This is a genomic window from Bacillus sp. FSL M8-0063 (assembly GCF_038005545.1).
In the GTDB taxonomy this organism is placed as follows: Bacteria; Bacillota; Bacilli; order Bacillales; family Bacillaceae_G; genus Bacillus_A; species Bacillus_A wiedmannii.
The window spans coordinates 483,356-541,026 of sequence record NZ_JBBOTJ010000002.1 but is presented as its reverse complement, the minus strand read 5'-3'; the positions used below and the strand labels follow the sequence as shown (position 1 = coordinate 541,026).

The window sequence follows — 57,671 nt, the reverse complement described above, 5'->3', positions numbered from 1 at the left end:
TCGATAGCAGCGTACATATCGCTATTAGTTTCTTCTGCACGAAGTAATAAATCAGTAAATGGAATTGTTACCTCGACACGTTGCTTGTCAGAGTATACTTTTAAATTAACTTTAATCTCTGGGAATGTATCAAAATAACGCTCTAACTTACTTAGTTTTTTCTCTACATATTCCTTTAATGCTGGAGTTACTTCAATATTTTCACCACGAATGTTGAATTTCATAGATGAATTCCTCCTTTCAAGCCTATGTACTATAATTTCGACATTGGCTTAAAAACTCCTTCTAACTTTTTTAAAAAAATTAGTGGAATTGCGATTTTTTATCGTTTTTTGTTGAAATGAAAAGATGCATCGTTTCTATCTTTATTTTATCCTATTAACATCGTGAATAACGAATATAACTGTGGACAATTCGTTACAGAAAAGAAACAACTTTTTGACAACTTGATTCGTAACAAAAACCCCTTGCAAAAACAAGAGGTTCTACCATATATATAACGTTGCCACAAACGCAGCTTTCTCTTCCCAAAAACAATATTCCTACAGTTTTACAACATTAGCTGCTTGTGGTCCACGTGCTCCATCTACAATGTCAAACTCAACTTGTTGCCCTTCTTCTAATGACTTATATCCATCTTGTTGAATCGCAGAAAAATGAACAAACACATCATCACCATCTTCACGCTCAATAAACCCAAATCCCTTTTCTGCATTGAACCATTTCACTCTTCCTTGCATGTTCATTCCATTCCCTTCACTCTTAAAATCAGGGCATTCGCCCCATACTTTGACTATAACGAATGACAACTTACGAAGTCAAAGAAGACTTATCGTCTTTTTATTATCCCTTTCGACAGTTACAGATCAACTTCTACAGAGCGTCAAACTAGAAACTTCCCTTGCTCCTCTATCGTATAAAAGACTTCCAATTTGTCTAACTGTAATTCCTGTCGTATATACATCATCAACGAGTAAGATATGTTGGCCCTGAAACATCTCTTCTCCCTGAAAATAAAAAGGATTACTTCCCGAAAGCCTTTCTTTACGTGTCTTCTTACTTTGCTTTTCTGTTTCCCTTCTTCTTAATGAGGGATAAGAAATTTTGACAGGCAAACAAGCTGCTAATAACTCTGCTTGATTAAAACCACGTTCATATTCCCGTTCCCTACTAAGCGGAACAGCAATAACACTTGAAACATCCGTAAAATACTTTTGAAATAGTTCCCGAAAGGATCGATGAAAAATACGAACCAACTCCGCATCCCCCCGGAACTTAAACTGTGCTAATATTTCTTTCATCTCATCATCGTACACGTGCAAAGAACGATTTTTAAAAGGACGATACTTCTCCACATTTATCCACCTTACGCAATCCATACAAATATCATTTTCTTTATATTCGGAAGGCAAGTCCTCTAAAGGTCGCCCACACTCTATGCAAATCTCTCCTATAATATAGGAAAGTTTCCGCTCACACCTATCACATATATATTTTTTAAGAGGTTTTACAAAGAAGGTGTACCAACTAACTGTTTCCAACATATACTCATCGCAAAGTAGACAATACATTAATCGATTAACCCTTGTTCTTTCGCCTTTTTGTTCATACTTTGAATATGCCTTTTCGCGCGTACCATCGCCTCTGTCTTACCATAATGAAAATAAACAACCTCACCATAAGGTTCTTCAAAACTACGACCTGCTCGGCCTGCAATTTGTACGAGCGCACTTTCTGAAAAGATTGCTTCTTCTGCCCCTAACACCGCAACTTGTAAATTCTTCACAGTTACTCCTCTCTCTAAAATTGTCGTTGTAACTAATAACGGAATTTCTCCCTTTCTGAAAGCTGCTACTTTTTCTTTTCTCATCGGATCTTCTGCATGTACACCATCGATTCTAGGATACAACGTTTTCAATATCAGGCTCAATTCTTCTATATATCGCACATGGGGAACAAATAAAAAAATGGGATACTTTTTGCTTACGTACATTTTTAACCATTGTAGTAACACTCGAGGAATTCTTTTATGGTGGAGACTTTTCTTCCAATTTCCGCACCAGCAAAATAGAGGAACTGGTAACGGGTGCCGGTGATATCGCCCAGAGACAATGACACCTTTTTGTTTACCCCTTCTGAAATTGCGCTTCCACTTTTCATCGGGAGTTGCCGTTAAATAAATACGCGCCGCTTTCTCTTTCATCGCTTGTTCTACTGCATACTGTAGCATTTGATCTGCATGATACGGGAAGGCATCTATCTCATCTACAATCATGACATGAAACGTTCTATAGTAACGTAACAGTTGATGCGTAGTTGCAACGACTAAAGCTGCATCTTTGTCCCTATCTTCACTTCCTCCGTATAAGGACGCTACATTTACATTTGGAAACACTTTTTGTAATCTCGGCGCTAATTCTAGTACAACGTCTGTTCTTGGCGTTGCGATACAAACCCTTTCTCCTTTTCGCAATGCCTCTTCCATACCGTAAAATAACATTTCTGTCTTTCCAGCCCCGCACACAGCCCAAATAAAAAAGAGTCTTTCTTCTTAATAGCTTCTATAACACCTTGCGCCGCCAACTCCTGACCAGTAGACAAGGCCCCGTTCCACTGTAACGAATTTACACCTTTTTCTCCTTTTCTTTCAGCAATCCCACGAACAAGTACAGCACATTCACTTACCCTCCCCATCGTTATACACTTCCGGCAATACGTACATACTTTACTGCACCTTTTACATAAAAATGATGCAAATAGTCGCTGCTCTATATTTCCGCAGCGCTGACATATATATTTAGAAGCCTTCTTTATTACACCTTGTACACATACGACCTCCCCCTTCTTTTTCAAATCATGTAATGTATCCCGTAAATCTGAAGAGAGTTCCTCTAATAGTAACTGTTTCCCTGCCAACATCAGCAAGCACCTCCAGCACTACTATAAACCCTTCTCATAATCTCGTAAAAACTCAAAAAAGCCGATAACCTACTTATAAAATAGTAAGCTATCGACTTTATATACATTTTTTTATTGAATTGTAATCCTATAATCTTCCGTAACCTAAGAAGTGTTTTTGGTTATAACTACTGCTTAAGCTAGCGTAAGCAATCCCTTTATCACCAGCATGAATCATTTGGCCATTCCCAACGTAAATACCGATGTGAGATGGACCTGGTTTATAAGTACCTTGGAAGAATACTAAATCTCCAGGTTGTGGGCTACTTACTTTAGAAACTGAATTCCAGTAACCTGCAACGTCTTGACGTCCTACACCATAGATGTAAGAAATAAATCCACTACAGTCAAAACCACCGTTTGATGGAGATGCACTTCCCCAAACATATGGCATACCTAAATATTGTTGTGCTTTACCAATTACGCCAGGAGCTGGAGCTGGGCCTGGTGTTGGTGCTGGTTTTTTCTCTTCTTTTTTAGGTTCTTCTTTTTTAGGTTCTTCCTTTTTAGGCTCTTCTTTTTGAGCTTGTCCACCATTATTTGCTGGTGCAGCTTGCTCTGCAGGTGCTGGCTGAGCTTGCGCAGCTTTAGCAGCTTGTTCTGCTTGTTTTTGAGCAGCAGCTTCTTGTGCAGCTTTTTCTTGTGCTTCTTGTTCAGCAATACGTTGTAATTGTAGTGCTTGTTTTTCAAGATCTTTCAATTGACTTTCCGTACTTGTCATTGAAGTTACAACTGTATCCATTTTACCGCTTAAATCATTTACTGCTGTTGATTTTTTCGCTTTTTCAGCGTCAAGTTCTTTCTTAGCAGTTTCAATTTGAGCTTGTGCTTCTTTTAATTCTTTTTGCTTTGTTTTTACCGTTTCAACATCTTTTTTCACGTTCGCTTGATCTTCTTGTTGTGTTTTCATGATATCTTCATCAGACTCAAGAATTTTAGAAACAGAAGTTAAACGATCAACTAAATCTGCAACGTTTTTAGAGTTTACAAGAACTTCTGTTACAACGTTCGTATTTGGTTGTTCTTGAAGTGCAACTAAACGTTTTCTTAATAACTCTTCACGTTTTGCAATTTTCGTTTGTAGTTCTGCAATATCTTTATTTTTATTTTCGATTAATTGCTCAGTATCCGCAACTTTTTTCGTTGTTTCATCAAGTTTAGAAGCATTCGCTTGAACAGATTTATCCAAACCTTGAATTGTTTTGTTTAAGTCATTCATTTGTTTTTGTAATTCATCACGTTCTTGTTGTTGTTTATGTAAAGTGTCATTTTGTGTATTAATTTGTGATTTCACGTCAGAAATTTTATCTTCTGCAAATACATTTGGTGTTAGTCCTGAAAACATTAACCCTGCAACTAATGCGCAAGATGCCATTTTTAGCTTTTTCATTTTATTTTTTACACCGCTTTCTTTTGTCTTTTTCCGTATATAACCTATAAAATTTATACCATAATTCGGGATTTTTTTTGCTAATGTTACGCTATTGTAAAACAAATGTAATATTATATGTAACTCTATCGCAAAATATGCATATTTTTGTATATATGTGTAGAATTCTAAAAGCTTTTTATAAGCAAAGAAAAAACGCAAGGTTTCCCTTACGTTTTGTTACATACACTAATACGAATGAAATCAAAACGTTATTTCATCCATTTCTCAGCCCAATTTTGGACTTCATCCATAACACTTTCTAATGCTTTCCCTTTTTCAGTTAAGCCGTACTCGATTCGAACTGGTACTTCTGGATAAACATTACGCACTACAATGCCTTCGCTTTCCAATTCCTTTAAACGCTCTGATAACATACGATCGCTCATATTCGGTATAATATCTGCGATTTCTCTAAAACGTTTTGACTCTTCAAGCAAAGATTTAATAATTAAGCCAGTCCATTTTTTACTAAGCAAAGTAAAAGCTGACTCAAACTTTGGACATAAACAAGAATTATGCTCCATATGTTTCACCTCTCTTCCATTATAATATAGTTTCTTGTAAAAAGTAAGTTATAAAACTTTCCTCATTATTTTATTTTACGTACATTTTACCATTTCCAAATATTAACTTGTCAACTACACGTAAAATATCCGTAAAAAAACCCTCTTCAAAAAGAGAGCTTTTTATATCTTATTACTTCGTATACCATCCAAGACCTAGTGCACCTTCACCTAAATGCGTACCAATTACAGCACCGAAATAGCCTGTGCGGATTGTAACATGAGGATATTTTGCTTCTAATTCTGCCTTCCATTCATTCGCTTCCTCTTCACGTTGTGCATGAATGATAACTGCTTCCATAGGTACACCTTGACTTGCTTGCTCATCAAAAATTTCAACAATTCGTTTTAACGCTTTTTTACGTGTACGAATCTTTTCAAATGGAATAATGATTTTATCTCTAAAATATAAAACAGGCTTCACTTGTAACAAACTACCAATGAAAGCTTGTGCACTATTTAATCGTCCTCCACGTTGTAAATGATGTAAATCATCCACTACAAAATAAGCGTCCATCGTTTTCTTCATTTCATCAAAACGGGCAACGATCTCTTTCGGATCCTTTCCTTCGCTTGCTAGCTTTGCACCTTCACGTACATAGAATCCTTGTACTTCACAACTAATTTCAGAGTCGTACGTATATACATCAATACCCTCTACCATTTGCCCGGCTGTCGTTGCTGTTTGATATGTACCACTAATCCCACTTGAAAGATGAATGCTAATAACCGCATCATAATCCTTAGATAGTTCTTCAAATAACTCAACAAACTTTCCGATTGCTGGCTGAGAAGTTTTCGGAAGTTCTTCTTGCTCACGTACTTTTACATAGAAATCATCTACTGAAATTTCAGCTTCTTCTTGATAAGATTCCGTTCCAAACACAACGTTTAATGGAATCATATATATATTGAGTTCATCACGAATATGCTTCGGTATATATGCTGTACTATCAGTAACAATAGCTGTTTTCATTTGCGTACCTGCCTTATAAAAAAGTTTTTATTCCCTAAGTTTACACGAAAACTAAAAATGGTGCATCCATACATGAAAATGCCGATTTGAAATCATACTTACCATCTCGACAAATTACAACAAGAAGGTGAAATACTCACCAAAAATTTCAACTTATTTATAAAAAATGTTTGAATATAAAAACGCTCGCTTTTAAAATGTAAAGTACTAGTCATTTTGGTAGATAGGGGCGTATACGAGTGTTATTACAATATTTAACAATCAAAGACTACGGTGAGCACGAAATTGTCATTCAAAAATCAAGATTTATTTGTTACGTTAGCAGAGCTACAACCGAAGCAGAAGCTCAAGAATTTATACAAAAAATAAAAAAACAAAATTGGAATGCCACACATAATTGTTCTGCGTATTTGATTGGCGAACAAGATCAAATCCAAAAAGCAAATGATGATGGAGAACCTAGCGGCACAGCTGGCGTACCTATGTTAGAGGTACTAAAAAAACGCGGTTTAAAAGATACCGTCGTTGTCGTTACACGCTATTTTGGTGGCATCAAACTTGGCGCAGGTGGATTAATTCGCGCATATGGAAAATGTACAAGCGAAGGCATTAATCATGTCGGTGTTGTTCAGCGAAAACTAATGCGTGTTATGCAGACCGAAATTGATTACACATTACTTGGCAAAATTGAAAATGAATTACGTAATTCGAAATATGCCATTAAAGATATACATTATCTCGAAAATGTCACATTTGATACGTATGTAGAAGAAGACGGAAAACAAGCATTCACAGATTGGATGATTGAGTTAACAAATGGGAAATGTACAATTACAGAAGGAGATATGTTGTACTTAGAACAAGATGTTATCTAAGAATAACTACATCCTCACCTTTAAAGATTAATGTAGTGAATTACTTTCCTACAAATGAACTAAGGAGATTATATATGGAAGAACGTTATTATCATCTCCAAAATAGCAGAATAAAAAAGAAACGAAGAAGAAAGTTTTTCTACTTCCTTATTTTCGTATTTTTATTTGGTGGTGTAGGACTTTATATATTAAATTCCTACTCTTCTCTCATGGGGATGTATAGTGGTTTTACTCGTGAAAAATCGGACTTGAGAACCGAAGATGTAGAAATTACAAAGGAGCCTTTTACACTCCTCATTATGGGTATAGAAGATTACGCAACGGACGGTCAAAACGGTCGTACAGATTCATTAATGTTTGCGACCGTCAACCCTAAAACTAAAAAGATTTCGCTTATGAGTATCCCTCGTGATAGTCGCGTTCCAATTGTTGGTAAGAACAAAGAGGACAAAATTAACGCTGCGCACGCTTACGGTGGAGAAGAAATGGCAATCAAAACTGTCGAAGGTTTTCTAAAAGTGCCTGTAGACCATTATCTTAAAATTGATTTCCAAGGCTTTAAAGGTATTGTTGATGCTGTTGGCGGTGTTACTGTTGATGTCCCATTCGATTTTTGGGAGCGTTCGGACGTGGATTACTACAAAAAAATCGAATTTAAGCAAGGACAACAAGACTTAAATGGGGAAGAAGCACTCGCATATGTACGTATGCGAAAGCAGGATCCAAACGGCGATTATGGTCGGGCCGCTAGACAAAGACAATTACTAGCCGCTGTTGCTCAAAAACTAAATTCAGCCTCTACCGTATTTAAAATTAAAGATTTAACGGCCGTCGTTGGAAAATATATAAAAACTGACATTCCTATTTCTGACGGACTTGCACTTTACAATAAACTATCTGGGTTTGATCCTTCTACAATACAAACGTTCAAACTTGAAGGAGAAGACAAAAAAATAGGTGGGATTTATTACTTCCTTCCAGACCCAATCGGTGTAGAGACAGTACGTAACGAAATTAAAAAAGAATTAGGAGAAACAGCAAACACTCAAGAAAATCCAACTACAAAAACCCAATCAAATCCTTCTTCAAATGCTAACTCTAACGAAAAAGCGAAGAAAGAAACGAATCAGAATCAGAACCAAACACCAACTGAACCTCCTCCATCCACAAATGCTCATGCAGAGTGGATTATGAGAAATCAGCAATAACAAAAAGAGCCAAATCGCATATGATTTGGCTCTTTTTTATTTACTTATTAAAGTGTTGCAAAATTGCTTCTACAATACGCTCTGATGCACGGCCATCACCGTAAGGATTAGATGCTTTTGACATCTTATCATGAGCTGCTTTATCTGATAACAACTCATCAGCAAGACCAAAGATTGTCTCTTCGTCTGTTCCTGCTAATTTCAATGTACCTGCGTCAATACCTTCTGGGCGTTCTGTTGTATCACGAAGAACAAGAACCGGTACACCTAATGACGGCGCTTCTTCTTGTACACCACCAGAATCAGTTAACATTAAGTATGAACGAGCTGCAACATTGTGGAAATCAATTACATCTAGCGGCTCAATTAAATGAATGCGGCTATGATCGCCTAAAATATCATTCGCTGTTTCACGAACAACAGGGTTCATATGAACAGGATACACAACTTGTACGTCTTCATGCTTATCAACAAGACGTTTAATTGCACGGAACATGTTACGCATTGGCTCTCCTAAGTTTTCACGACGATGAGCTGTCATAAGTACAAGACGATCGTTTCCAAGTTTCTCTAGTACAGGATGACTATATGTTTCTTTTACAGTCGTTTTTAGTGCGTCAATCGCTGTATTTCCTGTTATGAAAATGCGTGACTCATCTTTATTTTCTTTCTGTAAGTTCGTTGCTGATTTTGTTGTAGGTGAGAAATGAAGATCTGCCATGACGCCTGTTAATTGGCGATTCATCTCTTCTGGGTATGGAGAATATTTATCCCATGTACGAAGTCCTGCTTCAACATGCCCTACTGGAATTTGATTGTAGAAAGCAGCTAAACTTGCAATAAATGTTGTCGTTGTATCACCATGTACAAGTACAATATCCGGCTTTGCTTCTTTCATTACTTTATCCAAACCTTCTAAACCACGCGTTGTAATATCAATTAAAGTTTGGCGGTCTTTCATAATATTCAAATCGAAATCTGGCGTAATTCCAAAGATACTTAATACTTGGTCTAACATTTGACGATGTTGTGCTGTTACAGTCACAATCGATTCAATTTTGTCTGGATGCTTTTGCAACTCTAACACAAGAGGTGCCATTTTAATTGCTTCTGGACGTGTCCCGAAAATTGTCATTACTTTTAAACGTTCAGTCATTTCATTGCCTCTTTTCTTTCACTAGTTACAAATTCTATTATGACATATAAGAATATACATGAATACATGCCTTTTTAACGAATAACGGAAAAGTCCCTTTTACAAATACTTTCTCTTCCAACCGAATAATAATCTATTTCTTGCTTCTTGACATCCTCAATAGTATAACAATTTCTTCCATCTAATAAAATAGGCTCTCTCATAAGTTGTGCGTACTTTTCTAACGGATAAGCTCGGATAGCCTCCCATTCTGTCATGATAAAAGCCGCACTCGCTCCTCTAATCGATTCATCTATACATTCGCTATATTGTATAGTCTCTCCAAAGATATTTTTCATATTTGGAATCGCTTTTGGGTCATATAGAACTACATCCGCACCTATATGAATTAATTCTTGTATCATAATAAGGGACGGTGCGTCTCTTATATCATCAGTATTCGGTTTAAATGCCGCTCCCAGCACCGCAATCCGCTTCTTGTTCATATTTAATACTTTCTTCGCTTTCTCAATCAATAACAACTGTTGTTTATTATTCACTTCAATGACTGCTTTTAACAAGCGAAAATCATGCGCCACATTCCCTGCAATTTGCACAAGGGCTTTCGTATCTTTCGGAAAACACGAACCCCCATAACCAATGCCAGCATTTAAAAAAGACGCCCCAATTCTCTTATCCATTCCCATCCCTTGTGCAACGTCTAATACATTGGCTCCTACCTTCTCACATATATTTGAGATTTCATTGATAAAACTAATTTTTGTCGCTAAAAAAGCATTCGATGCATATTTAATCATCTCTGCACTTTTTATATCTGTAACATACGTTTTCAAGCGTAATTCACTATACAAATTCTCCACTTTTCGTGCCGCTTCCTCATTATCTGCTCCAATTACAATACGATCTCCCTGAAAAAAATCGTAAATCCCTGAACCTTCCCGTAAAAATTCCGGATTCGATACAATATGTAATTCATATCTATTTTGTAATTTCTCCTCAATCCATCCCCTCATAACATCATTTGTACCTACAGGAACCGTACTTTTCGTAACGACAATAATGTCGTTCGTCGCATATGTTCCAATATCGTCACAAGCTCTTCGAATATATGTTAAATCCGCTGTCCCATCTAATAAAGATGGCGTTCCAACTGCAATAAATATAAATTCTGCATCGTAAAATGCTTTTACTCTACATGTTGTAAAAGTTAAACAATCATTCTCACATGCATCATTTATTAATTCATATAAACCCGCTTCATAAATTGGCAGATCTCCTTGCTTTATCCGTTCCATTTTCTCATCATTTATATCAAAACATGTGACTGAATGGCCTAACATTGCCAATCCTACTCCTGTAATTAATCCAACGTATCCGGTACCTATTATCGTAATTTTCATTTCCTTTTCGCACAGGAATATACAATAGAAAATATACGAATACATAGAATTCTCCCTGTGCTTCCCCCTCTCACATTAAAAATGAGAAAACTCTTTTACTTCTTTATTATATGAATTACTTTTTCCATTCTTTTTTAAGTTTTTGTAAAATTACATGTAAGAATATAAAATGAAACTTTATTCAGTGAGGGGCATCCATCATCGACTAATTATTAGTTAAACCAATCGGCCTTTTACAGGAATTAAGATCGCCACCTAACTTCTTTTCTCCAACTGAATTTTGAGGTGCGAACCTTACTGCCCGTTCATGCAGATAAATTCCCACATTTTAACACGGAACTTACTCATTTCTACGTGTAACACTTATAATACTGAAATAAAAGTATTCACTATCGAAGAAAAAGAGAAAATGTCATATTCCAAAGCCCAATACGATTAACCTTCTCAAATGATTCAACATTCTGTATACAATTGTCATATATTCTATCTGCTTCCATTTACCGTAAACAGAAAAAAAGATTGAATTCTAATCTTTTTGTGATACCATATGTTATGAGCCTGTAAATAAACATCATAATTTTCAGATAAATGTATTAAAAAATTTACGTTAGACTATAAAAGGGTGGGGTATTAATGGACTCACAAGTGATTTATGCCATTTTGGCATCTTTCATCACTGTACTCGTCGTTACTCCTTTAGTTATTAAGTTAGCTTTTAAAATAGGAGCAACAGATAAGCCAAACGCTCGTAAAGTACACCAAAAGATTATGCCTCGTCTTGGCGGATTAGCGATATTTATTGGTGTAGCTGTAGGATTTGTTGTCGGCGGCTTATATGAACAAAGAATGTTATCGATAACGCTAGGTGCGATTATCATTGTAATCATCGGTATTTTAGATGATATGTACGAGTTATCTGCGAAGGTAAAATTCGGTGGACAACTATTAGTTGCCATAATGATTGTAAAAAGTGGATTATTAGTGCAAGTATTATATATTCCAATCCTCGGGGATACTGAACTCGGATGGCTTGCTTATCCAATTACAGTATTTTGGATTGTAGGTATTACAAATGCAATCAACTTAATTGATGGCTTAGATGGGTTATCTGCTGGTATTTCATCTATCGTACTTGCAACGCTAGCATATATGGCCTTCACTAGCCCATGGGGCACTGGAGCCGCTATTATCTTACCGCTAGCATTAATTACATTAGCAAGTACAATTGGATTTTTATTCTACAACTTCCATCCAGCAAAAATTTTCATGGGAGATACAGGCGCACTATTTTTAGGATACTGTATTTCTGTTATATCGTTACTTGGATTATACAAAAGTGTAACGTTATTCAGCTTTATCGTTCCAGTTATCATTTTAGGCGTACCTGTATTTGATACGACATTTGCAATTATCCGCCGTATCGTAAATAAAAAACCTATTTCAGCACCAGATAAATCGCATTTACATCACCGTTTACTTGCAATGGGCTTCTCTCATCGTAAAACGGTACTAATTATATACGCATTCGGTATTTTCTTTAGTGTAAATGCAATCATTTTCTCTAGTGCGACATTATGGTTATCCATTATTCTTCTTTTCGTTTTAATCTTCTTTACAGAAATCATTGCTGAAGTAATTGGGCTTGTACATGAACGTTACAAACCACTTATTTCCTTCTATAAAAAAGTGAAAAAACGCGAAGACTAATTGTAGTATAGCCTTTACAATTATGAAATATTCAAATAGCACCCTCTTTCTTATAAGAGGGTGCTATTTTTTATTTTTTACTCCTCATTTCATATTTCCAAAATATAGTTTGTTTGAGAGTCCCACTATTGGAGAAAGATATACATAATAAGAAAAGGATTATATTTTCTTTTTTACATCTTGATTGTCAAACTGAGGGTGAATGTTATGATCAAGCGAGTATCTCAATACATTATTTTATTTTTAACGATTACTATGTACGCGTCATCTCATGCAGGAGCAACTACAATGCCCCCTGCTGAACATCATCCAAATACTGAAACTACCTCTCCTATCCAAAAAATCGCGTACTTAACATTTGATGACGGACCAAACAAATATACTACGCAAATTTTAAACATCTTAAAAGAAAAGAACGGAAAAGCAACTTTCTTTGTTATTGGTGGAAAAGTGCCACATTATAAAAAAACAATGCAACGATTAATTAAAGAGGGGCATTATATCGGACTTCACAGTATGTCACACGATGTAAAACGCCTTTACACTGGTGATCCATCCGCTTTAATTACAGAAATGGAACAAACACAAAATATTGTTCAGCAAGTTACAAAATTAAATACACATCTCGTTCGTGTCCCGTACGGTAGTATGCCTTACTTAAAAAAGAATTACCGTGATGCACTTGTATCCGCCCAGTATAAAATGTGGGATTGGACAATCGATACATATGACTGGAAAAGCTATGACAATCCTTCTGCCATACTAGAAAGAGTACGTAATCAGAGCGATGAACAAGTCGAAGTGATTTTAATGCATGACTCGAGTGTAACCGTACAAATACTGCCCAAAGTAATTGATTACTTACAGTCACAAGGATACAAACTTCTTCCCTATAATCCATCTTCTCACCTCGAAGTGAACTTTTGGAAAGACACAAGATTGTAACAGCTTTAGTGCCTATGTGCTAAAGCTGTTTTATTTTTCTCTTCCCACCCTTCCCATTTTTGTGTAAAATTTTAAATAGCGATGAATTTTCGAGGTGAATAGAAATGAAACGAATAGATCTCATTTTTAACGCAATACAAGAAGGTAATTATATAGAAGGTGTAACCGCATCAGAACTCGCTAGCCTTCTACAACTAGATCGCGCCAATGTAAGTAGCGACTTAAACAAACTTGTAAAAGATAAACGTTTATTAAAAACAAATACGCGTCCTGTTCGTTTTTATATAGAAACGAACGCTTCGTTGGAAACGCATTCAAAGGAAATGACTTCATTAGATACATTTGCAATTGAAAATACAAGCCTTAAAATCGCAATCGAAAAAGCGAAAGCTTCTATTCTCTATCCTCCAAACGGTATGCATACTTTACTGCTAGGAGAAACAGGGGTCGGAAAATCTATGTTCGCTTCTTTAATGCACGAATATGCAATTGAAGTTGAACAGCTTCCTAAAAATGCACCATTTATCGTCTTTAACTGTGCCGATTACGCAAATAATCCACAGCTACTACTGGGGCAATTATTTGGGATTAAAAAAGGAGCTTATACAGGGGCAAGTGATCAAAAAGGGTTAATTGAAAAAGCACATGAAGGGATCCTTTTCTTAGATGAAGTACATCGCCTTCCTCCCGAGGGACAAGAAATGCTTTTCACCTTTATTGACCGCGGGGTATACCGCCGCCTTGGAGAAACAGAAAACGAGCGTACAGCACAAGTATTAATCATTACTGCAACAACAGAAGAACCAAATTCATTTTTATTAAAAACATTTACAAGACGTATACCAATGACTGTTACGCTACCACCACTTCGTGAGCGTACACATAAAGAACGATTTGCTTTACTGCAACTATTTTTCACAAATGAAGCAATCCGTCTGCGAAAAGAAATTCACGTTAGTCCGAATGCAATGCGCGCTTTCGTCTTTTACAATTGCCCCAATAACATCGGGCAATTAAAAACGGATGTACAAATTGCCTGTGCGAAAGCCTACTCTGAATTTGTGACAAAGAAACGTGATTCTGTCTATGTTTCAAGTACAGATTTACCTTGGTATATGAAAGAAGGACTATTCATTGAAAGAAAGAGCCGTCATCTATACCAAATACCAAATGAAACATTTATATTTACAAGTGATGAAGGTTGGAGTAATCATAAAATAGAGAATGAAAAACGGTCTTCTATTTACGATTATATTGATTATAAATACGAAGAACTTCAAGCTCGCGGTATTGAAGAAGACGAATTAGAATTACTAATAGAAAATGATATTCAAAGCTTTTTCGTACAATATTTTAACCAAATTTCCAAAAAAACAAGTCATGAAAATGTTTTTAAAATTGTGGATCGTAATATCGTTTCCGTATGTGAAAGAATTGCGGAACTTGCTGAAAAGCATTTATCTAAGACGTTTGATGAAAAAGTATTTCTCGCTTTAAGCTTACATGTACAGACAACTCTACAACGTTTACAAGCTGGGAAACAAATTCATCACCCACAATTAAATCAAATTCGTACGAAATATAAAGACGCTTTTTCCGTAGCCATGCAATGCATTCAACTACTGGAGGACGAATTACACATAACAATGCCTATTGATGAAGCAGGCTTTTTAACAATGTTCTTCGTTGTTGATCCAATTCCTGCCTCACAAACAGAAGTAAAGGTATTAATATTAGCGCACGGCAACGGCATCGCAACAGAAATGGCAAACGTCGCAAACGAACTGCTCGGCATTGAGGAAGTAACCGGTATCGATATGCCGTTACATGAATCGCCGAAAGATTTCTTAGAGCGTGTGAAAGTGTATATGAAAACACTCCAAAATGTAAATGGACTTCTCTTACTCGTCGATATGGGCTCGCTCGCTTATATTGGTGATATATTAGAAACTGAGTTCAAAATTCCGGTACGTGTTCTTTCCATGACAAGCACTCCACATGCACTAGAAGCAGCTCGAAAAGCTCAACTTGGCTACTCGTTAGATGCATTATATGAAACAGTGAAGAACTTAACACCGTTTTACTTAAACGTACAAGAAGAAAAGAAAAAGCCACTATCACCAATGAAGTCTGTTATTTTAACAGCTTGTTTAACTGGGGAAGGCAGTGCTTTAGCTATTCAAAAAATGTTAGAGAACTATTTGCGATTTGACAAAGACTTAATTGAAATTATTCCGATTAGTATCGTCCATGAAAAAGATTTAACGAAAATGATTGAGAATATAAAAAAAGAACGGAATATCATTTGTATCGTCACAAATTTCGATGTGCAGGTGCCATGCTTAACATACCATTTCCAAGACATTGTAAACTACACAGCGATTCAGCCAATTCAAGAATTAATTACGTATGAAGAAACATATGCAAAAATGGCTGATATTCTGGAACAACAAATGCAGCGGAACGACGGAGCATTACTTATTAAAACAATTCGTTACGCATTAAATACAATTCAAGAATTAATTTCCTTACAGCTAACTCCTGACAGCTTAATGGGTGTGATTCTGCATATGAGCTGTATGGTTGACCGTCTTCAAAAAGGAGAAAGCCTCCTCCCTCATCCAGATAAAGAGAAACGAAGACAAGATGAGTACTGGATGTATATGAAAGTGAAAAAAGCATTACAACCAATTGAAAATACATTTGAAATACAAATACCTGATGATGAAGTGTTTTATATCATGGACTTCTTCATTAAAAATCAGCCTGTAAAAAATTAATCTAAGCAGTTTTTTAAATATATCGATTTAACGATAATAAACGCTAAAATTTGCACCTTATAGAAAAAAAGGCTGTTCCAAAATATGGACAGCCTTTTTTCTACTTCTTTACTTTTCTGATTCTCCCCCTGATTTCGCCCTTCTTATTGGACTTTGTATAAACATTTACATATACATTTGTCTGAATGATTTCTTGAAGTAGGCTATCAAACGCTCTTCCCTGTAAAGGGCCTTCAAAATCTTCCACATTGACTACACCGGTCACGACTCCTTCATTTACACTAATACCTTGCTTTATTGGACCAAACAAATTTAAAATCACTGGACCTATTTGATCCGCTTTTCCTAAATGAATTTGGCATGATGTAACTTTTTCGATGTTTTTCAATATGATCCGATATTGTAATTTCTTTAAATCATCACTAAATATAAACTCTGTTACACCATAAGCTTCTGTATTTACAGGAGGTATTTCCCTCTTTCCTGTTAACCTCGCAAAGAAATGTGTTGTCATACGGGCATTCTCCTCATATAAATTTCCCAGCACTACTTCTACTACTTTATGGTTTATACATAATCATTTATGACTTTTTCAAATTTTAATTACGAAGAAAAGATTCACACAATCTTTACATTAGAATCGTTCCTTTTGCTTCACTATCTTTTGTATAATGCACATAGAAAAACATTCTCGGAGGTCGTTTTGAAAAATAACAAATACACTTTTCACACATTATTAGAGATTTTTCTCGTTTCATTTAAATTAGGAATTACTTCATTTGGTGGCCCCGTCGCCCATCTCGGCTATTTCCACCACGAATATGTACAAAAAAGAAAATGGATGGATGAACGAAGCTATGGTGATTTAGTAGCACTATGCCAATTCCTCCCTGGTCCTGCTAGCAGCCAAGTCGGTATGGGGGTTGGATTATTAAGAGGCGGGGTATTAGGAGCTATTATTTCATGGATTGGATTCACTTTACCGTCTGTGCTTGTTTTAGTTTTCTTCGCCTCATTCCTTAATCAGTTCGATCTTGGAAGTGCTGGCTGGATTCACGGACTAAAACTTGTAGCAGTCGCCATTGTTGCTCATGCCATATGGGGAATGGCACAAAAATTAACGCCAGACCGAAATCGTGCGACGATTGCGATTGTAACTGCCGCAATCGCCTTATTATGGCCAAGCAGCTGGACACAAGTCACCCTTATTATAATATCGGGCTTTATAGGCTGGTTTTTATATCGCAACCAACCAATTAGCCAATCTCAAAATATAAAAGTACCTATTTCAAAAAAGATAGCAGTTTCTTGTCTCATCTTATTCTTCGGACTATTAATACTGCTACCAATAGTAAGACCGTTCTCTTATTACATCGCTTTATTTGATAGTTTCTATCGCTCTGGTGCACTTGTATTTGGAGGCGGACACGTCGTGCTACCCCTTCTTGAAGGTGAGTTCGTACAAAACGGAATGATGACGAAAGAACAGTTCCTAGCTGGATACGGATTAACACAAGCGGTACCAGGTCCACTATTTACATTCGCCTCTTATATAGGAGCAGTTTTAAACGGGACGCTTGGAGCCATACTCGCAACAATTGCGATCTTTCTTCCTGCTTTCTTGCTCGTTATTGGTGTTTTACCATTTTGGGACAGTGTGAGAAAAATCTCTTACATACAAGGTGCACTACTTGGAGTCAATGCAGCCGTTGTCGGTATTTTATTAGCAGCTTTTTATGATCCTATTTGGACAAGCACAATTATAAACGCTGTAGATTTTGTTTTTGCGTCTCTTCTATTTTGCCTGCTCGCTTTTTGGAAAACACCACCTTGGGTTATCGTTATACTCGGAGCCTTTGGCGGGTATGTTCTATCCATCTTGTAAGCAAAAAACGACGGCATTATATAGCCGTCGTTTTTCTATTAAAACTTCACAAGTTCTATTCCTTCAGGCAACTCGCTCTCTGTTAAAATACGCAATTCTTTCACACGATCCATTACGTAAGAAGAACGCTTCACAAGCTCTGGATCAATATAAGCTGGATGAACCATAATTTCTACCGTTTGTTCACCTTGTACTCTTTCTTTTAACTTCACAAAGTAATCTTCCGTCACACCATCCGCGTAAAAATCACTGTAAAACACGTCAGAAAACGGGCGTACTGCTCGCTCTTCCTCACAACGACGAATTGGAACATTATATGTAGCCGCTAACCTCTCAAGAACATCGTGCAAGATTGGTAATCCATGCACATGATGATGACTATCTAAATGAGTTGGCGATAATCCGTAAGATAGGAATTTCTCAATTTGAGCAGTCCACTCTCTCTCTACTTCTTCTGGATTTACATTCCCTTTCCATACGACGCTTTGTTTATGAAACAATCCATCACTACTTACAAGTGATGGTACGTCTCTAAGAAGTGGTTTCCCTGCTGTTAATACGAGATGTACGCCTACTCCGAGTAGGTTATACTCTTTTGCTAAGCGTACCGCATGCTCTGTTCCTGGCATATTCATCATCATTGTCGTTGAATTTACAAGTCCATTTATATGTCCATCAATAATGCCGTAATTTGTACCTTCTGTAAGACCGAAATCATCTGCATTTACAATTAACTTAATCATCATAATACCTCCTAATAGAATAAAAAAAGCGGGCTAAATAGCGCCGCTTTATTTCTCTACCTTTTTGAAGAACTGTGGAAGATATTCTTTATGTGCTTCCAACATTTCATCTAAAATTTGTTTTGCAACTTTATCTGATGGTACAAGTGGATTAATTGTCATAGCAAGCAGCGCTTTATGATAATCCCCTGTAACAGCAGCTTCAATTGTTGTGCGCTCAAATGATTTAATTTGTTGTACTAAACCGCGAACTGGTACGGGAAGATCTCCAACTGCAATTGGTTTTGGACCTTCTTTCGTAATAATACAGTTCACTTCAACAGCCGAATCATGTGGTAAGCTTGCAATTGTTCCGTTGTTTCGTGTATTAACAGGCTGAATATCACCTTTATTATTGTAAATTGACGTAATTAAGCTACATGCTGCGTCACTATAATAAGCGCCGCCACGTTTTTCTAATTGTGGTGGTTTAATATCTAAGTTCGGGTCTTTATATAACTCGAATAAATCATCTTCTAATTGTTTTACTACTTCTGCACGTGTACCTTTTTCAACAGAAGCTTCTTTCTCTTCTTCTAACATTTCACGTGTTTTGTAGTAATAACGGTGGTATGGGCATGGAATTGCACGAAGGCCGCGAATAAAGTCTGGCTCCCAGTTAAGCGCTGCAATATTTTCCATCGTAATTTGCTTTTCTGGATCTGTTACAAGCTCTAACACACGATCCATTACACTTACGCCATCTAAATATACATCTAGTCCGTATACCATATGATTTAAACCTGCGAAATCAACGTGGACACGACTTGCATCTACTTCAAGTAATCTTGCAAGACCCATACGGATTCCGATTGGAACGTTACATAGACCAACTACTCTTTGAATATTTGTATAACGAAGCACAGCTTCCGTTACCATACCAGCTGGGTTCGCGAAGTTAATTAACCATGCATTCGGACAAAGCTCCTCCATATCCTTACAAATATCTAAAATAACAGGAATCGTTCTCAGTGCTTTGAATAAACCACCAGGACCATTCGTTTCCTGACCGATTACATCATATTTTAATGGGATTGCTTCATCTTTTGCACGAGCTTCTAATAAACCTACGCGAAGCTGCGTTGTTACGAAGTCAGCATCTTTTAATGCTTCACGGCGATCAAGTGTTAAATGTACCTCGATTGGTAAACCAGATTTTTTCACCATACGTTTCGCTAAGTTACCAACGATTTCTAACTTTTCTTTTCCTGCCTCAATATCTACTAACCAAATTTCACGAACAGGAAGCTCATCATAACGCTTAATAAATCCTTCAATTAACTCTGGTGTATAACTAGATCCACCGCCGATTGTAGCAATTTTAATTCCAGTCATGCTTTATTCCCCTTTCGCTTCTAACTTTTTATAAAGGTCAATAAATTCAGCTGCTAATTCTTTTACTGTAATCGCATTCATTAAATGATCCTGTGCATGAATTAAAAGAACACTAATCTCTGTTTTTTCTCCTCTTGCTTCTGATTGTATGAGCTCTGTTTGGAAATGATGCGCTTCATTAATCGCTTCTTTCGCCTTTACCATCGCTTCATCAGCCTCTGCCATTTTCCCCTGTTTGGCAAATTGAAGTGCCTCCATCGCAAAGCTTCGTGCATTACCACTATTTAAAATTAATTGGAATGGAATTTGTTCTGCTGTAGTCATCATAATTACCGCCCTCTCTATTATGGTTCAACCGATTGAAATACCCCTTCAGTTTGAACATTTCTATTAAATTATTATTTTATGAATGATAGTTTGGTGTTCTTGTAGATGGGTCTCATCTTTCTGAACATGATATAAAGGTGATTGTTCTCACAGATAATGTTACCCGTGAGAACAATTACTATGTTACATAGGTACAGAGTTGTTATTTCCTTGTGCTGCTGCTTTTTCAGTACGAACAACAGAACGGTCAGATAATACAACGAATGGATAGTAGATTACCATCGCAATTACAAAGTTGAATAACTGTAGAATTGCACCTGAAAGATGTCCACCTGTTACAAGATAACCACTAATAATTGGTGGTGTTGCCCATGGAATCATCACAACTGTTTTTGGTACCCAACCAATAGATATTGCTGTATAAGAAGTAATTACTAATACAATTGGTGTTAGGATAAACGGTAAGAATAAAATTGGATTTAAAATAATTGGTGTACCAAAGATTACTGGTTCGTTAATATTGAATGCACCTGGTCCAATTGATAAGCGAGATACACCGCGTAATTGTGCACTTTTTGCTACAATTAATACGACCACTAAGAACGCTAATGTTGCACCAGAACCACCAAGATATACGAAAGTATCAAAGAATGGTTTTGTAATAATGTTTGGAACATCAAATGCAGATGTACCACCTTGGAATAACTTCATATTTTTCTCTAATGCTGGTAAGTATAATGGCTCAATAATACCACCAACGATATTTGGCCCATGTAAACCGAAGAACCAAAGAAGATGAACAAGGAGTACAATGATAATTGCACTTGGTAATGTCCCTGCTAAACTTTGCAGTGGTGATTGAATCGTATTAAAGATAAATTCATGAACACTTGTACCAGCTAATTTCACTGCTAATTGAATACCTGCAACTACTGTTAAGATAACAAATGCTGGAACTATAGCTGCGAAAGATCTTAAAACTGCTGGCGGTACTCCATCAGGCATTTTAAAAGTAATGTTTCTTTGTACAAAGAAACGGAATACTTCAGTAACAAGGAGTGCCACGATAATTGCTACGAATAGCCCTTGTGCCCCTGTCCAAGCTAAGTTCAATCCGCCTTCTTTCGGTGTTGTTGGCGTAAGAATAATTAACGCACCAAATGAAATAATACCTGCTGACAAACCATCAACGCCGTAAGATTTTGCTAAGTTATAACTTGTTGTAAATGCTATGATTAGTGCTAAAATTGCGAAAGAACCAGTCCACATTCCACCGCCAACTTGTTTCCACGTTTCACCAAACAAACCTTTCATGAACTCTTGGAAAGCTTCAGACGGAAAACCATTAATTAGTGATGCCAGTGCACCAACTAAAATAAGTGGCATAACTGCAATAAATCCATCACGGATCGCAGCTAAGTGACGTTGCGATCCGATTTTACCAGCTACAGGAACAATATATTTCTCCATGAATGCAATAAACTTTTGCATTTCGCTTCCCCCCTAATTATTTTTTAAGTGTTAATGCGTGATCTAAAACTGCTTCTCCATTCATCATGCCGTAGTGCATTGGATTAATAACGTCGATTCCAACGTTTCTCTCATCAGCAAGCGTTTTCATTGAAGAAAGCATGTAACGAACTTGTGGTCCTAGTAATAATACATCTGCTTGATCGATATTTGTTTTTACTGCATCCCCAGATACAGCCCAAATCTTTCCTTCTAGACCGCGAGCTTTTGCAGCCGCTTCCATTTTTGTAACTAGTAAACTTGTAGACATCCCTGCTGAGCAACATAATAAAATATTCATTTGAAAATCCCCCTTGTGTAGTATAAAAAATTTATGTTTATTTATTTTTCTTTACGCTATTTATTAATGCAATTAGCGTGCCAACTTTTTAAAACCACTAAAATCAGCACTTTTCCGACTGTTTTCTTTGTGTGTTAACGCTTTCAATTAGTGTGTCACCAAAAAAACACACAGTGTGTTATAAAACAACACGCTTTTAACACATAACTGTATGAAAATAGATTAGTGTTTAGTTGTCTAGTTGTATTCAAAACAAAAAAACACTAAAATTTTTTTAGCGTGAAAATCTAGTGAAAAAATAAACCTCTCTTAAACACATTCTTCTATCTATTGTCCAAGCCACCTCTACTAAATTACATAGAATAGAATAAAATAACAAAATTCGAAAGGGGATTCCTATGCCAAAACATAGAAAACAGAACAAAATAAAGATTTATAGAATAACAAGCTATAAAAAAGACAAGCGTTCTGAATTAGACTCTGACAAATTTGAACTAGAACAACAGGAAATAGAAAATAAGCAGGATAAGCAAAACAAACAGGACAAGCAGGACAAGCAAAATAAACAAGACAAGCAGGACAAACAGGACAAGCAAAATAAACAGGACAAACAGGACAAGCAAAATAAACAAGACAAGCAGGACAAGCAAAATAAACAAGATAAACAGGACAAACAAGAACAATTGGAACCTATAATAGAAACAAGTTCACACAACTTAGATGTATGGGATGCAATTTCTCTACAACAGATACAAAATGGCGAGCATACGAGTTTATTTGCAGAACAAAGTAATTATCAAAATATTACTTTGTTACAAGTAAGCGATGTCCGTTTATATTTAGACAAACAACTACAATTCAGTTCCGTTGACGAACAAATTTATCATGAAGCCCTTGTGCATCCGATTATGTCAAAAGTAATTGATCCAAAACGTGTTCTCATATTAGGTGGTGGCGATGGCCTTGCCTTACGAGAAGTTTTGAAGTATGAAACTGTGCTACATGTAGACCTTGTTGACTTAGATGGATCGATGATTGATATGGCTCGTAATGTTCCTGAATTAGTTTCTTTGAACAAAAGCGCATTTTTTGATAATCGTGTGAATGCACACGTATGCGATGCAAAGAAATTTCTGAATTCTCCTTCCTCTTTATACGATGTAATCATTATTGATTTTCCAGACCCAGCGACAGAGTTGTTAAGTACTTTATATACAAGTGAACTTTTTGCTCGTATCGCTACGTTTTTAACAGAAGATGGCGCGTTCGTCTGTCAATCTAATTCACCTGCTGATGCACCCCTTGTATATTGGAGTATCGGTAACACAATTGAACATGCTGGATTAACTGTGAAAAGTTATCATACAATCGTTCCTTCTTTTGGAACTGACTGGGGATTTCATATTGCGGCTAATTCTGAATATGTACTTGATCAAATTGAGCAATTATATGTTGTACCAACTCCTCAAACATTACCTTCTCTTCTTTCTCCCTTATTTCAATTTAAAGAAGAACATCTCGAACAGCGTAACCTTGCCCTTTTAAATTCAGAATCAAACCTTATCCTACATCAGTGTTATAAAAAAGAAATGGAGTTTTAACGATATTATAGTGAGGAGTGCTATCTTATGGAATACTCTACTTTCGGTAAGCATATAATAGTAGATTTATGGGGAGTGGACTTTTCCCTATTAGATGATGTTCACTTTTTAGAATATCATTTAGTTACCGCTGCTGATCACTCAGGTGCCCATGTTTTAAACGTAAGTGCAAAAGAATTCGAACCGTACGGTGTTACTGTCTTAGTTTTACTATCAGAAAGCCACCTTTCTATTCACACTTATCCAGAAAAAAACTTTGCAGCCGTTGACTGTTATACGTGTGGTACGACCGTTGAACCGCAAATAGCGATTGATTATATCGTAAGTATATTAAAACCAAATGAGATGAATATAAAAAAACTAATTCGTGGTATAGGAGAGATTGTTACAACCGATTAATTATCACTCTTACTCATTTGTGAAAAAGGAGGATTGTAAATACCATCAGTGGAACGACCATTCCACTGATGGTACAGAAACATACATATTTTTTCACCTTAATTGATGGTTTAATCTCTCGATTTTTCGCTTCCAGTATAACATCATCATAAACCATATAATGAAGTAAATAACAATAAAACTTCCTATACAAACAAGAATCGGACCGAAACGATTTGAAACCCATCCAATCCAAATGGCTGTAGGCAAAAATGTTCCTATTCATTTTTACATAAACCTGGAAATAATAAATATAATCCTGCGTAAGTGGTTTTTGTTTCGTCATAACTGTCTCTTAATACAACATAAAAAAACCTTGCATACGCAAGGTTCATTCAGACATCGACATCTTCCTATATAATTCTACAAATTCACTCGCTAATTCCTTCACCGTAATTGCATTCATTAAATGATCTTGCGCGTGCACCATCAGAAGGGTAACTTCGGTCTTTTCACCACCAGCTTCTTTCTGTATGAGATCCGTTTGTACACGGTGTGCCTCTTTTAATTCATCTAACGCTTCTTGTAATTTAGCTTCTGCTTCTGTAAATTCCCCACGCTTTGCGCAATCAATTGCTTCCATTGAACAACTTCTCGCATTTCCCCCATGCAAAATTAAATGAAAAGCTTTCGTCTCTATCGTATCCATTTTACTTCTTTACTCCCCCTTTTCTTCCGCTACTTTTTGTTTATCCCATATTTTTAAGAACGGTAAATAAATGAAGAATGCAAGCGCAAAATTAACAAGTTGTAACACAACACCTGAAATTTTCCCACCCGATCCTAAATATCCGCTAAACAGAATCGGTGTCGTCCAAGGAACAGCAGCCCCGCTCGGACGAGCAACTAATCCCCATTCCATTGCAAAGTAAGAAACAATTGTTAACACAACTGGAACCAATATAAATGGAATTAGTAAAATTGGGTTCATGACAATCGGCATACCAAAAGTTACCATCTCATTAATGTTAAATATACCAGGTGCAATTGACAATCTACCTAAACTTTTTAATTGCTGACTTCGTGCAAACAATAACATTCCAATAACTAAAGCAAGTGTCGCACCAGATCCGCCCATATAAATCCATAAATCAAAAAACTGTGCAGTAATCGTATTTGGTATATCTTGCCCTGCTTGGTAAGCAACTCGGTTTTGATCCATTAACGACAACCAAACCGGACTCATTACACCACCAACAATAGTAGCTCCATGAATTCCACATGACCAAAGAACATGAACGAGAATAACAGCTATTATTGCGCCCCAAAGACTAGCACCAAGTACACTAAGTGGTTCCTGTAAAATTTGCCCCACAATATTATGGATACTGCCAAAAGAAGTATTTTCTATAATTAAGCGTAAAATCCAAATAACCGTTACAACAATAAATCCTGGAACAAGCGCGGCAAATGAACGTGTCACAGCTGGCGGAACTGTCTCTGGCATCTTTATAATTATCTTTTTTTGTACAATAAACCGATAAAGTTCAGTAGATATAAGTGCAATAATCATTGCTACAAATAACCCTTGGCTTCCCATTAACGCAGCTGGGATAGCACCTTCTACAAGTACACTCTCTTTTGTACTTGGTATAATATATGCAACTTGAAATGGCGTCGCAAGTAAAAACGTCACAAGCGACAATGCCCCGGATGCTAAAGCGTCCACTTTATAATATTCTCCAAGTCTGTAAGCGATTCCAAAAACAGCTATTAAAGCCATTATATTAAAAGTTGCACTAACTGGATACCCCAAAGCCCTCTGCCAATTCTCCCCAAACAAACCTGCCATAAAATCATTATAACCTGGTATTGGTAAAGCACTAATGATGAGGAAAAATGATCCTATAATTAAGAAAGGCATCGTCAATACAAGTCCATCACGAATTGCTAGCAAATGCCTCTGTTCTGCAACCTTTCCCGCTACTGGCATTACATATTTCTCTAAAAACCGTATCATCTATCCCACTCTCCTCATGGTTTCATTGACAAAGCTGCTTGTAAGATAGCTTCTCCATTACAAAGCCCGTAATGGACAGATTGAATGACATCAACAGGTACTCCCTTCTCCTTACATAACTCTTTCATTTTCGGTAATAAATAACGTACTTGTGGTCCAAGTAAAAGTACGTCAGCTTCATCTATGTGACTATTTACTTCAGAACCTGATACTGCCCAAATCTTTACCTCTATCCCTTTTGCCTCTGCTGCTTTCTCCATTTTAGTAACAATCAAACTGGAAGACATTCCCGCTGCACAGCAAAGTAAAATATTCATCCCTTTTCCCTCCCCCCTTTTTCCAAACCTAAGTTACGGTGCATCCTTTGCCACCACTAGGTTACAAATATATATGTCTAGATTTCCTGCTGTATGCCGAGCTCAAAAACAAAAATTTCTCGTTTTTCACGCTATTCCATCTATCGGTATTTTCCTAGTAAAGAGGGCTCTAACTCGCTATAATAATTCAGTATGATTTTTTTAATTGATAGGAGGATATATTTATGAAGGCATATCGCTTTCCGCTTATTTTATTATCTTCTATCCTAATTGGTGGTTTCATTGGTTATTTCATGGGTGCCGATGCCGTTGCTTTAAAGCCGCTTGGTGACATTTTCTTAAACTTAATGTTTACGATTGTTGTACCTTTAGTGTTCTTTAGCATCGCGTCATCTATTGCTAATATGGATGGATTAAAACGTTTCGGTAAAATTATGTCTAGTATGGCTGGAACTTTCTTATTTACAAGTATTTTAGCTGCTATTTTTATGATTATTGTCGTGAAAGTATTTCCGCCAGCACAAGGTGTTGTATTAGAACTAACGCAGCCCGATAAAGCTGAAAAAGCTGTTAGTGTTGCGGATCAAATTGTTGGTATTATAACAGTATCTGATTTCTCGAAGTTACTATCTCGTGAAAATATGTTAGCTCTTATTTTCTTCTCTATTTTAATGGGGGTTGCAACTTCAGCAGTTGGTGAAAAAGGAAAACCATTCGCTACATTCTTACAAGCTGGTGCAGAAATTTCAATGAAAGTTGTATCTTTCATTATGTACTACGCTCCAATCGGACTTGCTGCTTACTTCGCGGCATTAGTTGGTGAATTCGGACCACAACTTCTTGGAACTTATTTCCGAGCAGCAATGGTATACTATCCAGCGTCTCTCATTTACTTCTTTGTATTCTTCACGTTCTATGCATACCTTGCGGGTCGCAAACAAGGTGTACAATTATTTTGGAAGAACATGGTCTCTCCTACAGTTACATCTCTTGCAACTTGTAGTAGTGCCGCAAGTATTCCAGCGAACTTAGAAGCAACGAAGAAAATGGGTATCTCTTCTGACGTTCGTGAAACAGTTGTCCTTCTTGGATCTACACTTCATAAAGACGGATCTGTTTTAGGTGGCGTATTAAAAATTGCTTTCTTATTCGGTATTTTCAACATGGAATTCGAAGGACCGAAAACATTAGCAATTGCACTTGTTGTTTCTCTATTAGTAGGAACAGTAATGGGCGCCATTCCAGGTGGTGGTATGATTGGTGAAATGTTAATCGTTTCTCTATACGGCTTCCCGCCAGAAGCATTGCCAATTATCGCAGCAATTAGTACAATCATTGATCCTCCTGCAACGATGTTAAACGTAACAGCAGATAACGCTTGTGCCGTAATGACAGCTCGCCTTGTAGAAGGTAAAAACTGGATCAAAAATAAATTTGCTTAATAAAATGGAAAGAGGATGCTCCAAACGAGCATCCTCTTTTTTGTTGTGATAAATATATCGAAATAATCCATTCCGCCACAAATTTGTTATAATCTTCACAAATATTCCACACCTATTATCCATTCTCCGTACTATAATCATGTATGGAAAAGGAGATGGACATAATGACTCAAAGCGCACCAGAATTTAAAATTTTGCAAAGCATTGCATTCCTTGCTGTCGTTTTGCAAAGTTCCTTATTATACACAATGCATCAAGGAAATGTCTTACTTGAGCAATCCCTCATTATGGGCATGCTATTCAACCTTGCAAAATTTTCAGCACCTGCATTCATATTTATCGTTGGCTTTCACTTAATTCGGCAATATACAAAGCAACTAGCCTATACAGAATATATTTATGAAAAAGCCGCACATTTACTCATTCCTTATTTCTTCTGGTCTATTCTTTACTTATTAACAACAAACGATATGATTACACTACAAAGCGGAATAAAAAGTTTATTACTCGGAACAGCCGCGCCCCATCTTTGGTACGTGATTATGATGTTCCAAATTCATTTATTGTTCCCTTTGCTGTGCACACTATTTTATTGGTTTCAAAAACGAACAGAAAATAAAAAAGACATATATAAATATATGACCATCTTTGCTTCTCTATATTTCCTCTTAATGTGGTATTCTTCTCACTACATTTTTAATGGAGAGAAATTGACTAGCTCAACCATTTTACATTATACAGATCGTTCCTTCTTCTTCTACTCATTCTATTTCGTCATGGGAGGAATCGCTGCTGTCGCACTAAAAACTTGGCGTTTATTTGTCATGAAACATATCCCGCTTATAACAATGTTATTTTTCGTCTTATTTCTATTCATCAATTATGAGTTATTTAGTTTTTACGGAGCAAACTCTATTCATTTAACCGTTTCGACTTATTTAAAACCGTCTATGTTTTTATATATTGTATGCGAAATTATCATACTTTACGTTCTGTCTATTACAATCGTACAGCGACGCGGTTTCTTGTATAAAGCTTTACGATTTATCGGGAATTACACATATGGTGCTTATTTAGCTCACTTTTTCTTCTTACAACTATGTACAAAATTTCTTTCTTTATTTACACTGCAAGAAAACACAATATTATATAGCCTATTATTATTTACAATAACGGCCACAATCTCGATTTCAGCAATGGTCATTTGCAGTACACTACCATTTCACACATGGATTACAGGGCCTTCCCCTACGACAAATATGAAATGGGCTAAGATTGTACTTCGGAAAAATCAAGAAAAAGTATTCAAACCATATCTTTGATATAATAGAATTCCATACAAGAAAAGAAAGTAGGACACACACCTATGATTAATCAAATTGGACAAATTATGTTATATGTAAATAATCAAGATGAAGCAGTACAATTTTGGACTGAGACAGTAGGATTCCAAATGATTGCAGAAGAAAATAACGGACAAGGGTTTCGCTGGATTGAAATTGCACCAACGAAGGAAGCAGGCACAAGCATCGTCCTTCACGATAAAGCGTTAATTGCGAAGATGCAACCTGAATTAAACTTACATACGCCTTCACTTATGTTCTTCTCTAATAACTTAGATCAACTGTATAAAGATCTTTCTGAGAAAAACGTTATAGTTGGACAAGTTGTAGATTTACCTACAGGTAGAGCATTCAACTTTGCTGATAATGAAAATAATTACTTTGCGGTAATGGAACGTAAATAAAAAAGGAGCTATCCTAAAAAAACGGATAGCTTCTTTCATTTTAAGAAACTTGTTCTGCATTCGTTTCCCTATGTTGTATATGACTCGTGATCCAAGCAATTCCGCCAGCAACAACGAGATAGCATAACAATATTAAAATTTGCATTTGTAATTGTGACCAATCTCCTAAAGAGATAACATCTTGTAATCCTCTAAGAGAATGGGACATTGGGAGAAACTGTCCAATTTTGCTAAGAACAGCTATATTTAATTCTCCTGGGAAAGTCCCTCCGCTCGTCGCTAATTGCAGGACGAGAAGTGTTACTGCTAAGAACTTTCCAACGAGACCAAATACCGTTACTAACATAAGAATAAATGTCATGAACGTAAAGGAAATAACGATACTTGATAAAACAAAGAGTGGCACACTTGCAACTTCTAATTTCATAACTCCTAGCACAGCCACATCCACAAGTAATGCTTGAATAAGTCCAATTAAATATACCAATCCTAGTTTATTAATAAAATGTACTGTTCCGCTTACCTTCATATTTTGTCTACGGCCAAGAGGTAAAATATTCGATGCCATAATTCCACCAACATAAAATGCCAGTGATAAAAAGTATGGTGCAATGCCTGAACCGTAGTTAGGCACATCAGAAACTGTCGACTTCACTAACTGAACCGGCTCTGAGAACATCGTATTACGGGCATCATCATTGCGAACATCCGCTATCTTCTCTGCGCCCTCTCCTAATTTTGTAGAAAGTTCTTTCGCACCATCGTCAAGTTTAACAAGTCCGTTCGTTAACTGATCAGCCCCGTGATTCAGCTCTGTTCCGCCACTTGCAAGATGATTTACACCTTCTTGCAGGGATGTAAATCCATTTCCCCACTTCGTAAATCCATCTGCTACATTTGCTGCACCATCTGCTATCTTTTTCGTTCCAGCAGTAGCTTCGCTTAACTTAACTCCGAATGTATTCATACCTTCTTCAATCTTATTCTGACCTTCAGCGAGCTTCTTCGCTCCTTGTGTCAATTGTTGTTGGCTATTATTTAAAGTGTTTACTGCTTTAGCTAATCCGTTAGAAGTAGCAATCATCTTTTGAAAAGCAGGATCTTGCTGCACTTCCGGATGACTTTTCACGTACTCTTCTAATTGTTGTTTTACACTATTTGCTGCATTGTCCGCTTTCACTTGCCCTTCAGCAAGTTTCTCACTTCCGTTCACCCATTCATTTGTACCAGCACTTAATTCACTAACCCCTGATTGTAAAGTTTTTTCACCTTGAGCTAATAACGCCATACCACTATGAAGTGAGGTTGCCCCTTCACTCAGCTCATTTGCGCCGCCACTTAAGGCAGATTGGCTAGAAGCAAGTTTTTCACTTCCCTCTTTCACTTTTGATGCCCCGTCACTTAAACGATGAATACCATCTGCAAGCTGATTCGCCCCATTTTTTGCATCTGTCGTTCCTTCATGCAGCTTCTCAGCACCATTACTTGCATCACTCAATCCTTGTGCCAAATCTTGAAACTTTGAAAAGACACCTTCTGTATAAGATTTCGTAATACTATTTGAAATTTTTGTTTTCATATTTTCAACAGCTGTCGTTCCAATTTGAGCTGCTACAAAGTTTTTACCCGGATTTACTTTGTACTGAAGCTGCGCTGGCTCTGGTTTCTCATCCATAAGTGTACTTACCTTCTTAGAGAAATCCTCTGGAATCGTAACGACCATATAATACTTATCTTCTTTTAACCCTTCATCAGCATTTTTTTCTGACACGAAATGAAAAGCTAGTTCCTTATTCTCTTTTAAATTTTTGACAAAATCGTCTCCTGCATGAATTGTTTTTTCATCCATCGCAGCACCTTTATCTAAATTTACAATTGCAACAGGTAATTTATCTAATCGTCCGTATGGATCCCAATATCCAGCTAAAAAGAATCCTGAATAAATTAAAGGAACGATTAATAAAAAAATTAAAGCGATACGTCCATGTTTATGATGCCACATCGCTTTCCAATCTTTAAATATAAGTTGAATTCCCTTCATGAAACATACTCCTTCTCCTAATTTAACACCATTAGAATGGTTTAACAGATTTACTATACACGCCCATTTTCATACTGTATAATACATCTTTAATTATCAATTCATTCCTTTTGGTCTATAGAAAGGAGAGTCAAAATGGAACTTCTTCAATTAAAATACTTTCAGACAGTCGCACGATTAGAACATATGACAAAAGCCGCTGAAGAACTGCATATCGCACAACCTTCACTTAGCAAAACAATCGCTAGATTAGAAAAGGACTTAGGCGTCCCGCTATTTGATCGCCAAGGCCGACAGATTACATTAAACTCTTTTGGGAAAGTATTTTTAAAACGAGTAGAGCGCATTTTTCATGAATTAAGTGAAGGCGAACGAGAAATTAAAGATTTAGCTGAATTACAACAATGCTCTATTACACTGGCCGTTTCTATTCCGAGAATATTACCAGAACTACTCGGTTCTTTTTTACTAGAACATCCTAACGTTCGATTCCAACAATTTCTCGCATCTACTCCTTCTATGAAGCGACAACTAGATAATATAGAAATTGACTTTTGCATTTCTTCTGTGCCAATTGAAGCCGAGGAAATTATGTGGGAACCACTTATTACAGAAGAAATTTTCTTAGTTGTCCCTTCAGGTCATCGTTTATCAGGACGCGAAAGTATCCATCTGCATGAAGTAAAAGACGAACCATTTATTAGTATGAACACTGGTTACGGATTTCGGCACTTAACGGATGAATTTTGTAAAGAAGCTGGCTTCACTCCACATATTGCTTTTGAAGTAGATGAACCGACCGTGATTAGCGACCTTATTAAGCAAGGTCTCGGCATCGCCTTTGTCCCAAGTTTAACTTTATTAAAAAACTCTACTTTAGCATTAAATAAGTTACGTATTATTGAACCGCATTGCGAGAGAACTATCGGATTAAGTTGGTCGAAGAAACGCTACTTATCAAAAACCGCTCAACAATTCCGTAAATTCGTAATTGACTACTTCTCCAATATTAGAACGTAAAATTATATTGACTTAGTAAAAAATAAAAGGTGCCACCCCCAAAGGGTGACACCTTTTATTTCTTACTCTTCTCCAATTCCATTTCCGCTAAAAGCGGCAATACGTTATCGAAAATATGCGTATTATTATTTTCACCTGTTACATATCCACCGTAATATCTACTAAATATATTGTCATTTCGGAATGTGGCCATATGATCATATAATTCCTTTGCAAACTTTGTATCACCTGTTTGTAGTACGTACAAGATCGTTAGTCCGTATGCGGCTGGCGATTCATAATTCACAGTTTGTTTTCCCGTTTCTAAATTGTAACGACCGTATAGCTTTCCATCCTTCTGGAACTTCTTCTTGATAAATTCCAAATAAGCATCTGATGAAAGGCCACCTAAACTTCGATGATATGCAACGTATGATTGGTCAATAAGATTTACTTCTTTATCGTACGTAAATGTACCATCTTCTTTATACTCTTTTGGGAATGCCCAGCCATGCCTTGGATAATCCGCTAAAAATTGAACGACTTCCTGATATTGCTGAGCAGAAACTTTGCCGTACTTTTTCATATACGAGAATGCGTGTGGATTTATGTATGATGTAGTTGCAAAATTATTTTGTTTACCTGCATCTGCATCATAATAATCAACGTAATAATTATCTTTCCTATTATAACGAATTACAGCGTCACTCAATTGATCTGCCAAATTTTTATAACGCTCTTCCTTGTACATATCATAAGCACGATATAATTGTTCTATAATACGAAGATCATCTATAAGTGCATTTGTAGCTGACTGCATTTCTCCCTTTTCAGAGATTTTCCATATAACAATATGATCCTTATGTACAAAGCTATTTTGAATAACCTTAACTTGTTCATCGAATAACGCTTGATCGTCTTTATCCAATGTATATTGTAGCCATAGTCCTGCTGATTCCGATAAAGCTTCACGGCCTTTCGCTTCACCCGTACCTGCCTTTGTATCCGCTAAACGATATGTGGCAAGCGTCCCATTTTCATTCACCATATGTCTTAAAATAAAATGTTCTGTACGGTTTCCTTGTATAGCTGACCAAAATACAATGCCACCTAAAGCGATTAAGAGAATAACTCCAATCCCTATATATAAACGTTTCCGCAATCTTTTCACCTCCCTAATAAGGCTAGCCTTAATTTTACCAGAACATACGTAAAATTAAAAAAGACAATCTATTAGATTGTCTCCCGTGCCTCTATCCCTCACAAGCCTCTTTAGAAGGTCTATATAGCGATGCCACAAGTCGATCATATTCACGACGCGTAATCTCTTTATTATACAGCTTCAATAATAAATCTCTATGCTCTTTTGAAAATGCCATCTTTTTAATGACTTCAGGATACATAAAACATCCTCTCCATTTCACATAAACTTCTTCACCTTGAAAAACAGAACTTATGTTCGCATAAAAGATTATAAAATATTCCTTACTAAAAAACAAACAAAATATTATTAAAAATTAACTTCTTTCTATTTAGAATATTCAAACATTATATTACCATATCCACTTTTTAAATACATATATATTTTTGGTAGTTTTTTTGAATAAATCTTCCAATTCAATCAGAAAATAACGGCAAAAAGAAGAGGAGTTTACATATGGATACGGTAACATTAGCAAGAGCATTTTTTGGTTCTTCATTAGCATTCCACATTATCTTTGCAACACTTGGTGTCGGACTTTCATTAATGATTTTTATAAGTGAAATACTCTATCACTGGAAGAAAGATTCCGATTACGCCATTATGGCGAAAAGATGGACGAAGGCTTTTGCCATCCTTCTCGGTGTAGCAATTCCAACTGGAACAATTGTTGGTGTGCAAATCTCACTTCTTTGGCCTGGTTTTGCCAAAATTGTTGGACAGGTTATTTCTGTTCCCTTTCAAATTGAGATTTTCGCCTTCTTTTTAGAGGCTTTGTTCATGTCTATTTATGTATATGCAGCTGACAAACTACCTCCATTCATGAGATTAATCTCGCTATTCTTCGTCATGATTGGTGCCACGGCATCTGCCGTGCTTATTACATCAGCAAATACATGGATGAATACACCCGCAGGCTTTTCAATGGGACCAGATGGATCAGTTTTTAACGTTGATCCATGGAAAGCTTTCTTTAATCCGAGTTTTGGCACAAGCGCATTCCATGTTGTGATTACAGCCTACGCAACTGGAGCTGCCGTCATTGCCTCTATCGCTGGATTTAAATTATTAAAGAAGAATTTAAGTGAACGTGAAGTAGCGTATCATAAAAAAGGACTACTGTTAGGACTCGTCGTGACATTTATTACAGGTGCTACGATGTGGCTTTCGGGACACGAATCGGCGATTGCCTTACATAAGCATTCCCCTGAAAAACTTGCATCTGCTGAAGCTTTATTTGAAACGACATCACATGCACCGTTATCAATTGGCGGAGTTGTAGATCCTAACACACTTGAACTAAACTATGCACTAGAAATTCCGAACATGCTTAGCCTATTAGTGGGACTCGACCCTAGCACCGTCGTAAAAGGACTAAAGGAATTCCCACAAGAAACATGGCCACCATTTTACACACATACACTATTCAACTTAATGGTCGGCACTGCTGCCTTTACTTTTGCAGTTGCAGCAATCGCCCTCTTATATTGGTACTTTGTTTACCGAAAAAAAGGTGCAGAATTACCGAAGTGGCTTCTTTGGGGAGCTGCCGCATGTGGACCAATTATGATGCTCGGTATTGAATTCGGATGGATTTTCAGCTGTAGTGGTCGTCAACCGTGGACAATTTATGGTATGCAACGGACAGTCGACGCTTCTACACGCGCTGATTTTGTCGGTCCTTTATTTATTCTATTCATCATTTTATATATTGGACTCGGCATTTTAACAGTTTTTGTACTACGGACATTCTTTAAGAAACATCCGCTTACAAATGATTTACATCACGAAGGAGGCGATTCTCGTGCATGAGGAAAGTATTGCAATCATCATCTTATGGGCTCTTATTTTCGTATATAGTATATTAGGGTCCATTGATTTTGGAGCAGGTTTTTGGGGCATGGTATACGCAAAACATCCAACGCTTGCTGCCAAGCTTGCCAATCGATACTTATCACCCACTTGGGAAGTAACAAATACATTTCTCGTCTTTGTCGTTGTCGCTTTTCTCGGTTTCTTTCCGAAAGCTGCTTTCACCCTTGCGACAGTGATGTTCGTGCCAGTTATGTTAATTTTAATACTCATTGCAATTCGCAGTACATTCATGGTATTTGCTTACTCTCTGCCAAAGTATCAATTCCTCCTTCGGGTTATTTCAGGTATTACTGGGCTCTTAATTCCAGCCTTATTAATTACCGTGTTACCCGTTACAGAGGGGGCTTATATTACAATGACTGAAGGAAAAGAAGTACTCCTGTATGGAAAACTTCTTTCTAGCCCAGTTATCTACTGCTATATGCTCTTTGGGCTAACTTCGGAACTATTTCTCTCCTCTCTCTTTCTCGCAGATTTTGCGAGAGAGCAAGGTTCAGAAGATTCGTATAGAGTTTATAGAAGAAACGCCATCATCCTCGGTCCTGCAACACTCGTTACGGCAATTATCGCCCTCGTTGTAATGGATCCGGAAACACACTGGCTTATGCAAGGACTCATAAAGCAATTCCCATGGTTTACAGTTTCTATCGTTTTATTCGTTATCGGATACTCTTCTCTTTGGTGGACAAACAAGAAGTATGGCACACTAGGATACCCTCGCATTGCCGTTTTAGCAGTCGTCGCTCAATATGCATTTGCAAGTTACGCTTACGGTGTCGCGCATTTACCTTATATTATTTATCCTGATGTAACTGTATTTACAAGTTTTACAACGCCAGAAACATTCTATGCATTGCTTATCCTATACGCAATTGGAATCGCAATTTTACTACCAGGATTTATTTTCTTCTGGAATTTATTCTTGAAGGATCGAACTTTTTTGAAGGAAAAATAATATATTCGGGGGAGTCTGTTCCAAAAGGCATTTTGGGATGGACTCCTTTTTTCATGTTTTGTCGATAAGTTGATATATTTCAAAAATCACTGATGAAAATTTCATTTACTATCTTACTGCCCCCAACAATTTATAGACTCCTCTCACAATAGTTATTTCACTATTCGTGACACTTGTCCTTTAGCTTGAAAAACACATATTGGCTTTATTCCATTATATGTCTAGTTCTTCTTATTTTTTGCTGAATATACTATCAATACAAACTTGAGACAAGCTACATTTGTTCAAGGGAAAATAGAAAGGTAGGCAAAATATGAGCATTGAAATATGGATTACTATTATTGTATTCTTCTTAACAATGATTGTTGTCTTTTGGCGGCCTCGTGGCTTAAATGAGGCGTGGCCAGCAGCAATTGGTGCTGGCATTATCCTGATTACTGGACTTGTATCAAAGCCAGACGTCATGGACATTATCAGTAAAATTGGCGGTGCCTCCATAACAATATTAGCGACCATCGTTATGGCGGTTATATTAGAAAGCTTCGGCTTCTTCCACTGGTCCGCAGCAAAACTTGCAAACTTAGCAAAAGGCTCCGGTCGCCGTTTATACTGGTATATTCAATTATTATGTTTTCTTATGACTCTTTTATTTAATAACGACGGTAGTATTTTAATTACAACTCCAATCCTAATTTTACTACTGAGAAACCTTAAATTAAAACCTCATCAACAAATCCCTTATTTATTAAGTGGTGCTTTAATCGCCACTGCCTCTAGTGCCCCCATTGGTGTAAGTAATATCGTAAACTTAATCGCATTAAATATTGTGAATATGACTCTTTATATGCATACTGCTATGATGTTTGTACCTGCAACATTAGGATTATTATTTATGTCATGGCTTATGTACACAGTTTTAAAGAAAAAACTACCAGAGAAATTACCTGTTTCTTCATATGATATCGAAGAAATGTTCTTCACGAAAAACTTCCATCCGTTAAAAGGAAAAAATTCTGTTGATACGAAACAAAAACGGACAAAATTCATGCTAAAAGTATTAGGTTTCGTCTTCCTTATGCGCTGTCTACTTTTCGTTGCATCCTTCTTATCCATCCCAATCGAAATTGTTGCCGTACTCGGTTCACTCGTTCTTCTCATCTGGAGATGGTACTACTTACGAACAAACCCTGTCGACATTTTAAAAAAGACACCGTGGCACATTTTAATTTTCGCATTCTCTATGTATGTAATTATTTACGGGCTTCACAACGCAGGGTTAACAACGGTGCTTGTAAATTGGCTTGAACCAGTTGTAAGTCAACATCTACTCTATGCTAGCTTTGCAATGGGAGGACTCGTTTCTCTCCTCTCTAACGTCTTCAATAACCATCCTGCACTTATGATTGGTACAATCACATTAACAGAAATGGGACTAGACCCAGTCACATTAAAAACTATCTACCTGGCAAACATTATTGGTAGTGACATCGGTTCACTATTATTACCAATCGGTACGTTAGCTTCCCTCATTTGGATGTATATCCTGAAACAAAACAAAATTAAAGTAAAATGGAAAGACTATTTAAGTGTATCCCTTATCGTTATTCCTCTCACAACAGTCGTCACATTATTCCTCTTATACTACTGGGTACACCTTTTCTTCGCCTTATAAAGTGAAACTTTAATCAGTGGGGGTTTTCTTCATCCCCCACTGATTATTAGTTGAACCAATCGGACTTTTATGGGCAGTTGATCCCCCACCTAACTTCTTTGCTTTCGCTGAATTTTGAGTTGGGGGTCTTACTGCCCATTAAAGCGGGATAAACAACAGAAGCCCCCTTTGCTACCGTCTTAGCAAAGGGGGCTTCTTCTATATTTAAGTTAGGTACTACAGTGTGATCAATCAAGTAAAGAGGTGTAACGTATTATTGGTATAAATGACTACCAGTGTCTTTAAATTCTTTCGCTTTCTCTTTCATCCCTTTTTCAATTGCTTCTGTCGTTTCTAAATCATTGTCTTTTGCATATTCACGAATATCATGTGAAATTCTCATACTACAAAACTTCGGTCCACACATTGAACAGAAATGAGCCGTTTTCGCGCCTTCTGCTGGCAATGTTTCATCGTGATATTCCATCGCACGTTCAGGGTCTAAAGATAAATTAAATTGATCGCGCCAACGGAATTCAAAGCGAGCTTTTGAAAGTGCATCATCACGCTGATGAGCCGTTTTGTGCCCTTTCGCAAGATCAGCTGCATGTGCAGCGATTTTGTACGTAATAACCCCCGTGCGAACATCATCTTTATTCGGTAAACCTAAATGTTCTTTCGGCGTTACATAACAAAGCATCGCCGTTCCAAACCAGCCAATCATCGCCGCTCCAATTGCCGATGTAATATGGTCATAACCTGGTGCAATATCTGTCGTTAACGGCCCAAGTGTATAGAACGGCGCGCCCTGACAAATATCAAGCTCTTTCTCCATATTCTCTTTAATTAAATGCATCGGTACATGCCCAGGCCCTTCAATCATCACTTGCACATCATGTTTCCAAGCAATCTTCGTTAATTCACCAAGTGTTTCAAGCTCAGAAAACTGTGCTTCGTCATTTGCATCTGCAATCGAACCTGGACGTAATCCATCTCCAAGAGAGAACGAAACGTCGTACTGCTTCATAATTTCACATATCTCTTCAAAATGAGTGTATAAGAAGTTTTCTTTATGATGGAATAAACACCACTGTGCCATAATTGAACCACCACGTGAAACGATACCTGTCGTACGCTTTGCAGTAATCGGAATGTAACGAAGTAATACGCCCGCGTGAATCGTAAAGTAATCAACACCTTGCTCAGCTTGCTCAATTAACGTATCACGATACACTTCCCACGTTAAATCTTCTGCAATTCCGTTTACCTTTTCAAGCGCTTGATAGATCGGTACAGTCCCAACTGGTACAGGCGCGTTACGAATAATCCACTCACGCGTCGTATGAATATTTTTACCTGTAGATAAATCCATAATCGTATCCGCACCCCAACGCGTTGCCCACGTCATCTTCTCTACTTCTTCTGCAATTGAAGAAGATACAGCAGAGTTTCCGATATTTGCATTGACCTTCACGTGAAAGTTACGGCCGATAATCATCGGTTCTGCTTCCGGATGGTTAATATTCGCTGGTAAAATGGCACGACCTTCCGCGATTTCCTTACGAACAAACTCAGGCTCTACTCCTTCACGAATCGCAACATATTCCATCTCAGACGTAATGATACCATTACGTGCATAATGCATTTGCGTAACATTTGCACCATGCTTTGCTCTAAGCGGCTGACGATCCATTTGCGGGAAAACAGGCGTATGTTTCAAAGCCACTTTCACACCGTCATCCTCTGGTTTTACTTCGCGCCCTTCGTATGCTTCTACATCTCCGCGCTCCAGGATCCAAGAGTGGCGCGGCGCCTGCAGCCCCTTTTCCAGTTCCACTTTATAAGCAGGATCTGTATAAGGACCGCTCGTATCATATACACGAATTGGCGAATTCGGAATACCGTTCGTTTCGCTTTGTTCAATCTCGCGCATCGGCACTTTCATACCCGCGCGTGGTCCATCCACATACACTTTCTTACTTCCTGGTAAACTCGATTTCAATTCAATTTGCTCAGCTGAAACAGACTGTTTCATAACCTTTGTTGCCCCCCTGTACGTGACAAGGACGAGATATGGCCAGCGTATGCCAAAATAAAAAGAGCCAGGTCCATAAAAAAATAAGGACCTGGCTCATAAAGACATCATTATGTAAAGCCGTTAACTTCCCTACGCTGGTACGAGCCAGATCAGGTCCAAAGGGTTAAGAAGTTCACACGCTTCTCTCTCAGCCTACGCATACGTTAGGCACCCCTAGTTTATCACTGATTTAATTTTCAATACTTTCCCATCATACACGATAATCTGAAAAATGCAAAGTTTATTTCTTTTGTTGTTTATGGAATCATCCACGTTAAATAATATGCCTGTACATACGTCATAATACCAACAATAATTACGAAGAATAAACTATGCTTCACTGTAAAGCGGAATAAATCTGATTCTTTTCCAGCAAGTCCAACTGCCGCACAAGCAATCGCAATTGATTGCGGAGAAATCATTTTTCCTGTTACACCGCCCGTTGTATTTGCTGCAACGAGAAGTACTTCAGATACACCGACTTGCTGCGCTGTAATCGCTTGTAAATTCGAGAACAGTGCATTTGCTGACGTATCGGATCCTGTTAAAAATACACCGATCCAGCCTAGGAATGGTGAGAAGAACGGGAATAGTCCTCCAGTGCCTGCAAGTGCTAATGCTAATGTAGAAGATAGACCAGAATAGTTTGCGATAAACGCGAATCCTAATACGAATCCGATAGACAGAATTGGCATCTTAAGCTCATGTAACGTTTCTTTAAATGTTACTACTGCATCTTTTGCACTCATTTTCAAAATAAAGATAGAAATGATACAAGCAATTAAAATGGCTGTTCCCGTCGCTGATAAAATATCTAATTTCAAGATTGCTTCATAAGGCGTCGGTTTATTTACAATTGGCTCTGCTTTCATTACTAAATTGTGTAAGCCTGGAACTTCAAACTTAAACACAAGGCTTTCCAAAGCACCACCTGAAGCAAATAACGCTTTAAAGAAACTTTGGCTCCAAATGACTACCATCACAGTTAAAATAATGAATGGAGACCATGCTTTTACTACTTTTCCTACCGTTAGTTTCGGCATAGATATCGCCGTTGCTGCTACTTCACTATTTGCTTCTTTAGACTGATAGATTTCTTTCGGCTGCCAAACTTTTAAGAATAGCGATAAACTCACTAAACTTACAAGTGCTGACGTAATATCCGGAAGTTCTGGCCCTAAGAACGTCGCTGTAATGAATTGCGTAATTGCAAATGAGCTACCGGCTACAAATAGAGCTGGCCATGTTTGTCTTACTCCTTTAAATCCATCCATTAAAAATACGATAAAGAACGGAACAAATAATGATAGAAACGGTAATTGATGTCCAGCCATTTGTCCAATTTTATGTGGATCAATACCTGTTACTTGTCCAGCAACTGTAATCGGAATTCCCATCGCTCCGAACGCTACTGGTGCCGTATTTGCGATTAAACAAAGACCCGCTGCATATAAAGGATTTAACCCAAGACCTGCAAGAAGCGCTGCGGTAATCGCTACTGGTGCACCAAATCCTGCTGCCCCTTCCAAAAATGCTCCAAATGAAAAACCGATTAAAATAACGAGTAAACGATGGTCATTTGTAATTGATAATACAGATGCACGAATCACATCGAATTGACCTGTTTTCACAGATATTTTATATAAAAATACCGACATAATGATAATCCAAGCAATTGGCCATAGTCCGTATAAGAAACCATATCCCGTCGCTGCCATCGCCATCGTGAACGGCATCTTATAAGCGAATAACGCCACTAAAATTGTAAGTACAACTGTAATAAATCCTGCCACATACCCCTTCATGCGGAAAACTGCTAAAGCTAAGAAAAAAAAGATAATCGGAATAAGTGCGACCGCTGCCGAAATCCAAATGTTTCCGAACGGATCATAAACTTGTGTCCATGTGTTCATTGTTCTCTCCCCCTAAAGAATCCCCTTTTAAATAGAATAACCTCATCAATAGACTATCAGGTCATCATACCTTTAAACCTAAAATAAAAAAACGTCCAAGAAAACGTTTTCATTAATTCTATCACAACAATTTTCATTTAAAAAGATTTTTTTGAAAATTTTATTATTTCACTAGAAAATCTTACAAAATCGTCACGTTCTTGTAATGTTCATCGATAGTAAGCTTGCCAAAACTATTGCATAATAATAGTATAGCAACGGACATTATTTATGAGGTGATATATATGAGGTGATATATATGAACGGAAACAAAATATTAGCAGCTTTATCTTACTTTAGTGTATTATTTGCCCCTATCTTATTCCCTATTATTGTGTGGATTGTAGGCGATGCTGAAACAAAACCACATGCAAAACGTGCTCTATGGACACACATTATTCCAAGTATCGCTACATTCATTGGCGTAACTATTTTAGGAATTATGGGTATCGGATCGGATCAACCAGACGTAACACTTGGAATTGGAGCAATAATTGTCTTATGTATTTGCGGCATTATTAGCTTATACTACTTCATTTGGAACATCGTAAAAGGTATTAAAGTGCTGAAAGCTTAAGTTTAAACAAACGTTTGATTAAAACAGCACGCATCATAATAAATGAAATTTTATCGGCGATACGACAATCTTTTAATAAGAAAAAAACCGTCCCAAAATACCTTTTGGGACGGTTTTTTTATCTTCTGCGTTTCTTCTTTTTTCTCATCATTTTTTTGCGGCGCGTATTCACTTTATCCGCTATAATGTGAAGCGTGCTTGCCACAACAATTCCCATTAAGAACGTTACAATTTCAACCTCATGTTCCTTCGCAATTTCTATTAAATTCCCATCAAGCGCGATTACATTTAATAGGAATAAAAACGGAGAAAACACAATTAACATGTATGCAATACGAATCACATCACCAAGTATAATTGTATGTGTAAAGAAGGAGCGATGCGGCATGACCTTCTTATACGGATACCAAAATATACGTAGGAATCCCCATTTATTATACGCATTACTATATGTATCTAAATCCGGCGTTAAAAATGAAGTACCTACTAAAAAGCCAATTGCAAAAGTTAATAAAAAATCCAAGTTTGTTAATCCATACGAAAAGAGCATAAACAAAACAACCGGAAGGGATATTAAGTTTATTTTCGTATGCGTTCTTCCTGATGGCATAATGCACTTCCTCGCTTACGTTCGCCCTGTCACCATATGACAGTTCTCACCTATTGATCTAATTTCTGATCGATAAAGGATGTGTCTATATCCGAACCAAACCATTCTGCCAACTTCACTCGTGCCTTATCTTTCACCTCTTCATTGACGTATAACGACGTTTGTAATAGAGCAGCCATTAACGCCCCTAAATCATCTGTATAACCAACTCCAGCAATAAAATCTGGGATGGCATCAATTGGTGCAATAAAATAAGCAAGTGCTCCAATCACAATAATTTTCACTCGCTTTGGAACATCAGGTCTTTGCAAAACGTAAAACAATAATAAACTTGCATAAATAACCGACTGTCCTGCTTGCTTTGCAACATGTTTTGCTTTCTTCCAAAACGCTTCAACTGAAAATTTTTGTTCCATGTAAAAGCCTCCCTATTTTTTAAAAGAAATAAGCTACAATATGTTATCAGTAAAAGTTCATCAAAATTACACATAATCTATCAATGAACTTTCATTGTAACAAACAAACGAAAAAAGAACAAGTGTTCGTTAATTTTTACATATTTCTCATCATATAATAGGTTTCTAGATAGCCGCTTACCCATTGTCATTTCTTATTTCTCAACAAAGAAAATTTTCACTTTCACTTAACATTCTGCTCTACCTTTGTTATATTTTCTAGTTGACGGACATAAAAACGAATGTTAAAGTTTTCTCTGGTAGTGACAAATCTTATACAAAAAATGTAAAATGTTATAGTGTTTCTCAGAAATGAATTTTGTTGTATAATACAGAAATGACGTTATGCTTATGAGCAACACAAGAAACCAAAAGGGTATGCATAGTTATAGTCGTATATGGGTGAATATAGAACCTCTAATTATGGCCAAGAAAACTATGTATTTTTTATTTTAGCATTTTTCGCTCCAAAATCGACCAAGCCTGATAGAGAAAGGGTGGAAATGAATGAAAGAAACCTTGAAATCACAATTTCAAAATGTGCGTTTCACTGTATTCGTAGCTTTAGCTTTATGGCTAAAGACGTACCTTATTACACGCACAAGCTTTGATTTAAAACTTGAATCTTTCATGCAAGAATTCATTTTATTCCTTAGTCCATTAGCAGCATCATTACTGCTTGTTGGTCTTGCATTATTTGCAAAAGGGAAAAAACGTAACTATATAGCACTTGGAATTAATTTTGTTTTAACAATCGTTCTTGTTGGTAACGTAATGTTCTACGGATTCTACAATGACTTCGTTACTTTACCAGTACTAGGACAAACATCTAACTTTGGAAGTTTAGGTTCTAGTGTGAAAGAATTGTTTAACTACAAAATTATCCTTGCATTTGCTGATATTATTGTATTCTTCATTTTATTGAAGAAGATGAAGAATTTTGCACCGACAGAGCGTGTAGCACGCCCAATGCGTTCCCTATACTTCGTGTCAACAGTTGCTATTTTCTTCGCAAACTTAGGACTTGCAGAAGCTGAGCGTCCTGAACTATTAACACGCTCATTCGACCGCGTTATGCTTGTTAAAAACTTAGGTTTATATGTACACCAAGTATATGATCTTGGCTTACAAGCAAAATCAAGTTCACAAAAAGCTTTTGCTGACGGTAGTAAATTACAGGAAACAGAAAACTACGTAAAAACAACGCAAAGCAAACCAGATCCAAATATGTTTGGTACTGCAAAAGGGAAAAACGTAATTGTTGTCTCTCTTGAGTCATTACAAACATTCTTAATTGGTGCAACAGTTAACGGACAAGAAGTTACACCATTCTTAAACCAATTTACGAAAGAAAGTTATTACTTTGATAACTTCTTCCATCAAACTGGGCAAGGAAAAACATCTGATGCTGAATTCTTAGTAGATACTTCAATGTATCCACTAGACCGTGGTGCTGTATTCTTCACACACGGTAATAACGAATATACAGCAACTCCAGAAATTTTACGTGAGCAAGGATACCACACATCAGTATTCCACGCGAACAACGCAACATTCTGGAACCGTAACATTATGTATCCGGCACTTGGTTATGATCGTTATTACAACGAGCTTGACTACAAGATTACGCCAGAAACGAAATTAAATTGGGGATTAAAAGATATCGAATACTTCGATCAATCTATCGATATGTTAAAAGAAGTGAAGCAACCGTTCTATACTCGCTTCCTTACTTTAACAAACCATTACCCATTCACTTATGATGACAGTACGAAATTAATCGATGAATACAATTCTGGTGATGGCGTATTTGACCGTTACATGGTAACTGCTCGCTATTTAGACGAAGCAATGAAACACTTTATTGAGCGTCTAAAAGCAGAAGGTATTTACGACAACTCAGTTATCGTATTCTACGGTGATCACTACGGTATTTCTGAAAACCATAACCGTGCAATGGCACAGTTCTTAGGAAAAGAAGAAATCACTACATTTGACCATATGAACTTACAAAAAACACCGATGTTTATTCACGTTCCAGGTCAAAAAGAAGGTAAAACAATTTCAAAACCAACTGGTGAAATTGACATTAAACCAACAATTCTAAACTTACTTGGTGTAGATTCTACGAATCAAGTTCAATTCGGTCATGATGTATTCTCACCAGACAATAAAGGATTCGTTGTTCTTCGTGACGGTAGCTTCGTTACAGATAAGTACATGTACACGAACAGTACATTCTACGACCGTAATACTGGCGAAGTTGTACAATTACCAAAAGAAGAATCTCAACCACTCATTGATCGTGCCCAAAATGAATTGAACATGTCTGACAAAATCATTGAAGGTGACTTACTTCGCTTCTCTGAAAGTAACAAGACCAAAACTGGTGAAGTAAAGACGGCTATTAAAGAAGAAAAGAAGAGCGCTGAGTAATCTCAGCCTCTTTTTTTTATATTTCTCCATACAATCACTTATATTCATTAACTTTAACATTACATAACCTTTACCAAATATTCACATAGAATTAATGAAACATCTCTATAATAAAATATGTAAACGAGGTTCTCTATATTTCTTATCTCTCATCTGTAATAAGATCCCTTAAAGAAATATTTGAATCGTTTATTTCTACTTTCTTATAATTGTCTTTCAATGTGTTTTGTTTCCATACACAAAACATTCAATAAGACGATGTCCCTATGAAAGATAGCTACCCTCCTTGTGCAGCATTCCATAAGAATGTTGCTTTTTTTTATTCAAAAGCAGGATTCTTATTTCTCATTTTCGAATTTGTATATACAAAATGCTGTAAAAGTGAAACTTTAATCAGCCCTCACCAATCGGGCATTTACGGGCCGTTATTCGCCCACTTCACTTCTTTACTCCAGCCGAATTTTTAACAGGAGTTTTACTGCCCACAAATAGCGGGGTAAATCATTACTACTTCTCTACCATTTACAAATACATATACGTCATATGTAAAGAATTACTCACATAAAAATTACTATAAGGACTTTATTCCGCTATTTGTACACAGACCAAACGAATTAAAGCTTCATTTTACTTATGCACTTACGAAAGGATGGGACGAAAATTGGCATACGAAAAATTTGTACTATGGAATGATGCAGTTATTGATACAACAAAACATCACGCGTACATAGATTTTGAAGAAAGAGGCTTGCAGTTTGGAGATGGTGTCTACGAAGTTATTCGCTTATATAAAGGGAACTTTCACTTATTAGATCCGCATATCACAAGATTATATCGCTCCATGGAAGAAATAGAATTAACACTCCCTTTCTCAAAAGCAGAACTGATTATCCTACTCTATAAACTAATCGAAAATAATAATTTCCACGAGGATGGAACGATTTATTTACAAGTATCTCGTGGTGTACAAGCTCGTACCCATACATTCTCATATGACGTCCCTCCGACAATCTATGCCTATATTACAAAGAAAGAAAGACCAGCGTTATGGATTGAATATGGTGTACGTGCTATATCAGAACCAGATACACGCTGGCTACGCTGTGATATCAAATCATTAAATTTATTACCAAATGTATTAGCTGCTACGAAAGCTGAACGCAAAGGTTGTAAAGAGGCCCTTTTCGTACGAAATGGTACCGTAACTGAGGGCAGCTGTTCTAATTTCTTTCTCATAAAAAACGGAACTCTCTATACACATCCAGCCAATCACCTTATTTTAAATGGAATCATTCGTCAATATGTCCTTTCTTTAGCGAAAACCCTTCGCATTCCGGTACAAGAAGAACTTTTCAGCATTCGTGATGTTTATCAAGCAGATGAATGCTTCTTTACAGGAACGACGATTGAAATTTTGCCGATGACTCACCTTGATGGAACTGCAATTCAAGATGGTCAAGTTGGCCCTATCACAAAAATTCTGCAAAGATCATTTTCTCAAAGCTTGTTACAATCCAATATGTCATCTTCTTAAACACGTATAATTTCTAACCTTTCTACATTCAATATATGTATTTAAATGGAAATCAAGGTATAGATTTATGCCTTGATTTTTTTTTGTAATCTTTTTGTCATATTCAGATTACCGCATAAGTCTTGACAGTAATCGACATGCTCTTTAGAATTTTTAACAGTTGGTAAATATTTCTTCACTACATTACAGACAGAAAGGAATCGACAAATTATGAAAAAATACCTTGCCGGTCTTGCGGCAGTGTCTGTAGCAGGAGGAGCAGCACCTACACTTGATAGTGTTCAAGCTGCCCCTGAACAAAATACACAAAAAGCTGCTACAACTGTCCAAGCTTCTGCATCAAACAGCTCATCTTATACGGTAAACACTAGCGTATTACATGTTCGTGCAGGATCAAGTACTTCTCACGATATCATCTCGCGTGTTTATAACGGTCAATCATTAAATGTGATTGGCGAAGAAAATGGTTGGTTCAAAATTAACATTAATGGGAAAACAGGATTTGTTAGTGGCGAATTTGTATCAAAAAATGGAGCAAGCAATTCCAATGTAAGTACAACAGGTGGAAACAATAAAGTTACTGCTGATGTATTACGTGTACGTACTGCTCCGAACACTTCTAGTTCTGTTTCAGGACGTGTATATGCAGGACAAACATTAAACGTAATTGGTCAAGAAAATGGTTGGGTGAAAATCAACCATAATGGACAGGTTGGCTATGTAAGTGGCGAATTCGTATCTGGTGTTTCTTCTAATGCAGGTTCTTCAAACAACAATACGAATAATAACAACCAAGAATCTGTAAAACCAGCAAGCGGAAACTATACAGTAAATGTATCTTCCCTTCGTGTTCGTACAGGTCCTAGCACTTCTCACACAACTGTAGCTTCTGTTACAAAAGGACAAGTTGTACAAGTAGTTGGCGAAGTTCAAGATTGGTTCAAAATCAATTACGCTGGACAAACTGCATACGTAAGCAAAGACTACGTAACAAAAGGCGGTTCTAGCGACAACGTTACACAAGGTAACAACCAAGATAACAAACAAGAACAAAACAATAATGTAACTGTTCAAACTGGTGGTACTTACGTTGTTAACGCAACATCTCTACGCGTTCGTACAGGCCCTGCTGCTTACCATAGTGTAATTGGTGGCGTGTTAAATGGTACTACATTAAACGTAGTTGGATCTGAAAACGGTTGGTTTAAAGTAAACTATCAAGGGAAAACAGGCTTCGTTAGTAGCGAATTTGTAAAATTCGTTAAAGGTGGCACTGCTACTCCTGAACAACCGAAACAGCCTGAACAACCGAATCATGGTGCAATTGGTGACTACTACATTAATGCTTCTGCACTAAACGTACGTAGCGGCGAAGGTACAAATTATAGAATCATAGGGGCACTTCCACAAGGACAGAAGGTTCAAGTAATCTCTGAAAACTCTGGATGGAGCAAAATTAACTACAACGGTCAAAATGGTTACATCGGAACACGTTACCTTTCTAAAACACCGGTTGGGGGCGCAGTAGATAATAAGCCTAACAACAACCAAAATAACAATCAAAACAATAACAACAATAACAACAATAATACAGGCAATAATAGTGGTGATAGTTCTTCCATACTTGCATATGCAAAATCAATGCAAGGTGTACCATACGTTTGGGGTGGTACTTCTGCTACTGGTGTTGACTGCAGTGGTTACATCTACCACGTATTTAAGAAATTTGGTCATAACATTAGTCGTCAAAGTGTTGCAGGATATTGGAGCAGCTTACCACAAACTTCAAGTCCACAACCAGGTGACTTAATTTATTTCAAAGACACTTATAAAGCAGGTCCTTCTCATATGGGTATTTACCTTGGCGGCGGATCATTTATCCAATCTGGAGATAAAGGTGTCGCAATCGCTTCATTAAGCAATTCTTATTGGAGTAAGCACTTCTTAGGTTATACGAAAGCACCTTAAGTTATATTTTAGAGCCTTCTAGATTACTAGAAGGCTCTTTTTAGTATATGTCACCTATATCCCCGAAAAAATAGTGTATCTATTTCCCTATTTCATACACTATATTCTACAAAAACACTCCATAACGTTATCATAATGTATATTTTCACATAAAAAACATAACCTATTTCATGTCTAATCATTTTATATGTGTTTTTTTGAAGAATTTTCTTTTTATTTAAACTTTTTGTTAGACGTTTGACCTCCGATGTCCATTATGATAAGTTACTTAAGATGTTATATTCGCAAAAGTATAGACAACTGGTTTATACACTTTTTTACTATGAGGAAGGAGCATACACTGCATGAATCTTTTATGGGGAATTGGCGGCGTGATTGGAGTATTAGCAATTGCTTTTTTACTATCTTCCAACCGCAAAGCTATTAATTGGCGCACAATTTTAATCGCGCTAGCATTACAAATGTCATTTTCATTTATCGTATTACGATGGGATGCCGGAAAAGCAGGTTTAAAATACGCTGCTGATGGTGTTCAAGGATTAATTAATTTTTCTTACGAGGGAATTAAGTTCGTTGCTGGGGATTTAGTCAACGCAAAAGGCCCTTGGGGATTTGTCTTCTTTATTCAAGCACTACTTCCAATCGTATTTATTAGTTCATTAGTAGCAATCTTATATCATTTCGGTATTATGCAGAAATTTGTTAGTGTTGTTGGTGGCGCATTAAGTAAACTTCTTGGAACTTCTAAAGCAGAAAGTTTAAACTCAGTAACAACTGTATTTTTAGGACAAACTGAAGCTCCAATCTTAATCAAACCTTACTTAGCACGTTTAACAAATAGTGAATTCTTCACTATTATGGTAAGCGGTATGACAGCTGTTGCCGGATCGGTTCTTGTCGGCTATGCAGCAATGGGTATTCCGTTAGAACACTTATTAGCAGCAGCAATTATGGCAGCTCCATCAAGTTTATTAATTGCGAAATTAATTATGCCAGAAACAGAAAAAGTAGATAATAACGTTGAACTTTCTACAGAACGTGAAGATGCAAACGTTATTGATGCAGCTGCACGTGGTGCATCTGAAGGTATGCAACTTGTTATTAACGTAGCAGCAATGTTAATGGCTTTCATCGCATTAATCGCTTTATTAAATGGTCTATTAGGATTAATTGGCTCTCTGTTCCATATTAAACTTAGCCTTGATTTAATCTTCGGTTACTTACTATCACCATTTGCAATCTTAATCGGGGTTTCTCCTGGTGAAGCTGTACAAGCAGCAAGCTTTATCGGTCAAAAACTTGCAATCAACGAATTCGTTGCATACGCAAACTTAGGACCACACATGGCAGAGTTCTCTGCAAAAACAAACTTAATTTTAACATTTGCAATCTGTGGATTCGCAAACTTCTCTTCTATCGCAATTCAATTAGGTGTAACAGGAACGTTAGCTCCTACTCGCCGTAAACAAATTGCACAGTTAGGGATTAAAGCAGTTATCGCTGGTACATTAGCAAACTTCTTAAATGCAGCAGTTGCAGGTATGATGTTCCTATAAAATGATGCAAAGTCTCCTCTTTCTAAAGAGGGGGCTTTTTATTATATGTTGTATATTTTTTCGGTATATATTAAATACTTTATGCTTAAATATAAGAACATTATGATACAATAATTAGTAAGTCTGTTTATTTTTTCTTACAAAAGAGAGATACTACTTGTGGTTGCTCTCCAAAATAACCTAGTCATCCGGTCTATTTCTTAATAATTGCGCATACTACAAGTATCCTTGCATGAATTACCTTTAAGGAGGAAAATTTTGTGAAAGATAACTTCTATAAAGTCCTCTCTATGTGGATTTTACAAATTTTATTTTATTTTACAACTGTACATGTAACGCAATATGAGCATGCTCTCATTTTTACAATTATATATGTAATTGTTAATGTACTATTTCTATTATTGACTGATAAAACCGCATTTGTTCTCTTTATATTAGGAACCATTATTTCGGTATTCTACCTGTTCTACCAAGCATGGCTTTACTTATGGAGTACATCAGAACAATGGGAATACATTATTACTCACTTCCTAATGGCAGCAAACTTCTTCATCGTATATATCTCAACTCATTTATTAAAGAAGGTTATTCATGAAAATAAAGAATTAACCGAACGTGTGAGAACGTTAGAACAATACATTGGAGAATCAAAATTATTAACAAGAAAAGAATTCGAAAGACGACAAGCATTATTAATAAATGCAATGAATCGCCGTAATGAAACAGGCGTTATTATTTATTTTGACTTCACTTCCTTTAGTAAATATACGAAGGAAAGTGTTATGGACCGTGTAGCTTCATTATTAGTTGAAACGATAAGAGCTGACTTTGACCTTGCTGCTGAATATGATAATAATAAGCTCGTTATTTTATTACAAAACACAAATGAAGCCGGTGCTGACATTGTAATGAATCGCCTAAAGCCAAAAATGGAGAAATGGCTTGCTGCTGAAGCGATCCAAGATATAAAAATTTCACGCGAGCAAATTGGGAACAAAGGACAGACGTTATTATGATGACACTCGTTATACTTCTTTTATTCCTTCTATTTTGCGTACTCGTGTTTTGGATTAGCATCACATTTTCGATTAAGTATATACTTATTTTTACAGCCTTTCTATTCTCTGCCTTACTTGTTTACTATTCTTTCTTAACACTCGCAGGTTTAGTTCACCGAAATAGTAAACGAAAAGATCGTACGCTAGAACATTATCCAAGCGTCGACATTTTAATACCTGCCCACAATGAAGGTGTCGTTATTAAAGATACTTTAGAGGCGATGGCGAAGATTGAATATCCAGGTAAACTAACTGTTTATTTATTAAACGATAATTCGCAAGATGAGACACCTGAAATTGGTGACGATTTTGACAAAGCTTATGCTCATATTCGTCACATTCGTGTTCCGGCAGGTGAGCCAAAAGGGAAATCACGTGTATTAAACTATGGTCTTAGTATTTCAGATGGTGAATACTTCTGTGTGTATGATGCAGATAACCAGCCTGAACCACATGCTCTGCGAATGCTTGTAGAACACGCTGAAACAACCGAGGATGCCGTTGGAGCTGTTGGTCACGTTCGTACTGTAAATGAAAATAGAAACTGGCTAACACGAATGATTTCATTAGAATTTCAAATCTTCCAGCTCCTTATGCAATCCGGACGCTGGTTACTATTCCAAACAGGTTCACTAACAGGAACAAATATGCTTCTTCGTCGCTCTGCATTAGAAGAACTTGGCGGCTATGACCCGTATGCAATTGCAGAAGACGCTGAATTAACATTACGAATTACACAAAAAGGCTATCTCTTACCAATCGTTCCAGAATCGATTACATGGGAACAAGAACCTGAGCATTTAAAAATCCTTATTAAGCAGCGTACACGTTGGCTCCAAGGAAACTTGTACATTTTAGAAAAAATGTTTTCTTCCTTAAGTTTCTTTAAAGGAAAACTTCTCGTCCATTCCTTACAACAAGTTTTAGTGTATGTTGTATTTTGGCTATTCTTAATCATTTCGAACGTTTGGTTTGTAATTGGGTTACTCGGGATATTCCAAATTCAATATAGCATTCCGCTACTATTTATGTGGTATGTCGCATATATTACATATGTTTCTCAATTATTTAGTGCCCAGAGTGTGGAACGAACCTTTACACCAACTAATATTTTTATTAGTGTTATCATGTACTTTACGTACGCACAGCTCTTTACGTACTTATTCATTCGCAGCTTAATTTTATACTTACGTGCAAAGAGCAAGAAACAAGTCATTGGCTGGGATAAAACAGTTCGATTCAAAAAAGAAAAGTAAAACTTTAATCAGTGGGGTTCTCCCACTGATTTTTATTTACAAAATAAAAATCAGCACAGAGCGCCGTATGCTCTGTGCTGATTTATTGCCGTATAAATTATATATCAGACAATACCCCTTAGCTGAAAGTAATTTCACGTCCATCCCCCAACGAACGATTGACCTTCATTTATATACGAAAAAGTGATTGCTATTTTTGTAGAACCAATTGCTTCTCTTGCTGTTCTTTGCGCGTTTCAGTCTTAGGTTCCGTGCTTTCTTGGACACTACGATGTGCCACACGTTTCAAACAAATATGCTTCCACTTTCTTTCGTAACGTTTCATTATTCTAGATGTCCCCCTTGAATGCGCTTTAAAACTATTTGAAATCGCTTACAGGAAATAATATAGCACATATACATAAACGTGACAACACATTTCCGACAATTTTTTGTCAAAAATATGAATAGAATTTACAAATTATCGTATTTTGTCGAAACGTATCGATTTTTCTTTATATAAAAGGCATACTACTTATATAGTAAAGTATTTTATTTCCCTTACTTGTGTTTAAAATTCCTTCTATATAAAAAAGAGCTGATACATAATCAGCCCTTTTTCCTTCTATTATTAATGACGCTTCATACGCCCCTCTTTTTGTAACTCTTTAAATAATGCTGCCATCATAAAGAAAATAACGAAGACGAATGGGAATGCCGCAATAATAGCTGCTGTTTGCAGTGCTTCTAATCCACCAACATATAATAAGGTAGAAGCTATCGATGCTAAAACGATACCCCAAACCATTTTAATGCGGTTTGGTGGATTTAAACTACCATGTGTCGTTAACATCCCTAAAACGAATGTCGCAGAGTCTGCAGATGTAATAAAGAATGTTGCAATAAGCAGAATACCTAATACCGATAAAGCTGATCCAAAGCTTCCCATCTGATCAAACATAGCGAATAACCCTACTTCTGTTCCCATCTCTTTCACTTTGTCGAAGATATGAGCATCACCAAACAGCTCCATATGAATACCAGTCCCGCCGAAAACAGAGAACCAAAGCGCACCGATTACAGTCGGTACGAGTAACACACCGATAACAAACTCACGAATCGTACGTCCTCGTGAAACACGGGCAATAAACGTACCTACGAATGGTGACCATGCAATCCACCATGCCCAATAGAAAATTGTCCATGACTGAATCCATTGATTTCCGCCTTCATCTAATGGACTTAAACGGAAGCTCATGCTTGGCAATTCCTGAATATAAGAACCGATTGTTGAAGTGAAGTAATTCATAATAAAGTTTGTTGGACCTGCAAATAATACAATAATCATAAGTGCAAACGCCAAAATAATATTCGCATTACTTAAATATTTAATTCCTTTATCAAGACCTGTTTGCGCAGATAACATGAAAAGAACGGTTACGATTGCAATAATAACTAACTGTGTCGGCAATGAATTCGGGATAGATGTTAAATAACTAACACCACCTGCAATTTGCTTCGCACCAAGACCTAATGATGTTGCAACACCAAACACAGTTGCGAAAACAGCTAACACATCAAATGAATGAGCAATACGTCCATGCTCCCCGCCTTTAAATAACGGACCTACTGTCGCACTAATCGTACTTGCTTTTCCTTTTCTAAAAGTAAAGTAAGCAATACACAGCGCTACAAATGCATATAGTCCCCACGGATGTAATCCCCAATGGAAAAATGAAAAACGTAGTGCAAGACGCGCACTTTCCTCAGTTGCACCTTCTCCAAACGGAGGTGCGTACAAATGGTTTAATGGTTCGGCAACGCCCCAGAAAACTAAACCAATACCCATACCAGCGCTAAATAGCATAGCAAACCATGTCATATAACTATAATCAGGTTCATCATCATCTTTACCTAAACGAATAGAACCGTATTTCGAAACAATTAAAAAGATAGACACACCTAATATAATAGAAACAGAAATAATATAGAACCATCCAAACTTACTAACTAATGCAGTTTGAATTGCGGTTGTTACATTTCCTAAGCTACCTTTTCCAATAATAGATTCGGGAATAATCCCCCAAAGTGTAAATGCAATACATAATGTTAATGATACGATGAATGTTTTTGTCAGTTTCCTCATCAAATCCCCCTTCGTAGGTTTCACTTTTGTAAATAACATAAATTCCGATATGTAAAATCGGATAGAAAACTATAATTTTACGGTGATTTTCTTACTTTCACCTTCACCAATTCGAATTCTTATGGACAGCCTTACCTTCCGTATAACCTTTTCACTCTGCAAGAGCTACAAGATCGAAATACTGCTGTCAAATTGTGTGAGAAAAATGCGGATGGGAATGTATTTTCCCAAAAAAGGATGTGTTACAGATGTAAAAAAGGGCATTTTTCTTCCTTGCAACCCTTTCTTTTTGTAACAATTATGCGGTTTTTTTGCTAGTATATAGCACGTGTTTATAGTTTCACAAACGAAATGTTTATGTTTATATAACTATATTACCCATAAAACGGCAAAATACTCAAGGAATGTAATCGTTTAGTAAATATTATGTAACACTCCTGTAACATTTTTATTTACGCCGAAAAATATATGTTGTATTAAATATTTTGAATATAAGTAGAAACCTACTAATCACATAGAATGAAAAACGCTTTCCTATATCTTTTGTTATATTACAGGATGTTAACGACTGATTACGAATGGTTTGTAATTGTGTGTTTTCCCGAAATCCGAAAAAATCTGTTGCTATAATGAGGACACGAAAACAAACGCAATGGAGGCTATCATGAAAAAATTAATTGGAATAGCAACAGCAGCAGTTTTTGGTCTTGGGATTTTCACCGCATCTGCTAATGCAGAAACTGTTGTAACAACAGACGTACTAAACGTACGAGAAAACCCTACTACTGAATCAAAAGTTGTCGGTAAATTACAGAATGGTCATAAATTAGATGTTCTAAATACAGAAAACGGATGGTCACAAATCAAATTAGATGGTAAAGACGCATTCGTAAGTGCAGAGTTTACAAAGAACTCTTACTATGTAACAGCTAACGTATTAAATGTACGTGCTGAAGCGAACACAAACTCAGAAATTCTTGGAACGTTGAAGAAAGACGATATGATCGAAACAACGAACCAAGTACAAAATGAGTGGTTACAATTTGAATATAACGGGAAAACAGCTTATGTTCACGTTCCTTTCTTAACAGGCACAGCGCCTGTTATTGAGAAACAAGAACAACCTGCTCCTGCTAAAACTGTAGCACCAGCTAAAGCACAAGCACCTGCAGCACAAGCAAAACCAGCTGCTAAGCCTGCTGTGAAAGCTGCTGAGACTAGCACACCTTCTGGTGGTCGTGAGTTAACAGTTGTAGCTACGGCATATACAGCTCACCCAAGTGAAAACGGTGGCACATACGGCGGCCGTGTATTAACTGCAATGGGTCATGACTTAACAGCGAACCCAAACATGAAAATGATCGCTGTTGACCCGAAAGTAATCCCATTAGGATCTAAAGTATGGGTAGAAGGTTACGGAGAAGCTATCGCTGGAGATACTGGCGGTGCAATTAAAGGTAACCGTATCGACATCCTACTTGGATCAGATAGCGCTGCTCAAAAATGGGGACGCAAAACTGTTAAAGTGAAAATTTTAAAATAACCAATGACTGCTAAATTACAGCCGGTTCTCTTTATTGAGAGCTGGCTTTTATTTTTTATATAATACATATAAGGAGGTGACGTCCATGAATTTACAAGCTAAGGTAGACTGGGTCGGTACACCAAAGCCGTACATATATAAAGATGATGTAACATATG

At 36.9% G+C, this 57,671-nt stretch carries 49 protein-coding genes, 2 pseudogenes and 1 riboswitch (2 of these 52 running past the window's edge); of the genes and pseudogenes, 24 read left to right on the top strand and 27 right to left on the bottom strand.

Annotated features, from left to right (window positions below):
* The 7 genes and pseudogenes from hpf to MKX31_RS25175 form a co-directional block, all read right to left on the bottom strand.
* Nucleotides 1-224 carry the 5' end (the start) of a ribosome hibernation-promoting factor, HPF/YfiA family gene (gene hpf, locus MKX31_RS25205; protein WP_000671193.1) on the bottom strand. The gene continues 319 nt to the left of window position 1, outside the view, so 224 of the gene's 543 nt are visible here — the first part of the coding sequence; its start codon is at nt 222-224; its stop codon lies off the left edge, out of view.
* 318 nt (nt 225-542) lie between these two features.
* A complete protein-coding gene (gene cspC, locus MKX31_RS25200; RefSeq protein ID WP_001990088.1) occupies nt 543-740 on the bottom strand; it encodes a cold shock protein CspC in 198 nt (65 codons plus the stop codon).
* Nucleotides 741-866: 126 nt separating this feature from the next.
* On the bottom strand, nt 867-1,571 hold the full coding sequence (locus MKX31_RS25195) for a ComF family protein (protein ID WP_064476195.1): 705 nt from the start codon (nt 1,569-1,571) through the stop codon (nt 867-869).
* Nucleotides 1,571-2,919: pseudogene (comFA, locus tag MKX31_RS25190) on the bottom strand (ATP-dependent helicase ComFA). The gene MKX31_RS25195 and the pseudogene comFA overlap by 1 nt, the downstream one beginning before the upstream one ends.
* 127 nt (nt 2,920-3,046) lie before the next feature.
* Nucleotides 3,047-4,453 carry a C40 family peptidase gene (locus MKX31_RS25185; protein ID WP_142289379.1) on the bottom strand — a complete coding sequence of 469 codons (1,407 nt, stop codon included), beginning with the start codon at nt 4,451-4,453 and terminating at the stop codon, nt 3,047-3,049.
* Nucleotides 4,454-4,599: 146 nt separating this feature from the next.
* On the bottom strand, nt 4,600-4,914 hold the full coding sequence (locus MKX31_RS25180) for a winged helix-turn-helix transcriptional regulator (RefSeq protein ID WP_000400858.1): 315 nt from the start codon (nt 4,912-4,914) through the stop codon (nt 4,600-4,602).
* A 172-nt stretch (nt 4,915-5,086) separates the two neighbouring features.
* Nucleotides 5,087-5,929 carry a DegV family protein gene (locus tag MKX31_RS25175; protein ID WP_000844775.1) on the bottom strand — a complete coding sequence of 281 codons (843 nt, stop codon included), beginning with the start codon at nt 5,927-5,929 and terminating at the stop codon, nt 5,087-5,089.
* Between the two features lie 239 nt (nt 5,930-6,168).
* Here MKX31_RS25175 and MKX31_RS25170 point away from each other — a divergent pair, with 239 nt between their 5' ends.
* Both MKX31_RS25170 and MKX31_RS25165 read left to right on the top strand, forming a co-directional pair.
* Nucleotides 6,169-6,804 (top strand): YigZ family protein, encoded by a 636-nt coding sequence (locus MKX31_RS25170; protein WP_000926678.1) that lies wholly within the window; start codon nt 6,169-6,171, stop codon nt 6,802-6,804.
* Nucleotides 6,805-6,878: 74 nt separating this feature from the next.
* Nucleotides 6,879-8,012 carry an LCP family protein gene (locus tag MKX31_RS25165; protein ID WP_064476193.1) on the top strand — a complete coding sequence of 378 codons (1,134 nt, stop codon included), beginning with the start codon at nt 6,879-6,881 and terminating at the stop codon, nt 8,010-8,012.
* A gap of 40 nt (nt 8,013-8,052) precedes the next feature.
* Here MKX31_RS25165 and wecB read toward each other — a convergent pair whose 3' ends face one another.
* Entirely contained in the window at nt 8,053-9,168 is a 1,116-nt protein-coding gene (gene wecB / locus MKX31_RS25160; protein WP_088047796.1) for a non-hydrolyzing UDP-N-acetylglucosamine 2-epimerase, read from the bottom strand.
* A 74-nt stretch (nt 9,169-9,242) separates the two neighbouring features.
* A complete protein-coding gene (locus MKX31_RS25155) occupies nt 9,243-10,613 on the bottom strand; it encodes a UDP-glucose dehydrogenase family protein (protein ID WP_098111075.1) in 1,371 nt (456 codons plus the stop codon).
* A gap of 588 nt (nt 10,614-11,201) precedes the next feature.
* Here MKX31_RS25155 and MKX31_RS25150 point away from each other — a divergent pair.
* The 3 genes from MKX31_RS25150 to MKX31_RS25140 all read left to right on the top strand — a co-directional run bounded on the left by MKX31_RS25150 (nt 11,202) and on the right by MKX31_RS25140 (nt 16,000).
* Nucleotides 11,202-12,275: a glycosyltransferase family 4 protein gene (locus MKX31_RS25150; protein WP_016718934.1), complete on the top strand. Its 1,074-nt coding sequence runs from the start codon at nt 11,202-11,204 to the stop codon at nt 12,273-12,275.
* A 207-nt stretch (nt 12,276-12,482) separates the two neighbouring features.
* Complete coding sequence (locus MKX31_RS25145) at nt 12,483-13,220, top strand: polysaccharide deacetylase family protein (RefSeq protein ID WP_064476191.1); 738 nt, start codon at nt 12,483-12,485, stop codon at nt 13,218-13,220.
* A 104-nt stretch (nt 13,221-13,324) separates the two neighbouring features.
* A complete protein-coding gene (locus MKX31_RS25140; RefSeq protein ID WP_064476190.1) occupies nt 13,325-16,000 on the top strand; it encodes a PRD domain-containing protein in 2,676 nt (891 codons plus the stop codon).
* A 100-nt stretch (nt 16,001-16,100) separates the two neighbouring features.
* On the opposite strand, the gene exsM is transcribed toward MKX31_RS25140, so the two are convergent.
* Nucleotides 16,101-16,514, bottom strand: coding sequence for an exosporium regulatory protein ExsM (gene exsM / locus MKX31_RS25135; RefSeq protein WP_064476189.1), 414 nt, complete (start codon nt 16,512-16,514; stop codon nt 16,101-16,103).
* A gap of 189 nt (nt 16,515-16,703) precedes the next feature.
* On the opposite strand from exsM, the gene MKX31_RS25130 reads away from it, so the two are divergent.
* Complete coding sequence (locus MKX31_RS25130; RefSeq protein WP_088047795.1) at nt 16,704-17,885, top strand: chromate transporter; 1,182 nt, start codon at nt 16,704-16,706, stop codon at nt 17,883-17,885.
* Nucleotides 17,886-17,923: 38 nt separating this feature from the next.
* Here the strand turns inward: MKX31_RS25130 and chbG are convergent, their stop codons facing one another.
* The 5 genes from chbG to MKX31_RS25105 all read right to left on the bottom strand — a co-directional run bounded on the left by chbG (nt 17,924) and on the right by MKX31_RS25105 (nt 22,139).
* Nucleotides 17,924-18,628 (bottom strand): chitin disaccharide deacetylase, encoded by a 705-nt coding sequence (gene chbG / locus MKX31_RS25125; RefSeq protein ID WP_088047794.1) that lies wholly within the window; start codon nt 18,626-18,628, stop codon nt 17,924-17,926.
* Nucleotides 18,629-18,676: 48 nt separating this feature from the next.
* Nucleotides 18,677-20,002, bottom strand: coding sequence for a 6-phospho-beta-glucosidase (gene celF / locus MKX31_RS25120; RefSeq protein ID WP_000145757.1), 1,326 nt, complete (start codon nt 20,000-20,002; stop codon nt 18,677-18,679).
* Nucleotides 20,003-20,005: 3 nt separating this feature from the next.
* On the bottom strand, nt 20,006-20,329 hold the full coding sequence (locus tag MKX31_RS25115) for a PTS lactose/cellobiose transporter subunit IIA (protein ID WP_000989050.1): 324 nt from the start codon (nt 20,327-20,329) through the stop codon (nt 20,006-20,008).
* Between the two features lie 183 nt (nt 20,330-20,512).
* Nucleotides 20,513-21,820, bottom strand: coding sequence for a PTS cellobiose transporter subunit IIC (gene celB / locus MKX31_RS25110; protein WP_064476185.1), 1,308 nt, complete (start codon nt 21,818-21,820; stop codon nt 20,513-20,515).
* A 16-nt stretch (nt 21,821-21,836) separates the two neighbouring features.
* Entirely contained in the window at nt 21,837-22,139 is a 303-nt protein-coding gene (locus MKX31_RS25105; protein WP_001023569.1) for a PTS sugar transporter subunit IIB, read from the bottom strand.
* A 398-nt stretch (nt 22,140-22,537) separates the two neighbouring features.
* Between MKX31_RS25105 and MKX31_RS25100 the strand changes: the two genes are divergently transcribed.
* Both MKX31_RS25100 and speD read left to right on the top strand, forming a co-directional pair.
* Nucleotides 22,538-23,740, top strand: a complete 1,203-nt coding sequence (locus MKX31_RS25100) for a polyamine aminopropyltransferase (RefSeq protein WP_340981660.1) — start codon at nt 22,538-22,540, stop codon at nt 23,738-23,740.
* Between the two features lie 27 nt (nt 23,741-23,767).
* The gene (speD, locus tag MKX31_RS25095; RefSeq protein WP_064476183.1) at nt 23,768-24,139 is read left to right on the top strand and encodes an adenosylmethionine decarboxylase; all 372 of its coding nucleotides are present in this window, start codon (nt 23,768-23,770) and stop codon (nt 24,137-24,139) included.
* 93 nt (nt 24,140-24,232) lie between these two features.
* On the opposite strand, the pseudogene MKX31_RS25090 reads toward speD, so the two are convergent.
* The 4 genes and pseudogenes from MKX31_RS25090 to MKX31_RS25075 all read right to left on the bottom strand — a co-directional run.
* A pseudogene (locus MKX31_RS25090) lies at nt 24,233-24,400 on the bottom strand (DUF3021 family protein); the annotation flags it as partial.
* 109 nt (nt 24,401-24,509) lie between these two features.
* Entirely contained in the window at nt 24,510-24,827 is a 318-nt protein-coding gene (locus MKX31_RS25085) for a PTS lactose/cellobiose transporter subunit IIA (protein ID WP_064476181.1), read from the bottom strand.
* 9 nt (nt 24,828-24,836) lie between these two features.
* Nucleotides 24,837-26,138, bottom strand: a complete 1,302-nt coding sequence (gene celB / locus MKX31_RS25080) for a PTS cellobiose transporter subunit IIC (protein WP_064476180.1) — start codon at nt 26,136-26,138, stop codon at nt 24,837-24,839.
* 14 nt (nt 26,139-26,152) lie between these two features.
* The gene (locus tag MKX31_RS25075; RefSeq protein ID WP_048563423.1) at nt 26,153-26,455 is read right to left on the bottom strand and encodes a PTS sugar transporter subunit IIB; all 303 of its coding nucleotides are present in this window, start codon (nt 26,453-26,455) and stop codon (nt 26,153-26,155) included.
* Between the two features lie 224 nt (nt 26,456-26,679).
* Here MKX31_RS25075 and MKX31_RS25070 point away from each other — a divergent pair, with 224 nt between their 5' ends.
* The 3 genes from MKX31_RS25070 to MKX31_RS25060 all read left to right on the top strand — a co-directional run bounded on the left by MKX31_RS25070 (nt 26,680) and on the right by MKX31_RS25060 (nt 29,644).
* Nucleotides 26,680-27,897: a dicarboxylate/amino acid:cation symporter gene (locus tag MKX31_RS25070; RefSeq protein WP_000649365.1), complete on the top strand. Its 1,218-nt coding sequence runs from the start codon at nt 26,680-26,682 to the stop codon at nt 27,895-27,897.
* A 164-nt stretch (nt 27,898-28,061) separates the two neighbouring features.
* A complete protein-coding gene (locus MKX31_RS25065; RefSeq protein ID WP_098103010.1) occupies nt 28,062-29,219 on the top strand; it encodes an acyltransferase in 1,158 nt (385 codons plus the stop codon).
* A gap of 44 nt (nt 29,220-29,263) precedes the next feature.
* Entirely contained in the window at nt 29,264-29,644 is a 381-nt protein-coding gene (locus MKX31_RS25060) for a VOC family protein (RefSeq protein WP_098103009.1), read from the top strand.
* A gap of 40 nt (nt 29,645-29,684) precedes the next feature.
* Here MKX31_RS25060 and MKX31_RS25055 read toward each other — a convergent pair whose 3' ends face one another.
* Entirely contained in the window at nt 29,685-31,685 is a 2,001-nt protein-coding gene (locus tag MKX31_RS25055) for a YhgE/Pip domain-containing protein (protein WP_088047789.1), read from the bottom strand.
* Nucleotides 31,686-31,820: 135 nt separating this feature from the next.
* Here MKX31_RS25055 and MKX31_RS25050 point away from each other — a divergent pair, with 135 nt between their 5' ends.
* A complete protein-coding gene (locus tag MKX31_RS25050) occupies nt 31,821-32,705 on the top strand; it encodes a LysR family transcriptional regulator (RefSeq protein ID WP_064476176.1) in 885 nt (294 codons plus the stop codon).
* Between the two features lie 55 nt (nt 32,706-32,760).
* Here the strand turns inward: MKX31_RS25050 and MKX31_RS25045 are convergent, their stop codons facing one another.
* Together MKX31_RS25045 and MKX31_RS25040 are read right to left on the bottom strand one after the other, a co-directional pair.
* Nucleotides 32,761-33,846: a transcriptional regulator gene (locus tag MKX31_RS25045; RefSeq protein ID WP_142289377.1), complete on the bottom strand. Its 1,086-nt coding sequence runs from the start codon at nt 33,844-33,846 to the stop codon at nt 32,761-32,763.
* A gap of 91 nt (nt 33,847-33,937) precedes the next feature.
* Nucleotides 33,938-34,087, bottom strand: coding sequence for a hypothetical protein (locus tag MKX31_RS25040; protein ID WP_000283173.1), 150 nt, complete (start codon nt 34,085-34,087; stop codon nt 33,938-33,940).
* A gap of 254 nt (nt 34,088-34,341) precedes the next feature.
* Between MKX31_RS25040 and cydA the strand changes: the two genes are divergently transcribed.
* From cydA to MKX31_RS25025, 3 genes are all read left to right on the top strand, one after another.
* Nucleotides 34,342-35,697: a cytochrome ubiquinol oxidase subunit I gene (cydA, locus tag MKX31_RS25035; RefSeq protein WP_064476174.1), complete on the top strand. Its 1,356-nt coding sequence runs from the start codon at nt 34,342-34,344 to the stop codon at nt 35,695-35,697.
* Nucleotides 35,690-36,715, top strand: coding sequence for a cytochrome d ubiquinol oxidase subunit II (locus MKX31_RS25030; protein ID WP_064476173.1), 1,026 nt, complete (start codon nt 35,690-35,692; stop codon nt 36,713-36,715). Before cydA ends, MKX31_RS25030 begins: the two co-directional genes overlap by 8 nt.
* Before the next feature lie 313 nt (nt 36,716-37,028).
* Nucleotides 37,029-38,387 carry an arsenic transporter gene (locus tag MKX31_RS25025; RefSeq protein ID WP_048560350.1) on the top strand — a complete coding sequence of 453 codons (1,359 nt, stop codon included), beginning with the start codon at nt 37,029-37,031 and terminating at the stop codon, nt 38,385-38,387.
* A gap of 253 nt (nt 38,388-38,640) precedes the next feature.
* Here MKX31_RS25025 and thiC read toward each other — a convergent pair whose 3' ends face one another.
* Both thiC and lldP read right to left on the bottom strand, forming a co-directional pair.
* Nucleotides 38,641-40,401, bottom strand: a complete 1,761-nt coding sequence (gene thiC, locus MKX31_RS25020; RefSeq protein WP_064476172.1) for a phosphomethylpyrimidine synthase ThiC — start codon at nt 40,399-40,401, stop codon at nt 38,641-38,643.
* Nucleotides 40,402-40,513: 112 nt separating this feature from the next.
* A riboswitch (TPP riboswitch) is annotated at nt 40,514-40,629 on the bottom strand.
* A 71-nt stretch (nt 40,630-40,700) separates the two neighbouring features.
* Nucleotides 40,701-42,356, bottom strand: a complete 1,656-nt coding sequence (gene lldP, locus MKX31_RS25015) for an L-lactate permease (RefSeq protein ID WP_088047785.1) — start codon at nt 42,354-42,356, stop codon at nt 40,701-40,703.
* 298 nt (nt 42,357-42,654) lie between these two features.
* On the opposite strand from lldP, the gene MKX31_RS25010 reads away from it, so the two are divergent.
* Nucleotides 42,655-42,972 (top strand): DUF4870 domain-containing protein, encoded by a 318-nt coding sequence (locus MKX31_RS25010; RefSeq protein ID WP_064476170.1) that lies wholly within the window; start codon nt 42,655-42,657, stop codon nt 42,970-42,972.
* Nucleotides 42,973-43,090: 118 nt separating this feature from the next.
* On the opposite strand, the gene MKX31_RS25005 is transcribed toward MKX31_RS25010, so the two are convergent.
* Both MKX31_RS25005 and MKX31_RS25000 read right to left on the bottom strand, forming a co-directional pair.
* The gene (locus tag MKX31_RS25005; protein ID WP_064476169.1) at nt 43,091-43,582 is read right to left on the bottom strand and encodes a metal-binding protein; all 492 of its coding nucleotides are present in this window, start codon (nt 43,580-43,582) and stop codon (nt 43,091-43,093) included.
* Between the two features lie 50 nt (nt 43,583-43,632).
* Nucleotides 43,633-43,998 (bottom strand): YkvA family protein, encoded by a 366-nt coding sequence (locus MKX31_RS25000; RefSeq protein ID WP_064476168.1) that lies wholly within the window; start codon nt 43,996-43,998, stop codon nt 43,633-43,635.
* Nucleotides 43,999-44,544: 546 nt separating this feature from the next.
* Here MKX31_RS25000 and MKX31_RS24995 point away from each other — a divergent pair.
* The 6 genes from MKX31_RS24995 to MKX31_RS24970 all read left to right on the top strand — a co-directional run bounded on the left by MKX31_RS24995 (nt 44,545) and on the right by MKX31_RS24970 (nt 53,845).
* Entirely contained in the window at nt 44,545-46,473 is a 1,929-nt protein-coding gene (locus tag MKX31_RS24995; protein ID WP_064476167.1) for an LTA synthase family protein, read from the top strand.
* Nucleotides 46,474-47,122: 649 nt separating this feature from the next.
* The gene (locus MKX31_RS24990) at nt 47,123-48,007 is read left to right on the top strand and encodes a D-amino-acid transaminase (RefSeq protein ID WP_081257338.1); all 885 of its coding nucleotides are present in this window, start codon (nt 47,123-47,125) and stop codon (nt 48,005-48,007) included.
* 210 nt (nt 48,008-48,217) lie between these two features.
* The gene (locus tag MKX31_RS24985) at nt 48,218-49,975 is read left to right on the top strand and encodes a C40 family peptidase (protein ID WP_340981654.1); all 1,758 of its coding nucleotides are present in this window, start codon (nt 48,218-48,220) and stop codon (nt 49,973-49,975) included.
* Between the two features lie 344 nt (nt 49,976-50,319).
* On the top strand, nt 50,320-51,531 hold the full coding sequence (locus tag MKX31_RS24980) for a NupC/NupG family nucleoside CNT transporter (protein ID WP_064476164.1): 1,212 nt from the start codon (nt 50,320-50,322) through the stop codon (nt 51,529-51,531).
* 260 nt (nt 51,532-51,791) lie between these two features.
* A complete protein-coding gene (locus MKX31_RS24975; RefSeq protein ID WP_098103006.1) occupies nt 51,792-52,547 on the top strand; it encodes a diguanylate cyclase domain-containing protein in 756 nt (251 codons plus the stop codon).
* Complete coding sequence (locus tag MKX31_RS24970) at nt 52,544-53,845, top strand: glycosyltransferase family 2 protein (RefSeq protein ID WP_000988744.1); 1,302 nt, start codon at nt 52,544-52,546, stop codon at nt 53,843-53,845. Before MKX31_RS24975 ends, MKX31_RS24970 begins: the two co-directional genes overlap by 4 nt.
* 610 nt (nt 53,846-54,455) lie before the next feature.
* Here MKX31_RS24970 and opuD read toward each other — a convergent pair.
* Entirely contained in the window at nt 54,456-55,970 is a 1,515-nt protein-coding gene (opuD, locus tag MKX31_RS24965) for a glycine betaine transporter OpuD (protein WP_064476162.1), read from the bottom strand.
* 664 nt (nt 55,971-56,634) lie between these two features.
* Here opuD and MKX31_RS24960 point away from each other — a divergent pair.
* Together MKX31_RS24960 and MKX31_RS24955 are read left to right on the top strand one after the other, a co-directional pair.
* Nucleotides 56,635-57,513, top strand: coding sequence for a cell wall-binding protein EntA (locus MKX31_RS24960; RefSeq protein WP_002167369.1), 879 nt, complete (start codon nt 56,635-56,637; stop codon nt 57,511-57,513).
* 85 nt (nt 57,514-57,598) lie between these two features.
* A protein-coding gene (locus MKX31_RS24955) for a DUF3910 family protein (RefSeq protein ID WP_088047781.1) crosses the window boundary here: on the top strand, nt 57,599-57,671 show its 5' portion. Its footprint extends 230 nt past the window's final position; 73 of the gene's 303 nt are visible here — the first part of the coding sequence; its start codon is at nt 57,599-57,601; its stop codon lies beyond the right edge, outside the window.

Excerpts from the sequence above, each read along its gene's own strand:
- MKX31_RS25055 (WP_088047789.1), bottom strand. The coding sequence starts at position 31,685 with ATGAAGGGAATTCAACTTATATTTAAAGATTGGAAAGCGATGTGGCAT.
- MKX31_RS25010 (WP_064476170.1), top strand. The coding sequence starts at position 42,655 with ATGAACGGAAACAAAATATTAGCAGCTTTATCTTACTTTAGTGTATTA.
- MKX31_RS25145 (WP_064476191.1), top strand. The coding sequence starts at position 12,483 with ATGATCAAGCGAGTATCTCAATACATTATTTTATTTTTAACGATTACT.
- celF (WP_000145757.1), bottom strand. The coding sequence starts at position 20,002 with ATGACTGGAATTAAAATTGCTACAATCGGCGGTGGATCTAGTTATACA.
- wecB (WP_088047796.1), bottom strand. The coding sequence starts at position 9,168 with ATGACTGAACGTTTAAAAGTAATGACAATTTTCGGGACACGTCCAGAA.
- MKX31_RS25005 (WP_064476169.1), bottom strand. The coding sequence starts at position 43,582 with ATGCCATCAGGAAGAACGCATACGAAAATAAACTTAATATCCCTTCCG.
- MKX31_RS25195 (WP_064476195.1), bottom strand. The coding sequence starts at position 1,571 with ATGTATTGTCTACTTTGCGATGAGTATATGTTGGAAACAGTTAGTTGG.
- MKX31_RS25105 (WP_001023569.1), bottom strand. The coding sequence starts at position 22,139 with ATGAATATTTTATTATGTTGCTCAGCAGGGATGTCTACAAGTTTACTA.
- MKX31_RS25180 (WP_000400858.1), bottom strand. The coding sequence starts at position 4,914 with ATGGAGCATAATTCTTGTTTATGTCCAAAGTTTGAGTCAGCTTTTACT.
- celB (WP_064476185.1), bottom strand. The coding sequence starts at position 21,820 with ATGCAAAAGTTTATTGCATTCATGGAGAAATATATTGTTCCTGTAGCT.
- MKX31_RS25175 (WP_000844775.1), bottom strand. The coding sequence starts at position 5,929 with ATGAAAACAGCTATTGTTACTGATAGTACAGCATATATACCGAAGCAT.
- MKX31_RS24980 (WP_064476164.1), top strand. The coding sequence starts at position 50,320 with ATGAATCTTTTATGGGGAATTGGCGGCGTGATTGGAGTATTAGCAATT.
- MKX31_RS24995 (WP_064476167.1), top strand. The coding sequence starts at position 44,545 with ATGAAAGAAACCTTGAAATCACAATTTCAAAATGTGCGTTTCACTGTA.
- MKX31_RS25150 (WP_016718934.1), top strand. The coding sequence starts at position 11,202 with ATGGACTCACAAGTGATTTATGCCATTTTGGCATCTTTCATCACTGTA.
- chbG (WP_088047794.1), bottom strand. The coding sequence starts at position 18,628 with ATGATTAAGTTAATTGTAAATGCAGATGATTTCGGTCTTACAGAAGGT.
- MKX31_RS25060 (WP_098103009.1), top strand. The coding sequence starts at position 29,264 with ATGATTAATCAAATTGGACAAATTATGTTATATGTAAATAATCAAGAT.
- MKX31_RS25065 (WP_098103010.1), top strand. The coding sequence starts at position 28,062 with ATGACTCAAAGCGCACCAGAATTTAAAATTTTGCAAAGCATTGCATTC.
- MKX31_RS24985 (WP_340981654.1), top strand. The coding sequence starts at position 48,218 with ATGAAAAAATACCTTGCCGGTCTTGCGGCAGTGTCTGTAGCAGGAGGA.
- cydA (WP_064476174.1), top strand. The coding sequence starts at position 34,342 with ATGGATACGGTAACATTAGCAAGAGCATTTTTTGGTTCTTCATTAGCA.
- MKX31_RS24960 (WP_002167369.1), top strand. The coding sequence starts at position 56,635 with ATGAAAAAATTAATTGGAATAGCAACAGCAGCAGTTTTTGGTCTTGGG.
- MKX31_RS25075 (WP_048563423.1), bottom strand. The coding sequence starts at position 26,455 with ATGAATATTTTACTTTGCTGTGCAGCGGGAATGTCTTCCAGTTTGATT.
- MKX31_RS25100 (WP_340981660.1), top strand. The coding sequence starts at position 22,538 with ATGCCAAAACATAGAAAACAGAACAAAATAAAGATTTATAGAATAACA.
- speD (WP_064476183.1), top strand. The coding sequence starts at position 23,768 with ATGGAATACTCTACTTTCGGTAAGCATATAATAGTAGATTTATGGGGA.
- MKX31_RS25085 (WP_064476181.1), bottom strand. The coding sequence starts at position 24,827 with ATGGATACGATAGAGACGAAAGCTTTTCATTTAATTTTGCATGGGGGA.
- MKX31_RS24970 (WP_000988744.1), top strand. The coding sequence starts at position 52,544 with ATGATGACACTCGTTATACTTCTTTTATTCCTTCTATTTTGCGTACTC.
- MKX31_RS25140 (WP_064476190.1), top strand. The coding sequence starts at position 13,325 with ATGAAACGAATAGATCTCATTTTTAACGCAATACAAGAAGGTAATTAT.
- MKX31_RS25040 (WP_000283173.1), bottom strand. The coding sequence starts at position 34,087 with ATGTATCCTGAAGTCATTAAAAAGATGGCATTTTCAAAAGAGCATAGA.
- MKX31_RS25155 (WP_098111075.1), bottom strand. The coding sequence starts at position 10,613 with ATGTATTCGTATATTTTCTATTGTATATTCCTGTGCGAAAAGGAAATG.
- thiC (WP_064476172.1), bottom strand. The coding sequence starts at position 40,401 with ATGAAACAGTCTGTTTCAGCTGAGCAAATTGAATTGAAATCGAGTTTA.
- exsM (WP_064476189.1), bottom strand. The coding sequence starts at position 16,514 with ATGACAACACATTTCTTTGCGAGGTTAACAGGAAAGAGGGAAATACCT.
- celB (WP_064476180.1), bottom strand. The coding sequence starts at position 26,138 with ATGATACGGTTTTTAGAGAAATATGTAATGCCAGTAGCGGGAAAGGTT.
- MKX31_RS25025 (WP_048560350.1), top strand. The coding sequence starts at position 37,029 with ATGAGCATTGAAATATGGATTACTATTATTGTATTCTTCTTAACAATG.
- cspC (WP_001990088.1), bottom strand. The coding sequence starts at position 740 with ATGCAAGGAAGAGTGAAATGGTTCAATGCAGAAAAGGGATTTGGGTTT.
- MKX31_RS24990 (WP_081257338.1), top strand. The coding sequence starts at position 47,123 with ATGGGACGAAAATTGGCATACGAAAAATTTGTACTATGGAATGATGCA.
- MKX31_RS25070 (WP_000649365.1), top strand. The coding sequence starts at position 26,680 with ATGAAGGCATATCGCTTTCCGCTTATTTTATTATCTTCTATCCTAATT.
- MKX31_RS25115 (WP_000989050.1), bottom strand. The coding sequence starts at position 20,329 with ATGATGACTACAGCAGAACAAATTCCATTCCAATTAATTTTAAATAGT.
- opuD (WP_064476162.1), bottom strand. The coding sequence starts at position 55,970 with ATGAGGAAACTGACAAAAACATTCATCGTATCATTAACATTATGTATT.
- lldP (WP_088047785.1), bottom strand. The coding sequence starts at position 42,356 with ATGAACACATGGACACAAGTTTATGATCCGTTCGGAAACATTTGGATT.
- MKX31_RS25165 (WP_064476193.1), top strand. The coding sequence starts at position 6,879 with ATGGAAGAACGTTATTATCATCTCCAAAATAGCAGAATAAAAAAGAAA.
- MKX31_RS25000 (WP_064476168.1), bottom strand. The coding sequence starts at position 43,998 with ATGGAACAAAAATTTTCAGTTGAAGCGTTTTGGAAGAAAGCAAAACAT.
- MKX31_RS25050 (WP_064476176.1), top strand. The coding sequence starts at position 31,821 with ATGGAACTTCTTCAATTAAAATACTTTCAGACAGTCGCACGATTAGAA.